This window comes from Salinispira sp. (genome assembly GCF_059431795.1).
On the sequence record NZ_JBXWXS010000016.1, the window covers coordinates 1 to 57,671 of the forward strand.

Consider the following 57,671-nt stretch of genomic DNA (forward strand, 5'->3'; position numbering starts at 1 on the left):
CTGCGGCATTTCTCAATAGCAGCATGACCAGCGGGGAAGAGCGGGAAGTATACAACAGTATTGAGAATAAGGAGCTGCGTCTGCTGTATGCGGCACCTGAAAGAGTGCTACGGGAGGATTTTCTCAATGTGCTGGGAAACTCCGGCCTGGAGAGGATTGCCATTGATGAAGCCCACTGTGTTTCCAGCTGGGGCCACAGTTTCCGGCCGGTGTACCGGAAACTGAGCGAACTCAAGCACCGATTCCCTTCGGTGCCGGTCCTTGCCCTTACCGCCACCGCCGACCGGAGCGTACGCAGAGATATCGCAGGCCTGCTGGGACTGAACAATCCTCAGCTGTTTCTCGGATCCTTCGACCGGCCCAATATCCGCCTGAGCGTCCTTCCGGGGAAGGAGCGCTTCGAGCAGATCCTCCACATGGTGCTCCGCTACCGGGATGAGAGCGGGATCGTGTACTGCGGCAGCCGGAAAGCCTGCGAGCAATTGGAGAAAAAACTCCGGGCCAAGGGAGTATCCGCACGGGCATACCATGCCGGGCTGGACTCCGAATCCCGGCGGCGCATCCAGTCCGATTTCATCCGGGATAAAATTCAGGTGATCACCGCAACTATTGCATTCGGCATGGGCATAGATAAACCGGATGTGCGCTTCGTCATCCATTACAATATGCCCGGAAATCTGGAAAGCTACTATCAGGAGATCGGAAGGGCCGGACGGGACGGCGAAGATGCCGAGGCGGTCCTGTTCTACAGCTACCGGGATATCCAGCAGCAGCTGAACTTTATCTCCCAAATAGAACACGATGACTACCGCAGCATTCAGGAAGTGAAGCTGAAACGGATGCAGGAGTACGCCGAGAGCCATGTGTGCCGCAGACGGGTGCTTCTGGCATATTTCAACGAGATAACCGAGGAAGACTGCGGAAACTGCGACGTGTGCAGCAATCCCCCGGAATATATTGAAGGTACAATTATCGCCCAAAAAGCCCTCTCCGCAGTGAAGCGATGCCGGGAGGCGATCAGTGCCGGCACCCTGGTGGATGTTCTCCGGGGTAATATGAGCCGGGAGGTGGAACAACGGGGACTGCACCGGATTCCCACCTTCGCTGTGGGCAGAGATATTTCACCGGCAGCCTGGCAGCAGTATATACAGCAGCTTATCCATTTGGGAGCCCTTGAACCGGACTACCGGGACCATTTCACCCTGAAGATACCCGAACAGGGAAACGATATTCTCTTTAAGGACCGGAAGGTAAAACTGGTAAGCATGGATACAATCAGCAAACGGAGGGAGCAGCAAGCCAATCTCCGGCTTCACGTTGAATCTGAACAGATCGTGAACCAGGATCTTCTAGAAGCCCTGAAAAAACTGAGACGCCGGCTGGCGGAAGAGAGCGCTGTACCACCCTACGTTGTGTTCTCCGATGCCAGCCTGAAAGATATGGCCGCTCGAAAACCCCTGAGTGAACTGGCTTTCAGGATGGTGAAAGGGGTGGGAGATCATAAGGCAGAACTCTATTCGGCAGTATTTATTCAGTGTATTCGGGAATACGGCGAGTAGATTCTGAAACCACACCCTAAGGGCGCGGTGCTTTTACGTATGTTCATCGTCAGCAAGGCTCCGCTTTTTGAAGTAGAGCATCTCGTCTGCAATTGCCAGAACCTCTTCAACGCTTTTATTCCGGCTTTCGGCAATTCCCCAGCTCACAGACAGCCCCTGTTCCCGGTAGGAGGCACAGTAATCGTGTAATACTTTCTGCATGCGGTTCATCTGATGCTCCGCAGCAGGAAGCTCAGTAGAGGGAAAAATGAGGATAAACTCGTCACCCCCATAGCGCACCGCCAGATCGTAATTCCGAATGGAACCGAGAAGGATTGCGGCAACATCCTTCAATACCCGGTCCCCTTCCAGATGACCCAGGCTGTCATTTACCCGTTTAAAATGGTTAATATCGATAAACACCAGTGAAAAAACCGTGTTGTTCCGCAAGCTCCGGTTGTGCTCCTTATCGATGTACTCATTAAAAAAACGTTTGTTGTACAAACCGGTAAGACTGTCCCGTACGCTCACTTCATACATTTTTTCATTGAAGCTTCGGTAACGGTTCATGGTGTAGATGATGGTGATAAGAATGATGGAGCCGGAAACCACAAAATTCATGCTCAAATCTTTCAGGCGGTATGCGGGATTTTCATAGACATCGAATTTCAAAGGATTATACATTTCAAACAGAAACAACACAGGGATAAGTATCAGCATGAGAATTGGAAAAACATACTCCCACTGATTTCTCACCACCACTGCGGAAATGAACATTCCGGTGAGGGCAATGTAAGGCATGGCGCTGAAGGACCCCGGAGAAGTGAGATACCCCAGGGGCAGCCAGATAAGAGAAAGAAACAGAAGAAAACTGATACGGCTCAGGGCGTACCCCGCAGGATTGGCGGAAAGCAGATACCAAATTCCACAGAGCAGCACAACGGCCACTCCGGTAATGACATTTACCGCAGGGCGGGAGTTTATGAGGTTAATCAGACCGAATATCAGCCCTGAAATTCCGGAAATAAGCAAATAAAACCTGAAGAGTGTATAGCGTATATCAGATCCCGGGGTGCTTCCTTCAGTCCTCAATCTCTCCTTCCTTTTCCCCACCTTTCTGTTCCAGCTGGTCGTTGAGGGTGCGGGATTGGGTGCTGAGCATATTGGCCATGGCCAGAATACGGGTGGCCGATTCAACAATTACGGATGTTTCAGTTTTAATCATCCGGGCATCTTCTTTCAGAACTTCGGCCAGACGGTTTCCTGTATCGATATTTTCGGAAATAATATCGTTGTCCTGGGTAACCTGGGTAACTCCATCCATCACGTTGGTTGTCAGGCCGCTGAGATTTTCTGTGGCAGACAATATTTCGGTGCTTCCCGAGTTGAGTTCCTGGGTGCTGCCGTATATCTCATCCATTGCCGTACTCACCACCCCCACTTCTTGCCGGATATCGGAAAACGTTGTGCCGGTTTCCTTCACCTGTGTGCTGGTCTCCTGAATGGAGGCAACAAGCTCTTTGAGGGTTTCGGAAATGTTCTTTGTATTCACCGAAGAATTCTCCGCCAGCTTCCGGATTTCATCGGCAACAACGGCGAATCCCCGCCCCGCATCTCCTGCATGTGCCGCTTCTATGGCCGCATTCATGGCTAAAAGATTGGTCTGGCTGGCAATCCCGCTGATCAGCCGGGTCATTTCCTTAATACCGTCAATATGCTCAACCACCTTGTTGAAACTCTCTTCGGTTTTCTGGATTCTGGCCGCACCCCGCTCGGATGTATGGATCAGTTCGTTCACCCTCTCCCTCCTGCGCTTAATAACCGAAGACACACTGGAAATTGACGCAACCATCTGTTCAATGGCGGCGGAGGATTCTGTAACATTACTGCTCTGCTCCTGGGCCCGTTCGGAGAGTACGCTCATGCTTGTATCGATTTTTTCCAGCGCCGCCAGAATATTTCCGAATGCGGAGTTCAGATCATCAATTCCACCGTTTATCTCCTGAACCTGACGGTTGATTTTTGCCGAAGCCGCTTCAGTGCCCTCCGCCTCGGATTTCAACCCCAGACTGTCGTTAAGCTGGGTACTTACCGACTGCATAATGGAGTTCAAATGGCGGCGGTTCCGTTCGCTCTCATCAATCCGCGTCTTCGCTTCCTCTGTCACCTTGTCGAATGTGAGTTTCAACTGATACAGGGTGAACACCCCAATCAGATACACGAAGCCGGCAATATCTATTTGATTAAGAAAGGGAAAATCCACCTCCTCCGCCCGGCCGGAAAGGAGAATAAACAGGATGTATCCCCAAAAAGTAAGGAACGAGAAGATCAGATAGAGGCGAAAAATCCCCATTTTCCGGATCATAAACGCGCTGAGAAGTAGCACCGCAAGCTGAAGCAGCGCGTACTGGGGAAGGGTCAGGGCGTTGGTATAGCCCTGAAGAAGCTGGTTAATAATTACCATCAATGCAGCTGAGAGGGAAAAAAGCCGGGTGGAAAGATCATAGCGGCCCCTAATCAGCAGCAAAAGTGTGACAATCACAAATATCAGCAGAAGAAACAGGATCAGGCCTTGAACCGGAAACCCGGAAATCAACTGAACCAGGGCCATAGCCAGAAATAGCACCGCCATAAGCACTTGCAGCACCGCCGTAACCGGTGCCTTCACCCTAATCTCATAATCGGCGTCCGCATATATCTGTGATAATGTATTCATGTATCCTCCATGGAGTTGTCCGAAACGGCGTGTTAATCCGAATCCGCTATACAGTTTAGTCTCTGCTGACACAGGCCACAAGCGTTACCCAAAAAACCACCGGAAAACCCACCGAAAAAAACCATGTTGATTTCTCCCGGAGCCGCTTGCTGGAAGCTACAAATATATATATTTTACTCATATATGAAAACTGCAGTATTAGGCGCAAGCCAAAAACCCGAGAGGTTCTCCAACAAGGCGGTCAGACGCCTGCAACAACATGGACATGAGGTGATACCCGTACATCCCGTTCTTGAAGAAATAGAAGGCTTGCCGGTGGTTCACAGCCTGGATCAGCTGCCTGATGATATCCACACCCTAAGCATATACATAGGTCCCCGCCATATTACACAAGAGATAGGGAGGATCGTGAACCTGAATCCCCGGAGGGTGATCATGAACCCGGGAACAGAGTCACATGAGCTGAAGAAGGCCCTGGACGATCACAATATTTCCTGGCTGGAAGCCTGCACCCTGGTGATGCTGGATGCTGGAGATTTTTAAGCCCCGTCATTCCGGCTGACTTTCTGTTTGACTCTCCCCCTGCCACTAGGGCGGTTCCTGATATCACCCCGAAACAGGCCTTTCTTCTTCCCCCCGGAACTTCCCCCTAGCCATCCTTTCCTCCTGAATAAAACCAGCATGGTTGAGGCTGCAAGCACCATTCCCCCCAGCACCGCAGGATACGCCCAGGGAATGGAAAGCTCAGGCATGTGGAGGAAGTTCATTCCGTACACCCCGGCAATAAAACTTAAGGGGATAAATATAGTCGAAATAATCGTGAGAACTTTAATAATTTCATTCAGTTCGTACCCCTTGAGGGCGGTATACATTCCAAGCTGATGTTTTAACAGCTCCCGGTATCCGTCCACGGCATCGTTAACCAGTCTGATATGATCCTGAAGATCAGAATAGAACGGAAGAAGGGCCGAATCCACCGGCTGCTGGTCAGATTTTTTCAGCTGTTCCAGCATCTCCATTGCCGGGCGTACATACCGCCGGATCACTGTGATCTCCCGGGTGTATTCCCGGATTGCGGAGATAGGTGAATCATCAACACCGGAAAACATTTCATCCTCCATGGCATCGATTTCTCCCCCCAGTTTTTCAACGGTGAGCATATAATTGTCCACCAGACTGTCCATGACTGCAAATTGCAGGTAGGCTGCCCCGGAACGTCTCACCCTGCCCCGGCCGCTTCGCAGCCGGCTTCGTACGGCTTCAAAAACATCCCCGGGGATTTCCTGAAAACTCAACAGCACCCGTTCCGTAAGAATAAAATTTACCTGCTCGGAAATCATCCGCTCACCGTCCTGGCGGAGCATCCTCATAACTGTGAACGCATATTTTTCGTGGGCTTCGAATTTAGGAGGGTGATGGGTGTTGGTAATGTCTTCCACCGTCAAGGGATGGAGATCGAACTCTCCTCCAAGGGCTGCAATGGAAGGCTCATCTTCCAGACCGGTGATATTCAACCAGTGGTATTCATCTTCTGAAAGACGCGCTGAAAGCCCCCGAAAATCGTCAATATGCTCTTCCCGGATAGAATCCTCTGTCCAGCTGATACAGCTGCAGCGGGCGCTTCGAGGTTTAACGCCCTCAGTCTGAAGAGAGGTGGTTCCCGGACTGGTATTGAATCTGGATTTATGGATTTGAATATATCGTGCCATGGACACTCCTGACGTATAGTATATAAAATGCACACTTCCAATGTCGAATATCCCATTACAATCTCCCGAAGAGCAGATATTCGATCCATATATTCCACGAGGAAGGCCCTGTGAATACTATCGTTGAAATGCTTGAATGGTCTGCCCGCCGCTATGGGGACCGAAGTTATCTGAAGACCAAGAATGAAAACGGCTGGAAGGAAACATCCTTTCAGCAGGCGGAGGATTTGAGCTCAACAGCTGCCTGCTGGTTTCTGCAACATGCCCGGGAACGGGGTGAACGTTGCATCATTCTCTCCGAAGGCAGAAGCGAGTGGGTGCTGGGAGAACTGGCACTCCTGAAAGCTGGGCTTATTTCCGTTCCCCTCTCTATTCAGCTGCTCGGCCAGGAAATCGCCTATCGGCAGAATCATTCCCAGGCTGCATACTTCATGGTAAGCAGCAATCTCCTGCCCAAGCTGCTTGAGAGCATGGAGACCTTTTCCACCACTCCATTTTTCATTCTCCTGGATGAACCGGATTCTTCCCAAATGGAACAGCTCAAACAGCTGGGCATCTTTCGAGGCGGGGACTATATGAGCTGGGAGGAAATTCTCACCCTGGGCCGGGAAATCCGATTAGGGGATGAGCAGCTTCTGACAGCTTCTCTTGAGCTGATTTCACCCGATGATACCGCAACCATCAGCTACACATCGGGAACAACCGGAACTCCCAAGGGAATTATGCTCACCCACCGGAATTATGTTGCGAACTCCATGGCTGCGGCGGATGATTTCCAGCTTCCCGAAGGGAGTGCCCAGACCCTTGTCATTCTCCCCCTGGATCACTCGTTCGCACATACGGTTGTGATCTATGCGGGAATCTACAAGGGAATTACCCTCTGGTTTGTGGACGCCCGGGGAGGGTCCTCCCGGATGGTGCGTAATATCCCGGTGAATCTTCTGGAGGCTCAACCCAGCTTTCTCCTCACCGTACCTGCGCTCAGCGGAAATTTCATGAAAAAAATTCAGCAGGGCGTCCGGGAAAAGGGGGGAATCGTATCTAAACTGTTCGACAGGGGAATGGAAGCGGGTAACGCCATTATCGGCGACGGGTTTCACAGCCCTTCTTTAGGAGTGCGGCTGCGTCACGGCCTCTCTTTTTTCATCGCCCGAAAACTGATATTCCCCGCGGTGGTGAAGCAGGTGTTCGGTTCCCGGATTGAATTCTGCGTGGGAGGCGGGGCCATCCTTGAGGTAAAACAGCAGGAGTTCTTCTCCGCACTGGGAGTACCGGTATTCCAGGGCTACGGCCTTACCGAGGCAACCCCGGTAATCTGCACCAACACCCCCGCCCGGCATAAGTTCGGCTCCTCGGGCTCGGTCCTCCATAACGTGGATTGCAAAATCATCCGGGAGGACGGAACCCGGGCTCAGACCGGGGAAACCGGCGAACTGGTAATCACCGCTCCCAGCGTAATGAAGGGATATTACCGGAATGAAGAAGCAAGCCGGGAAGCCCTGCGTGAAGGGAGCCTCTACAGCGGTGACCGGGGGTACTACGATGATGACGGATTTCTCTATGTGGTTGGGCGGCAGAAAGCGCTGCTGATCAATCCCTCGGGAGAAAAATATTCCCCTGAAGAAATAGAAGAAGCGGTAATCAATACCGGCGATCTCTTCGATCAGGTAATGGCCTACTGTGACCATCAGACATCAACTATCCTGTTGCTGACGTTGAACCGGGAAGCCTGCTCACATGCGTTTCAGCGGGAAGGAATCAATTCGGCGGATGATGCACTGGAATTTCTCAACCAGGAATTTTCTAAATGCCGGAATCCCGAAATTACCGGAAAAAGGATTCCTCCCATGTGGACGCCCAAGGTGTTTGAGATTCTTGAAGAACCCTTCAGCATCGAAAACGGTCTTTTAAATTCAACCATGAAGATCGTACGTCATAAGGTGGCAGCCTCGTATGAGACCCGGATTCGGAATATATATGCGGATAATTCGGTGTTTAACCGACGTAACCGTGAAACCATTGAGAAGTTGTTTTTTACCTAGAATTTCACCATATACGGCGTTTGCCTCATTCTCCTTCATTCGTTCATCCCGAAGCCGGGAGGGTTCCACTGGGAGCCGGGAGCCGGGAGCCGGGAGCCGGGAGCCGGGAGCCGGGAGCCGGGAAAAGCTGCTTCATTACCGCATGTGATGCAAGGCCTGGAGTACCTGAGGCCCCATCTCATCCCGTTGAAATACCAGAATCAGGTCCAGGGCAGTGTCCTGTCCGTTGGTGGAATACAGGGCGGTAAGCTCATGCTGGTCTCCGGTCCGGTCAACATGGGTGATGTTAAACAGCCGAACCGGACGGTCTTTCAGCGCTCCATCAATCTGTTGCTCCAAAAGAGGAAACACAATTTCCCGATTTTTCAGCTCCATTACATCGTTTGAAAAGAGAATGGGAATATCGTATCCCAGGGGCGAACCCATTTCGGTAAACTCGCCCCCGGCTTCAAAAATCTGAGCCCACTCCCAATTGGTTTTCGGCTGATCGCCCGGTGAAACCATTGTATTTTCGCCTCCCTGAATATCCGTCCCTGCAGGATTTCTTACTTCAGTCCGCAAAATTTTTCAGTACTCGTTCTATACTAATATAAAGCCTGTACCCGGATCTGACAGATAAATTCTGAATTTTCATTCATTTGCCGGCCAAGCTTGAATAAATCAGTCCCCTGTCTGTATTGTGTATAGTAACTAAGCATCTGTCAAAATTGTATTTTGACAAATGCTGGATAACGGGTCGAAATCATCATTTTCTTGCAAGATGATGATGATTTCTGAAGATCTTGGCAATTTCCAAAATCGCTGATATGTGAAATTGCCTTAACAATCACATGAAATTAACAATTTCCAAGGAGATTTGAGAAAACATGAAACGGAAGATTATACGTACGGGCATCTTTACATTGACGGCAATCGCTATTCTCACCCTCAGCAGCTGCGGGTACAACCGACTTCAGGCACTGGAAGAACAGGTGTTCCGAAGCTTCGGAGATCTTGAAGCACAACTTCAACGGCGCTATGACCTGATTCCCAATCTTGTGGAAACGGTGAAGGGCTACGCCGACAGGGAGCAGGAAACCCTTGTAGCGGTAACCGAAGCCAGATCCAGAGTGGGTTCAATACAGGCCGGACCGGATATTGTGGATGATCCGGAAAAGTTGGCCCAATTTCAGGAAGCTCAGGGCGAACTCAGCTCTGCCCTTTCACGATTGCTTGTGGTAACAGAGAATTATCCGGAATTGAAGGCCGATCAGGGCTTCCTGGATCTTCAGAATCAACTGGAAGGTACCGAGAACCGGATCGCAGTGGCCAGACAGCGCTACAACGAGTCGGTCCAGAACTTTAATACGGCAATCCGGCGTTTTCCCGAGTCTCTTACCAATAATCTGATGCTGAACCTGGAGCGGAAGGAGTATTTTGAGGCATCCAGCGGTGCGGATGAGGCTCCACAGGTTGATTTCTAAATATTGGAACCACGGCAAATCCCCTGAGGAGGATGAGATGCATACCCCATACGCCAACAGAACACGACACAAAGCAACGGCTCTGCTGCTGTTCCTGCTGCTCCCTGTACTGATTGCAGCCCAGAACTACCCCCCGCTCAGGGGGCGAGTTGTTGACCAGGCCGGAATGATCGGCAGAAGCAGCGAACAGCGTATCGAAGAACAGCTGCGGAATCTTGAGCGCAGCGATTCCACCCAGATCGTTGTGGTAACCGTAAATTCCCTGGACGGCATGGATATTGAAAGTTACAGCATCGGACTTGCAGAAGAATGGCAGATCGGAACCGCAGAACAAGATAACGGCGCAATCCTGCTGGTTTCCCAGGCAGACAGGGAAATCCGGATAGAGGTCGGGTACGGTCTGGAGGGCAGGCTCACGGATCTTGTGTCCGGAAGAATTATCCGGAACATCATCACTCCCGCATTCAAAAACGGAAACTACGATGAAGGTTTCGAACTGGCGGTGGGCGCAATGGTTTCCACGGTAAAAGGGGAATACAGCGGCAGCGGCAAGCTTCCCGGCGAGGATCAGGCTGCAGCCTCGGGTGACAGCCCCCTCTCCTTTCTTTTTCCCCTGATTATGTTCATGTTCTTTTCTGGATTTTTTAATATTTTCCGGGGAGGTCACCGGAGGCGCAGCGGTAATTTCTGGCTCTGGGCTCTGCTGGGAATGAGCGCCGGTCGGCATCATAGAGGATACCACGGCGGTTTCGGCGGCGGTTCCTTCGGCGGCGGAAGTCCCGGGGGATTTTCCGGCGGAGGAGGCGGTTTCGGCGGCGGCGGTGCCTCCGGAGGCTGGTAATCCGGCCCGAATCCAGGGGCGTGGGTGGAAGGAATATCTTCTCTCCACGCCTCCCCCAATCAGTGCGTCACAAAGATAGGAGAGCATTACTATGTCCCAAACCAAATCATTAATTTCAGAGACTGAACAGACCCGTATTAGAGCGGCAGTTGCACGGGCAGAAGGAAAAACCGCCGGCGAGGTTATGCCGGTCATTGCCCGGCGCAGCTCGGTCTACCCTGCCCCCGAATGGCGGGGAGCTGCCATAGGCGCAGTGCTGGCAGCGGTGCTCATGGCCATACTCTGGGCTCCAACCCGGGCATGGGCAGACGGGGGTGTTATTGAATATCTTCTCCCGGTAATCGTAAGCCTGATTTCCGGAATTTCAGCATACTTCCTGGTCAATATTATCCCACCTCTGGAGCGGTTATTAACCACCCGGCTTGAGATCAACAGTGCCATAACCGATGCAGTGTTCCGTGAATTCATGGTAAACAATCTCAGTGAAACTCGTGACAGAAGCGGAGTTCTCATTTATATATCTCTGTTTGAACGGAGAGTGCAAATTCTGGCTGACAGCGGCATTAATCAAAAGGTGGATCCAGCAACCTGGAAGGAATTTGCCAACGCCATTGCTGCGGGCATCCGCGAAGATAAGCTGAGCGACGCACTCTGCGCCGCAATAGACGATATGGGAGACCTTCTGGCAGAAAGTTTTCCGGTAAAAGATGATGATACCAATGAACTTGGCGACCTGGTTATCAGGGACTGAAGAGGATGAGATCCGCTCCGTTAACGCGTTCCGGAATTCACGGAAAAACACCATCCAAGTATACCCGTCCCGTCACAGCGGGGTTCTCATATTCCTGGATGATTGTCATACTTTTTCTTCTCAACACAGCGATGTTTGAACTTTCCGCCCAGAATACCGATGGCGTGGGGGCCGTGGAAGCCCATTTGCAGGAGGCCGGCTACGCAGTGTTCAGAGATGAAAGCATTTCTTCGGCAGCTGCGGCCCTCAACCGCAGCGATTCCGCCTTAGGCGAGTTATCCCCGCAAGTCGAAGAGAATCATCCGGTATTCAGATATTATCAAAGCAGGATTTACCTCAACAGGGGCTTCATTCTCATGAGCGCCGGCCGGGATCGTGAAGCCCAGGAGTATCTGGAGAAAAGTATCGAACTGAGCCAGAAAGCCCTTGAGCTCATCGACAGGGAGCTTCAAACCCGGGACTCAGAAGGCTGGGAACACGGTCTGAATATCCCCGCCCTACCTGAAGGGAGGGGGATCCACTCGGACCTTTGGAGGGTGCTCAGCGACAGCTATATGTATTTATTCAATTTCAAAGGTACGCTGTATCAGATGAGCAACGGAGCCAAACTGAGAGACTATCCGCAAAATGCACTGGCGTTGAATCCCGAAAACCTCCGCGCCCGGCTTTCCCGGGGGCTGTTTTTCATCAATGCCCCTGCAATTGGCGGTGGAAACGATACGAAAGGGATTGAAACCCTGGAATATCTTTTGAATTCGGAGAATGACCTGCTCAGGTTTCAGGGGTTGGCATGGATAGGCACCGCACATCTGGAGGAAGGCAACACTCAGGACGCTCAGGATGCTTTCGATGCGGCGGAACGCATTTTTCCCGATACCGCCTGGATAGACGGGCTACGGAGCGGCGAAAGCTCACGGGGCCGTTAATCCAACCCGTGGCATTCAGTCCGGGGAATCCTTTGATGCCGGTGGGAGCTGGCCGCCGCTTCGCATCTCCTTGACCACATCGAACATATTGGGGACGGGGTGGGAGAAGCTCCGCTCGCTTTGCCTGGGCTGGCTTGGCTTTCGCACGCGGTGAATGACCATTTCATCATCCTCGGAAATACGTACATCCCGGTAGCGAGTGCTGGCAGGACCTTCTGGCGACGCTAGCCCTCTAATACTCAGAAGGATGTCAAACACCTCTTCCAGATCCCTGGCAATTTCGCACAACGTATACCGGTAGTACGCGTCTCCGCTGAGCAGCTGCTCCTTCATATCCCGGTTCCGAATATCCTCTCCGTCGGCTTCGAGGCGGAGTTCATTCCGTAATCCCCCGTACCAGGCCTGCCCCATTTTCAGGAGTCGGGGGCTTCGGGAATTCTGCAGCCAATAGATTTCCCAGATACCCGGCAGGGATGGCACCGTTGAGTTAATCCGGTGCCGGTCCACCGGCAGCAGAGGAGTCCAGTCTATGCGATAATAGGCAATATTCCGGTGTACCTGTTTCCCGACAACGGGGTGTTTTTCCCCTGGGTGTATTTCCTTGCTGTAGGGCATATCCGGCTCAGCGATCCCGCATGGTGAGCATGCGTACGGTGTTCTTAAGCTCATGAATCTGCTTTTTCTGTTGACTCAGAATCTGAATAAACTCTTCCGCGTCAGTTTCTTCCTGGCGCTCATGCTGGGAAAGCTGTTCGTGCAGTTCCGCTAAATCTTCAGCAGATTCAATTTTCATCAATTCGAATGAATCGGAATACATTTCCGTTGCCAGTGCAAGGGTGGGAAACTCCGGGGACTGGACAATCTTCTGAGCAATCCTGTCAATTTCCACGGCGAACAAACTGTCCGCAAGGGCATGGGTCAGAGGAGCAGTGCTTCTGTGGGATGCAGCAAGCCCCTCATCGTGTATCAGCATCCCCAAGGTTGAAAGTTTCACATCCAGATTATTGGAAGTAAGATCTCTCAGGCTTTCGGCGATGTTAAGATCATCCCCGTCCCGGACCAGGTTTAAAACTATGGAAGGCTGTAACAGCTTCACATAGCGCCGAGCCTTGGCTGCAAAGGCCGAATCAATTTCCTGCATGCCGTCAAGGACATTGGCGACGGTAACAGGATTTCCCGGACGCCGCTCTTTTATGGATTTACGCAGATATCGCTCCACTTCGCTTTGACCGGCAAAGGCCCGCATGAGAAACCGGAACACGGTGTTTTTCAGGAAACTGTAGCTGTTCAACACCGCCCCCACATGGGGAGATGTAATAACGATTCCTGAATTTGAAATGAGGAAAAAATCCACCACATTATTGGAGGCACCGGAGCCGAGATCCAGAAGAATATAGTCGGCTTCAAGCTTTTCGATATGACGGATGAGGCTTTGCTTTTGACTGAATACGATATTGGGGGTGCCTGCAACCAGCACGTCCCCGGGAATAAACCGTAAATTTGGGTATGGGGTCGGGGCAATGAGATTGGTGAACCCCACACTCTTGTCGGAAAGAAAATTCCCCACCCCCGAGTGGCGGTTTTTCAGCCCCAGGGTTGAATGGAGGTTTGAGCCGCCCAAGTCCAGATCAATGAGAATGGTGTCGTACCCCAATTGACCGAGGCGTACACCCAGGTTGGCGCACACTTCAGTCTTACCCACACCGCCTTTTCCGCCGGCTATCGGGATAATTTTCGCTGCTCTTCGTTGTGTAATGACCATATTTCCCGCCTGTGAGTACCACAATACTCGAATTCTGTAAAAAATGCCAGCTTTGTTGCTGACAGATCGTCCTCTTCGTCCTATAGTTATTAGTGGTGGAAAATAACGAAGAACTCAACATCAGTGGAAACCGCGTATATCACATCGATAGGGAATGTTATGTTCTCTACCTGGGAAAGGCAGAGAGAAAATACCGCCCGTTTCTCAGAATAGGAACCAGTCCCTACCTCCCTTCAGATATACGCAGACATATCAGCTCGGTACTACTCACTGACCGACTCACCGGAGACTATTTCATCGAGGGCGACTGCCTGGAGAAACCGGTGAGCCATCACATGCATTATGTCGGCTCCCATGATCTGGTTGACGCGGTAAAGCATTTTATCCGGAATGAGAAGATCGCCGAACATCCTCTCAAACCCGGCGATAAGGTGGAAACCAAAGAAGGCAGCCGGGTGGTTTTTTATGACAGCGGCAATGTTCGGATTATGCTGGACGGCCACCGTCTCTTCGATCTCATGGAACTGGAGCGAAGCGATAATCATCAGATTCAGGTTTTGAACCGTCTGCAAAAATTCAGCGCAGAACCTGGGTTTACCTCTGAAGATTTCTCCGGACGTGGCTTTATTATTCTTCATGACGGCAGCCCTGCTGCCTTCCGTGACGGAAGAGTGGAGAGTCTTTTTATTCACCAGGACAGCAGCTTCGCCCTGGCGGAAACGCTCATTCCACCGAAACTGATGAACGCCTTCGGAGGAAGCTGCGACCGCAACAGCCTCCTTGGCATCTGCAAATGGCAGAAACTGAATTCACAGAAACTTTTTTTCCGACATAACCGGAAGGATGACGGAATGGAAGAGGATTTCATTACTTTCATGAAACAGGCGGGTGCCACAGTTGATTACGCCGGCGACGAGAGGGGTAAAGAGGATGAAATCCTTGAGAGTCTCCTGCAATCCGGCAGTAAAGATATCCGTACCCTCTCCCTCCCCGAGCAGCTGAAAGGTTCGCAATTCCAAATATCCGGCAACACACTTCCCCTGCCGGAGGATGTCAGCTGGGCTGCAGGAATTGGGGCACCGCTTCTCCGCGCAGTTCCATATGACTTTATTCATGCAGACGGCTCGGAAACAGACAAGTCCCATGAGACAACGTTAACCCGAGCTGCAAAAGACCTGGAAATGATTATGGGTGCACCCGGCAGGGACGCCCTTGACCGCATTCTTGAGCAGGACGGGTCCCGCCGGCGTAAGACCATGGAATCCGAGCTTGGCTCCCAGCAGCTTGATGATCCGGCTCGCATTTCCCTTTCCTTCAGACTCTGGAATGAATTCCAGACCAATGAATCAGGGAGTTCCGGAGAAGCCGATCTTCAATTCCTCCATGACCAACTGATCAAACTTCATTCGGAAAATCCTCTTCCGGTTCGCGCCTTGGTTATCCCCTCAGAATCCGGCTGGAACATGTATTTCGTTCCCGCTTCCAACGGAAACCGGAAAACTCTGAAAATCATTCCGGAAATTCGGGCAAAGGTGAAGGAACTTCAAGAGAGCCTCAACGACCGTTCTGAATTCGACCGGGAACGGGAGCGTCTGAGCGGGACCCTGGCCTCCCTTCTGAAGACCAAGGAAGTACAGCAGGTTGGGGCACCCAAACCAGATGAAAAACCATCGGATATGCCGGCTGAAGCCCCCCTCTCCTCTGAGGATGCTCCTGCACAAGATACTGTGGAGGATTCTCTACAAGCGGACAGCAAAATAGCCGATGAAGTCACCCGCGCCGGGGTCCAGGAAAGTCAGACCCCGGGGGTATCCGGCACCAATCCTCCCCCGGAATTATTCGGAAAAAGTCCCGCCGGCGCTTCGCCCGGCAGCAGCCCGGATGGGGGGAAATCCGGATCCCGCCGAATCTGGGGCTTCCTGGGAATTGCCGCGGCCCTCGCCCTCGTGGTTTGGCTGATCTTCTTTCTGTTTCAGGACGGAGGCGGAGGTTCAATTGCCGACAGCCGTTCTGCCGATCAAACCTCTACAGAACCCCGCCAAACTGAACAGGCTGAACGGGTGGGAGAACAGGAAACTGAGCCTGACAGCTCGGACGACGGGGAGACAGAAAGTACTGCAGACGGTTCTCCCGAAAATAACTCGGATCAGACCGGAACTTCTTCTCAAGAATCCGGCCAACCGGCGGATATTAACAACCGCACCTCCCCCTGGACAATCGACGAACTTATCCGGGTTACAAACCTCATAGCTTACAGCAACGGATTCGCTCTCATGGGCGAGCCTGCAGAGCTCGGAAGAAACCCCGATTGGATATTTCCGGGCAACAATCTGGAGCTGCCTGACGGTACTCTCCATAGCGTAGAGGAAGGTGAGATGCTTTGGAGCATTGCAGATTCCTTTATTACCAGAATTTTCCGTGATTCTGGAAAAAGTCTTGCAGAATTCCGTGAATTCCTTGATGATGTAACATATAATAGTACTGGAGATTTCAAAAACTTCTGAAGTCGGTCACATCGCGGCGAAGGGTGTTTCCCTCACCGCGGCGGATAAAACCAAGAAGGGTGGTTCAAACACCCGAGATGACATCTGAAAAGGAGTATTTTATGTCAGATCTTACCCACAGCCCGAATATATTCCACCCGTCCAAACCATCGGCGGTTGGTTCCCGAAACAGTTTGGCTCAGGAAGGACGTGACCAGCGCACGGAGTATGAAAACCTTGTGAATGAGGAAACTGAGAAAATCCTCAATACTATTCAGTCAAAGCTTCCCGATGAGGTTCTTGAGAAACTCGACATCACCGGGGGTCTGAAAGAAAAACTGTACAACTACTTCAACCAGAACTATCAGAATATGTTCAACCGGTACATCACCACCACTGAAGATGAAATGGTGAAGAAAATCCGGAACTTTGTGGACAAGGAAGAGAATAAGGCCCTTGCCCGCTACACCCCGAAAGAAATCGCCTCCATGCTGGATGAGATCGCCGGTGCAGACAAGTTCAATACCGGTGAAATCGAAAAATCCATTGTAAACATGTACGGACATCTGCAGGGACATATCCAGCGGGGCATGAATGATCTTGAAAATGACACCAATTCACTGCTGCGTCAAAAGACCGATGTGGGTGCATTTATCCGGGGTGAAAACGCGTATGCTGTTGTAAAAGCAGCTTTCAAAGACAGTGTCCACAAACCTAAGACCGTCAGCGACGTCAAGCTTTCTGTGAATATTCTAGACTCCGAGCTGATCAGCCCGATTTTTCAGTACCAGGCTACCGTAGAGTATCTTATTAAAGACCAGATCGGACGAACCATTACCACCCTGATAGACCAGGAAATTGAACGCTTCCAGGATCAACTCATTGATGAAGGTAAAGAGGAACTGAGCGACTCTGAGATTATCTTTGAGAAAATGAAACGTGTTCCCGATTTCACCGACGATGATGCGGATGATGAAACCAGTAAGCGATACACCTTCCTGGCCAAATCATTAATGGATAAAATTGAAGGCCTGCGGGCGGAAATCGACCCCAAGGAGTTTGATGCAATCAATATCCGTGAAAATCTGAAAAAGATCATCGATATGGAGAACATCAGAAACCGGGGCTTCAATACCGTGGTCAACTCTCTCACTTCAATTCTCGATACCAGTAAAATGGGTTACCAATTCATGGAAAACCTGAAAAATGCCCGGGAACTGATTGTTCGTGAATATGAAGACACCGATGCGGAACATCTCCCCGATGAGCGCTATCAGATCCGCTTGAAGTATTATGATGCAGATCAACTTCACAAGGAACAGGCCGCCTACGATGCTCAGCTTGAATCATACCGCAAAGAAATTCAGCGGCTCTATGATGTGGTGGAACAGAGCTACCTGGATAAACGCTCTCGCTTCGGCGGAGCAAAGGATTATGAAGATCTGGCCCACCGCCTTGACCGCAAAATCAGTAAACGCAAAGAAGTGGTGTCGTTCGAAGAATCGGGAGATCCCGTTGTTCAGGAACTTCGCCAAATCTGGAATGAAATTACCGAGATCAAGGCAGACCTCACCGACGTTGAGCGCCTGAATCAGACATATCTCCATGAGAAGTCCCTGTTCAAGAAGATGCTCAACCACATTTCCAGAAAAATTGAGACCCTCTATGGTTTCCAGAATCCCCGGGACCGGGTGATCCTGGACGGCCGAGTAACATTCCTGCGTCGTCAGTTCGAAAGTTTCGATTACAAGATCAATCCCTACCATATTCAGCCGGGTCTGATCCTGGACGTGGATATCACCAGCATCAAACGGAAAAAATACACCCTGAACAGCATGGCCAATGTACTGAACGAATTCCTCCATGGAGTTTCGAAAGGATTTCAGGATGCGGCTTTTGCAGCCTTCAAACGCCGGCGTTCAACTGTACGGGATGACATTGGTATGAGTTTTTCCGGAGATTATGACAAGATGGCTGAAGAAGCGCCGGAAAGCGTTCCCGCACCTTCTTCCGGAGGAACATCATCCAATAAGACTGTCAAAGGACAAGCGGACGTATCTCCCGGTAAGGGCGATATCTCAGGCGATGACTTACAGGAACTCTAATCATTATGGTTGGTAACTTCGATTTATTTTCCCGCAAAGCAGGTTTTAACACTGCTTTGCGGCATTTCAAATTTACAACCGCACTGGTGAAATCGATCAGTGACGGTATCAATATTGCCGACCTGCTCAATAATGCCGAGCAGGAAGGCAGTATCACCCGGCAGCAGATGCCCCCGATTATCAGTTCGCTTCTGGTAGATAAATTCGAGTACAGTTTTGCATCGAGAAATATCACCCGAATGATAGAAAGCGCCGACGAGATTATTCCCGCTTTTAAAGATTGGACGGATTTACAAATCGCCCTGGTCTACCATCATCCCGAAGTGGGCTCATTCATTATAAACCCCAGAGACAAAAATTCCTGGGAACCTGCTCTTCCGATTTTAAAAGATGAACTCATTACCGTGTATATACAGTCCCTGAGTGGCTCACTCAGTGATGAACAATTGAACCAGGCGCTAAAAGACGTTCACGGGGTCCTTGCAGGCTTCGATGTGAGCGAACGCCCGGAGTATCGGGCCAAGGCATCGGCAGCCAGGAGTGCGGCACCCAAACCTGCGCCAGCCGCCCAAGCAGCACCGGCCCGGGGAAAACCCCGGGATGGCTCATATAGAATTACCCCCCGCTATTCGGTGGTGGTCACCAACGAATTATTCCATAACGGAAATGTAGAGGCATGGAAACGGATTGTGGCCAGCTACCGCTCCACATACCCTGAACTGGATGTCCTGATTTATTATGATAATGAACGAATCAAGGATATCAATTCATTATTTAAATGGGGGAAAGTGAAGCACGGCACTCCGATCATGATTTCAGTGGCCGGAAGTACAATCAAAGATGTTTCCAAACTTCAGCGTTATCTGTTTGAGGGCGCAAGCCCCCGTTTCGAATCTTTTCTGAAAGGAAGCATCGACCAGCCTCTGGAACTGTTCTGAGGTCCCTGACATCAGACTACAGGAGATAATATAATGAGTATGTTTATTTCCTTCGGCAGCGGTAAGCATGCCGAAGCTTTGAAAAACAGTGAAATTCTCGGCAGCCGGGGCATCCGGGCAGCCTCTCTGGCCCAGCTGGATATGCCCATTTGTCCGGGTTTCATTATTCCCCATGAGCATCTTGCTCACTTCATTAACAATCCCCGGGGCGTAGTTCCTGAATTAAAGGAATTCATCGCAGATATCGGCAGCACCATGGGAAAAAGTTTCGGGGGAGGTAAGAATCCTCTGCTGCTGAAGGCTGTCGAAAGTCCCATGTTGAATGTTCAAAGCTCCCTTCCCTCAATACACCATATCGGTTTGATTGATGAAAACGTGGAGATGGTGGCGGAAATGAGCGGGGAGAAATTCGCGTTCAACGAATATGCGTATCTTATTTCCAGCATCATCCGCCTCTCTATTGCAGCCAGCAGCGACGATACTGAAATTGAAGCCCTTGAAGCCTACCTTGGAAAACTGAAGAAGGCTAAAAGCAAGACCACGATTTTGAAAACCATCGATGAATTCCGGGAAATTCTTCCAGCGGAGATCTACAGTGATCCCCTGTTTCAGCTGCAGTATGTGGTTCAACAGTTTGACGCCGCACTGAAAAAAAGCCCCACATCGGAAGATTCGGCGGTAATGATTCAGGCAATGGTATACGGGAACTTCGACAAAGATTCTGCTGCAGGATATTTTTACACCCACCATATTGTAAGCGGCGAAAATGAACTTCAGGGTGAGTATTTCCCCGCGGCCTATGACGAATCTTCTCCCAATGGAAAAACCCTCGATAATTTGGATGCAAAATTTCTGAAATCCCTGAAGGATATTGCGCTAAAACTGGAGAATCACTTTCTTGAACTCAGGTGGATCCGTTTCGCCATTGAAGCGGACGTATTGTGGCTGGTGGACCAGTCATCTGCTCCCAATAAATCCGCCCAGGCGGAAATCAAGACGCTCCTGGACCTTCGAAACCGTGATATCGTTGATAATGATTACCTCATAGAGAAGGTGAAACCCGGAAGGCTTTCAGAAATACTTCACCCCACCCTGGATCCCGAATCAGTCTCTAAGCTGAAGACCCAGGAAGGAGGCATAGCCGGTGCGGTCGGTGCGGCAATCGGACGGGTATTTTTCAACGCCGAGAACCTGATCACCGCATACCGTCAGGCACAGCAGGCGGGTGAAGACACCAATATGATTCTCGCCATGCCCTCCACATTTGCCGGAGATGTGAAGGCAATCGAGGTTGCCCAGGGGGTACTCTCGTCTGAAGGAGGGTACGCATCCCACGCACCTGTGGTAGCCCGAAGTCTGGGGAAGGTGGCCCTGGTACGCCCTGATGCGGTGTTCAGGAAAAAGTCCATACAGATCGGCGGCGAAGAGGTAAAAGAAGGTGATTACATCACCATGAATGTGCCATATTATGAAGATCCAGTTCTCTATATCGGACAGGGCAGCCTCACCAAGCCGGTGCTGGAGCACAGCGGTCTTCTGGATTTTCTGGAAGTCATACAAACACGAATTGAAAATATTGATGTGCATGCGAATGCCGATCAGCCCAGAGACGCCCTGTTGGCGCAAAAATTCAGGGCCAGGGGTATCGGGCTGTGCCGAACCGAACATATGTTTTTTGATGAGTCGAGAATTGACCGGTTTCGCTATATGATCCTTGCCCAGGACAGCGTTAAGCGTCAGGAATTTCTTGAAGATCTTGCAAAGGATCAGACCGAAGATTTCTACGAGCTGCTGAAGATTATGGACGGTCATCCTGTTACCATACGCCTGTTGGATGCTCCCCTCCACGAGTTCCTTCCGTCGGATGACAAGGGTATGAAGGATTTTGCTGCAAAAGCCAAGACGGACGGAACCGGATTAACCGCAGCTGCCATTAAGGAGCGCAGCCAACTCCTGCGGGAATTCAATCCCATGCTGGGTCACAGGGGTATCAGGGTTGCGGTATCATATCCTGAGATTTACCGGATGCAGACTCGTGCAATTTTTGAGGCTTCCTACCGTCTGCTGGAAGAGGGAAAAAATCCCCGGCCTGAGATCATGATACCACTTGTGATGAACCCCAATGAGCTAAAGGTTGTGCGAAACGGAAAGAAAATTGAAGGCAAGCATATACTTGGAATACGTGATATTGAGGAACAGGTCAGCAGAAGCTTTAAAAAAGGCCCTCTTGATTACCGGGTGGGAACCATGATTGAGCTTCCCGCTGCAGCCTTGAATGCCTCGGCCATTGCCCGATATGCCGACTTTTTCTCATTCGGCACCAATGATCTGACTCAGACCACCTACGGTATTTCCCGGGACGATTTTAACACCTTTTTCTCGGACTACACTGAACTGGACTTGCTTCCCAATAATCCTTTTAAGGTTCTCCAGCCCCAGGTAAAAGAATTGGTAACCACTGCAACTCTTCGGGGCAGAATGGTTCGACCGGATCTGAAACTGGGTCTCTGCGGAGAACACGGTGCAGAACCTCAAAATATCGACTTTATTGCAGAAGCGGGTCTGAATTATGTCTCTGTGTCTCCTTACGGCATACCCATTGCCAAGTTGGCGATTGCGCAGATGAACCTGAAAGCCAAAAAGCAAAGCTGATCGAGCTGCAAGCGGAGCATCATTATTTTCTACCAGTTGTGAATGGAATTAGACAGAAGAGAGCGAACGGGGGAACGGTATTAAAACTGTTCCTCCAGAAACTCACAGAGGGCGGAAAATGCCTTTAAAAGATAGAGCTTGATTAAGGTATCTGCAACAAAGATGCTCCGTGAATAACTGCTGAGCAGTAGCATAAAGCTTTGCTCGGCTTGATGCCGGGATCCGGGTGTTATAAGACCGTTTTTCTGTTCCAGCTCGAGAATCCCTTTCCTGATGGCATTGTCCATAGACAGACTTCCGTTGCGATAAAGTGTTTGGGATTTAGCCTCGTCCCGGGTCAGGGTCTCCGGCTGCCGGGGCTTGATCAGCATGTTTTCATAAAATGCCGCTGCGAAATCGTGAATTGCATGTACCTGGCTGTGCTGAAGGGAGGAGCCGGGCCACTCCATGGTGAGGCGGAGATCCTCAACGGTGTTCGCCAGCCTGCGCAGCAGTGCCCGAAACCGGTGGCGCATAGTGCCCTCTTGGCGAAGGTGCACGTTGTTCATTCCCCCGGTATAATAATCATGAACGTGGTGAAGGAGCTGATCATAGAGATTACCGATCCTGACTTGCATGGTAATGCTGTATCCCGAGTCCGGTTCGGTTTCAGCTTCCCTTGATTCCTGACGGGCATCCTGAGCCTGTGAATCCTGGGCTTCAGCATCTTCTGCCCTGATGCTGCTGATATAACTGCTCACCGCATCGTATGCTTCGGTGAGACGGACGGTCATAGTGTGGGACCATTCGCTGCGGTGAGTATTTCTGTCCGGATGGTATTCCTTCAGGAGCCTGCGGTAACTGGCGTTGGCCTCCGCCTGAGACGCGGTCTCCCTGAGATTAAGGAATTTGAAGGCAGAACTCACATTCATCATATTTTATATAATAAAGTACGGTGAAAGATATTACAATATAGAAAGAAAGGGAGGGTGATTCATTCACTCACCCACCGATACGGAGAAACGGAGGACTACATGGACAAACTTCTTGAAACATTCAAAGCATACTCTGCCGGCAGACTGCCCGATCAATTCGGTTATATTATGAGTGTTTTCTATGATGATAACTCAACATATACAAAATATGAACTGGTCTCATTCGGTAATGTGAAGGATATTTATCAGAACGAAGACGGACTGGTATTCCAGGCTGAGGGTAGAAAGCTCTATGTTTTGGTGGAACCGGCGGGTTTTCCCAACAGCCATATTGAACCGGCCCATCGCAGCGATGCCAAGAAAATTCCGTACAGGATCAAGGAATTAATTCAGTACACCACCAATCGGAGAGACCGGGTATATATCGGAGAAGAACCGATGGTTACATACAGCTCTTTTACCGTACTGAAGCCTGTGGGACAGAACGTTTCGTATGTATTTTTCCCCGAAGAAAACGTACGCGAAACCATTCTGGAGTTTTTCCGCATTTCCATGTGGAAGCAGGCACGGGTTCCCCAAAGCGATGCCAGAAAACTTCTCACCCCAATTGGTGAGGTTTTCGATAAACTCAGAATTACCGGCGGTGGTTTTCACTGATTACGGGAAATTGATGCCTCGGTGGTACCTCAGCCTTTCCCCCCCGGGGACCTCGCCTCAGGATTACTGCCGGCTGAGCTCTACCCGGTCACGACCATTCTCCTTGGCCTTGTATAAAGCCTGGTCGGCTTTTTCAAAATAGTAATTCAGATGCAAACTTGATAGCTCACGTTCCCCGTAAATACCGATACTGGTGCTCACGTTTAATGCGGTGCCTCCTGTCTCCACCTCATATTCCCGCACCAACCGGCGAAGCTTTTTGCCAACCGCAAGGGCGTCTTCTGGACCGGTCTCCATAAGCCAAATCCCCAATTCTTCACCGCCGTAACGTCCCAGAATATCAATATCCCGGACGGCGTTTTTCAAGCGTTCTGAAATTTTCTGTAAAACGATGTCCCCGGCCTGATGACCATAGTCATCATTGATGGTCTTGAAATGGTCCAGATCCAACACCAGAAGACTCCCGGAATGATTAAAGCGGACGCCCTGCCTCAAGGCCATTTCCACATTTTGCTCCCATCGTCTCCTGGTAAGCAGCCCTGTGAGTCCATCAAAGCTTGCTTCCTGTTCAAGCAGCTTCATCACATTTCTGGTATCGGTTACATCATAGAGGGTCCGCAGAAGCCCCCTCACCCGGTCTTTATCATCACTAAAGACCAGACTGGTGTATGCATATACCCTGCCGTTAAAACTCAGTTCTTTACCCAGATGAGTTTCTTCGGGAAAAATCCTTACATCCCCTTCCCCCAACTGATCCAGCAAACCGTGCCAGGTTTTGTTCAATGCCTGCTTTCGTGAAATTCCGAATGTATTCAGGGCAGCGGTATTCAAATCTATGAGGTGACTTTCTATATTAAAAATAAACACCGGATTTTCCGTGGTTTTATAGTAAAAGAGTCTGGCGTTGGATAAATCACTGATCAGTCTGTCACTGAATATACCAGAAGCGAGAAACGGACTGGCCAACCCCAGAAGTGCGGGAACCAGATCGAATCTGGATTGGAACAATCCTGTAAGGCTGAGAAGGTATCCCGTAGAAGGTATGGAAATACCAATGAGCATTAACAGCATATCCCTGCGTTTGTTCTGAACCCGCAGCACGCCGCCGGCATAGACCCAAATACTGACTAGCAGTGCCGCTACCGCTTGAACGTTTTGAACATACCAAAGAAATCCGGGAGTTATGCTTCTCACCATAACATACGGATCATTCACCCAGAAGCTTCGATCAAGATAATAGAGTTTGCTGAAGGGATAGAGCCAATTGGTGAGCATGGAGGCAATACCGGGAATCAGGAGAAGATACAACCAGGGGGAAAACGGCTGATTTTCCCGGTAGTACCGGGTGTGAACCGAGAGCAGGATCAAAAACAGGGGGATGTACGGGACACCTGCAAACTGGAAACGGGACCAGAAAAGAAGAGAGTCTAATCGGGTCTGGGTAAGAGCCTGAGCATAGCCGAAGGCATACAAAAAGGTGAACGCGGTAAGTGCGAAATATATTCTGGCTCGATAATTTGCGGCCATCCGTCTGCCCGTCCATATGAGCATGGCAAAGGTTACAAAGGCTGCAATCAAAGAAGATATCCGAACAAGTTCATACTGAATAAGCATAGCTCGCTCCGGGGATAGCCCGGTCCTCCTCACTTAATCATAGGGAATAGACGTAAGGAGTTCAAATCTTATGCGGATATTCTGCGCACCAGTTCCGGGGTAATGGTCACCTCCCTCTGATCTAATTCCCCCCTTCCTGTCCTCAGGCAGGCAGATAATTCATCCACAATAAGACGGGTTTTCACTGATATGAATTGTTTCATGGTGGTCAGCCCCATGACCGAGGCCATTCGGATGTCGTCGAAGCCCATGATTGCCAGGGTACCGGGAACCGAGATCCCTTCATCGCGACAATACTGAAGTCCACCAATGGCCATTGTATCACTGGTGAAAAACACTGCTTCAGGAAGCTCACCCCTGGTGAGTTCGGCCATGGCCTTTCTTCCTCCGGCGATGCTCAAATCCGATGCAATACGCCGGGAATCTGGAATGTTCGCTCCATGTTCCATAAGATAATTGGTAAAGCCTGTGACCCTGTCCCCTTTCCGGTCAGATCGGAAGGCATCCCAACTAACCAGAGCGAATTTCCGGTGTCCCTGGGACCACAAATACTGAGCGGCATCGTAGCCTCCCAGGTAATCATTGTTGAGCACAGAGAATACAGAACGGTTACGCTGATGTACACAAGCAACCGGCACTCCCCGCTGTTTGAGGATGTCCATTGCCTCATCTTCAATTTCACAGGATAGAACCACCACCGCATCCACCCCATCCAGCCAGGCCGAATCTTTTTCAAGAAATCTGACCAGGCTCAGTTCACCCTTGGTATGGATCAAAAGAGGGTAATGATTGATGCCCAACAAGTTCTCCTGGAGGGATATCTGAAGATCAAAAAAGAAATCACTATCATTCACCGGGGAAACCAGGGCTACAACGGGGGATGGTCCGGTTCGACCAGGGGCGGAATCGGATGTATTGTTCTCTAAAGAACCGTAGGGGTGCCAGGCACCCTCTTTCGGGAGAAACCCCAGTTCCCGGATTGCCTTTTCCACTGTTTCTCTGGTCTGACGGTGAACCATATATGGATTGTTAATAACCCTGCTCACCGTGCTGATACTTACCCCCGCGCTGCGGGCCACATCCTGAAGTTTCACCTTAGCCATGGCGCCATCATATGTATCTTGGTTTCCCTTTGTCAAAGGTTGTGGTGCTGAATTTTGCAGATTTTTGCAGATATTTTCTTATATGCGGTCTTTATTTCAATATTTTTCAATTTTTCTTGCACAAGTTACCATTCTGCGGTAAAACAGAATGAGACGCACGGGAAGGATTCCGGTGCATAGTAGGAGAATTTATGTCAAAAAAAATAGTATTGGTCGGCGCAGGGAGCGCCCAATTCGGACTCGGTACACTGGGTGATATTTTCACCAGCAATGTTCTCAAGGGATCCGAGCTGTGTCTCATGGATATAGATGCCGAAAGCCTGCAATCTGTGTATGAAGAAGCAAGGGATTTTGTCACCCGGAACAACCTGAATTTCACAGTTACCTCAAGCACCGACAGGCGGGAAGCATTACGGGATGCTGATTACATAATAATCTCAATTGAAGTGGGTGACCGATTCAAACTGTGGGAGGAGGACTGGAGAATTCCCCAGCAATACGGTATTACTCAAATTTACGGTGAGAACGGCGGTCCCGGAGGTGTTTTTCACTCCCTTAGAATCATACCTCCCATTCTTGAAATTTGCGGTGATGCAATGGATCTTGTGCCTGATGCGCAAATTTTCTGCTATTCCAACCCCATGACGGCAATTACCACTGCCGTTCACCGGGCATACCCCGGAATTAAGTTTACCGGTCTGTGTCATGAAATAGCCAGTCTGGAACGCTATCTTCCGGCAATGTTGGATCGCCCTTTCGATTCCATGGAACTCACCGCCGGCGGTTTGAACCATTTCAGCTGTCTGCTCGAAGCCAAAGACCGGGAAACCGGTGAGGATCTGTACCCGGAGATTATGGAGAAAGCCTATACGTTCTTCAGCCGTGAACCGGGCTACAGCGATATTTGGCATCATTTCCGGAAAACCGGTGAGATTATCCACACGGAAGGATCAACGGCCCGGGCCCAGCTGGGAATTGAGGACAGCGCTGTTGAATGGGCTGACAGAAAACTTTTCCGCTTTATCATGGAGACCTATGGATTGCTGCCCATAACGGTTGACAGCCATTTCGGAGAATACCTTTCCTGGTCATGGCAGCTTGCGGATCACAGGGGAATTGTGGACTTCTTCGATATGTATAAAGTGGCATTAAGCAATGAACAGCGCCCGGAAATCGAAATGAAGCGGCATGAACGGGTTGTGGATATTATCGAAGGGATCATCCAGAACAGCGGGTACACGGAATCAGCCGTTAATGTGATAAACAACGGTCTCATCCCCGATCTGCCGGACTGGATAGCGGTAGAGGTTCCCGCGACCATTAATGGGGAGGGTATTCAGGGCCAAAGCCTGCCGAATGTACCCAAAGGATTCCTTGCCCTGCTCAGAAATTACTGCGGGGTATACGATCTCACAGCCGAAGCGGTACTTCACAAAAGCAAGGATCTTGCCATTCAGGCCCTCCTGGCAAACCCGGTGGTGCATCAGGCACTGCCTCTCAAGGACCTAACCGAGAGAATGATCGTTCAGCAGGATACGTGGCTCGGGTATCTGAAATAAGCACCGATGCGGAATAGGCAACCAATAGGGGGGCTTGGAAAATTGGGCATGTACGGGATAAACTTGGAGCATGCCCATTGCATTTTTCACAGCAGTCAGCGTACAGCTGGTATGTCAGCTCACGAAATTTATCGCCTACTCTATCCGGGACCGGAAACTCACACCATCTTACCTGTCCACAGCAGGAGGAATGCCCAGCGCCCATAGCGCGTTTGTGAGTGCTCTTACGGTCTTCTTAGCCCTGGCTGAGGGTGCGTCAGGACCATGGTTTTCCGTAAGCCTGGTGTTCGCTCTCATTGTGATGTATGACGCATTCAGGCTGAGGGGGTACGTTCAAAAGCATGCCGAAAGCCTCAACATCATTAGAGAAGAACTCTCACCTCATATACGGGAAAAAATTCCCCGTCATTCAGAAATGGTGGGGCATAGTCTCATGGAGGTTCTGAGCGGAGCAGTTCTTGGGGCATTCTGGGCGTGGATAGTCTGGCATCTGGTTTCCGGCGGCTGATAAGACTCCTAACCCTTCTTGAATGATTCCATTTCATTGGGTATTTTGAGGCAATGAAAACAATTTATGTCAGCGGTCACAGAAACCCGGATATGGACTGCACTGTTGCCAGTTATGCATATGCCTACCTGAAAAATAGGATCGATCCCCGGAACAGCTACCTTCCTATCCGCTGCGGTGCGCTGAATGATCAGACGAAAGCCGCATTTAAAAAAGCCGAATCCAGCACTCCCGCCCTGTATAAAGAGTTAATTCCGACAGTGGGGGATGTAGCCCGAAAAGATTATACATCTCTTCCCTCCAACGCTCCAATTTTGGATGCCCTTGAGCTCCTTTACACCCGGAATATCAGCTTTATCCCCGTGTTCAATTTTGACGGATTTGAGGGTACGGTCTCCATCAACGAAGTATCCGCATACCTTGTACGGCAGAGCAGCACCGGCCGCCCCGTCTACAGTTTTTCCTCTGAGAACATCCCCGAAGTTCTACCCGGTCAATTTATTGTCAGGGGAGAAGGTACGGTGTTTGACGCCCCGATCATGACGGGAGCCATGCCCTTCGATATCTATCTGAAACGGATGAAACGGCTTGAGCAAAAGCCCATTCTGGTTGTGGGAAATAGACGAAAGATTCTGGAGCATGCAGTTAAAAATCAGCTGCCGGCCATCATTATCACCGGAGTTGAATCCCCGGAGGAACTGGATACCGATTTTTCTTCATTTCAGGGCAGCGTGTATCTATCGGGAACCGACAGTGCTGAAAGTATCCGGCTTCTCAGGCTGAGCGTCCCGGTGCACACTATTGTTAACCGAAGTCAGCCCCGGGTGGGAAAAGATGAGTCCTTCGAAGATGTAAAACGTCAGCTCATGTCCTCGGACTTTCGGGGGTTGCCTGTTTTCGATGATGAAGAGTTTTACGGCATCGTCACCCGCAGACGGTTCATTGAAAAACCGGTAAAAGATCTTATTTTGGTGGATCACAACGAGATTCATCAGTCGGTGCCCGGGGCGAAAGAGGCACATATCGTAGAAATTATTGATCACCACCGTTTTGGTGCGGAGAAGACCAACACTCCCATATATATTGCTTCAAAACCTGTGGGATCCTCCTCCACCATTGTGTATCAGCATTTCAGAATGCATTTTGAAGATATTCCCAGGCACATCGCCATCCTGCTTCAATCGGGAATTATTTCCGATACGGTGTATCTGAAATCTCCCACCACAACTGAGGAAGATGTACGTGCTCTGAAAGAGCTGTCTATCCTCTCCGGTCTGGACAGTGAAACATATGCCACCGAAATGTTCAGTCAGTTGAAAGCTCTTAAGGAGCGGGACCCCAGGGATGTGGTGCTGGGTGACTTCAAAACCTATCACCAATTCGGCAAGGATGTGGGAATCGGTCAGGTTGAGGTTATGAGCCTTGAGGAAGCATCGGAAATGATATCTCCATTTCATGAAGCATTGCAGGCAGTAAGCCGGGATAAGCAGCTGGATTGGACAATGCTGCTTATAACCGATGTGATGAAACAACACAGTATCCTTGTCAGCAGCGGATATACGGCGGCGGAGAAGAATCTCATATACAGCTCATTAGATGAGCACAGCTTCGATTTGCCCAAAATCCTCTCCCGGAAAAAGCAACTTCTTCCGGAAGTGCTGCGGGTTTTGGAAGAACTCAGAGTCTGACGTACAAACGGGTTTCCCAGGGACCGAGAATAATGGTGCTCCCCAGCTGTTCACCTGCATACTCTCCGGCACCCTGATGGGAGAGGACATCAATTTCTGCTTCCCTTGATGCAGCAGGTCGGGAATTATCGGATCCAAGCATGAGCTCTCTGTGTGCGTTGCTATAAATAAGACGGTAATTTCGACCCAGCCCCGAAGGACGTTTCCAGAGCGCACTGTGATCCCCGGGATTGGAGATCAGGATCAGTTCGTCCGGTCCCGAATAGCTTCCTGCTTCCCGTCTTTCTTTCCGTCCTAAAAATCTTTTCCAAGCGAGAACCCTGTCCCTCCCCTGCGGCAGGAACCGGATTTTTCCCCGGGCCAAAACCTCCCAGCGTTTTCTCAGATGAATAAGAAAGCGGTAGTTCTCAAATATACTGCCCGGCCTGCCCATTTGTGCAGCTGCATTGATGCTTCCATGATTGGGGTTGACTTTTAGCCATGGAATTCCGCTGGTAAAGCCCCCATGCTTGGCCGAACTCCATTGGAACGGAGTACGGGCATTATCGCGGGTACGTTGGCGAAACATAGTAAATGCCTGCTCCTCGCTGATACCTTCTTCCAGTGCACGGTAATAACGGTTCTTCGCCGCCTCACAATCATAGTCGCGTAATTTCGAAAAGGCGACATTAGTCATGCCGATTTCTTCCCCCTGGTAGATAAAGGGAGTGCCCCAAAGAGTCAACAGCAGAGCTGCGAAGCTCGTTGCAGATTCCCGATGGTACAATCCGTCATTCCCCACAATGGAAAGATGCCGGGGGAAATCATGGTTGGAGAAAAAATTGGTGTTCCATCCATCTTTATGCAGGTGACGGTAAATCGGTTTGAATACTTCAGGAAGATTCCGGATATCATCCTTCAGCTTCCACAGATGATCAAACAGGAAAATCATATCCAGTTCTTTCCGTTTTGTATCAACATAGTTTCGGCTGGTTCTGGGGGTTGTTCCTCCGGTCTCTCCTACCGTGAAAACCGAACCGTTATTCAACCCCTTTTCCCGGAATTCCCGAAGATATTCATGGGTTCGCCGGGTATTTTTAAAGTTCCTGTGCTCAAAGTCGTTTTTCGGCTCGGGAGCATCCGGAAGTCCTTCGGGCTTTCCGATATGGTGAATCGCATCCAGGCGGAACGCATCAATCCCGCGGTCGATCCAGAACGCTGCGATATCATGAAATTCCTTCCTCAGCTCGGGATTTTCCCAGTTCAGATCGGGCTGTTCCGGATAAAAGAGATGTAAATAATACTGTCTTCTTTCCCCATCCCAGGTCCAGGCGGAATTGCTGAAATAGCTGTCCCAATTATTGGGGGAATCAGTCCAGTAGTAATATTCAGGTTTTTCCGTAAACCAGGGATGCTCGATGGAACTGTGATTCATAACCAGGTCCATCATGATCAGCATTCCCCGCTGATGCGCCTTTTCTATGAGGCGGTCTAGATCTTTGAGGGTGCCGAATTCTTTCATGACATTCCGGTAATCCGAAACATCATAACCGTTATCCCTGTTGGGAGATGAACAAAAGGGGCTGAGCCAAAGCACGTCCACCCCCAGATTCTCAAGGTAATCCAGCTTCTGGATAATCCCTGCTATGTCACCTATACCGTCGCCATTGCTGTCGTTGAAGCTTCTGGTGTAGATCTGGTAAATTACATAGTCTTTATAATTCCGTTGTGTTTGAGCATTCATGGGTGTACGAGACATGTTATTAGATCCTATTTGAGGGTTGATTCTGCCTTATATCAAACCTGGAGATTTCTGTATAGCGCATTTGGAACGTGAGTACATAACAAAGCGGAAAGCTGTTCGGTATTACAATATCCGTACATTCAGAAGGTAATTCCGCAATTGGCGAATGATATCGGGAATGGCGGTATAATCACCGTCATCACATTTTTTTTGGAGCAGCCTTCCCTGTATGCTTACTTCATCGAATCCGTATGTGCCCCCCTCTCCCTTCAGCCGATGGGCAATTTCCCGAATTTCCGCATAGTCGGATTCCTTGTACAATTGTTCCAGCCGTTCCAGATTGGTGATTGTTTCAGTCCGGTACGTTTCCGCAAATGGGCGGATTACCGGATCTACGATAACTTCATAATATTGACTCATGATGGAATTCCTGTGGTTACAACCTGCTTCATTATATCTGTTTTACCATTGAAATTTCAAACCGTATACGGTGCCGTCATGTCTGTAAAACTACAATATGCGACAAATACTTGTTCATTGTATCGGTCAACTAAAAAACCGGCACGCCTCATGGAGAGCCAATCTCTCAGATATTACCCGTTCCATTTTTCTGAGAAGCTTAACTGCTTTGGATAGGTTTATTGAACAAACTGTGATTTTTTATTATACAGTTGTCATGAATGATAGCCAGCCAATAATCGTCGGTAACATTGCAGACAATCCCTTCGTAGCAGATATTGCCCAGCATATGAATCAGTCCATGCATTACTCGGACCTGGTCTCGTTAAAAAGCTTCTTAAATAATGAATTTTGTCCCCGATTTATTGTTGACGAGGAAAGCTGGCAGGATGTTGGGAATAAGCTGGAAGGACGAACCGTACTCATCGTTTCCACCACCCAGAGCATGCATCCCCGGGATGAGCTGGCCATGAGAAATTTTCTGATAGCCCGGGCGGCAAAGGATAACGGCGCTCATCGGGTAATTTTGCTGGAACCGGATCTTTTTTACAGTGCCCAGGACCGGGGACCGAGAAAGGAACACGGCTTTGTCGATTTTCAGCGAAGTGATAAAGACTATAAAAAATTCGACGGACAACCGTTTTCTTCCCGTCTTTATGCGGATTTACTGAAAGAATCGGGTGTGGATGAGGTGATCACCGTTCACAACCATTCCAACTCGGTGAAGCGGCTCTTTATGGAGCGGTTTTCCGGCCATTTTCACAATTTACAGCCCAGCGACGTGTACGCCAATTACATTCAGGAATCCGACATTGTTAAGCGTGATAAGCTCATCCTCTGCGCTCCGGACAAAGGTGCCTTCCCGTTTGCAAAAGAGGTGCACTCCCATTTCCAGGACAGCAGTGTACCGATGATCATTCTTGAAAAAGAGCGCCTGGGTGAACGGAAGATCCGGATGGATGTGAATCCCGAATCAGACCTGACATTCAAAGATGTGAAGGGCAAGCAGGTGGTTGTGATCGATGATATGGTCCGCACCGGAAGCACCATTATTGAAGCCTGTAGCCGTCTGAAAGAAGCCGGGGCAGAACGGGTGGTATTCATGGTTACCCATTTCTATTCCTCCCAGGAAGGTCGCATTAAGCTAAATCATCAGGCTATCGATGAAATTGTAACCACCAGCACCATTCCTCAGATTCTCAACAGGGACATGCAGGGGCGGCTGCGGCATAAAATGGTAGTCCTGCGTATTGCCAGATGGATTTCCAATTATATTCATCAGCACATGGAGCCCGAGAGTCCGGCTCTGGATCGTCCCTATTACACCGAGGATATGTCCAGTAAAAATCCACGGTGGAAGGATCCGTTAGGGCCTCTGTTTAACGGGAAGAGCGGTAAATAAACTGCAGACCGACGGCAGGATCATCCTTCCTTAAGTCTGCAGGATCATCCTTCCTTGAGTCTGCAGGATCATCCTTCCTTGAGTCTGCAGGATCGTCCTCTCTTGTTCCTGCAGCAGCAGCTTCACCTGAAATATGCTGTCCGTCCCGGGAACCGTCGCTTTGAAGGCGGCGGTAAAAACATGAATAGCGGTGCTTCCCGCTTTGAGGATCCCGGGTATGACACACTCCGTCGCCCACAGGCTCTACGAGGTAGATGAGAGCATCCTGGTCGCAATCCGTGCGTATTTCCACGATCTTCAGGATATTTCCCGATTCCTCGCCTTTGGTCCAGAGTTTCTGTCTGGAAGTGCTATAGAATGTAGCCAGTCCGCTTGCGAGGGTTTTGTCCAGGGCATCCCGATTCACATACCCCAGCATCAGCACATCTTTCCTCTTGGCATCCTGCACAATGCAGGGGAGAAGTCCTCCCCGTTTGCTGAAATCCGGACGGAATTCTTTGCCCTCTTCCAGCCCACGGCTGTGAGGAGCATCGCCGGAGAGGTCTTCGTCGGAGAAGTCATGGCCGGAATTTTTATTTCCGGAGAGTTCGCGGCCGCCTGATTCAGCCCTGTTTGGAACCCACTGCTCCGGGGAATTCGGTTCATGTGCACTCATAAGCGCTCCGCAACTCCATATCCTTCCTGTTATTCAATCCCTGCACCTTCCAGGGCCTTCAACTGGGCCTGATATATGAGGGAGATGCCTTCTTCTGCGGAATCCAGCAATTGGTTGAGTTGATCCCGGGAAAAGGAATCCTGCTCGCCGGTTCCCTGCACCTCAATCATTGCATCATCCCGCATCACAACATTCATATCTACGTCTGCATTGCTGTCAAGTTCATAATCCAGGTCGCAGTGAATTCGGGAATCCACAATTCCCACGCTTACCGCAGCAACCTGTCCAAGGCGGTACTGAATGGGGTCTATTCGGTTTTCTTGAGCCAGTTTCTGGAGAGCCATGATCAAAGCCACCCAGCCGCCGCTGATGGCTGCCGTCCGGGTTCCGCCGTCAGCCTGGAGCACATCGCAATCCACAACAATGCTCACCTCCCCAAGGGCTTCAAGGTCTATGGCTGCCCTCAGACTGCGACCGATGAGCCGTTGAATCTCGACACTTCGGCCGTCCCGCTTGCGGATCTCTCTCCGTTTCCGGCCTCCGCTGGTGCTGCCGGGAAGCATGGCATATTCTGCGGTAATCCAACCGCTGCCGCTGTCCCTGAGAAAGGGGGGTACGCTTTTTTCGATACTGGCGGTGCACAGAACCTTAGTTCGGCCGAAGCGGACAAGACATGATGCGTCGGCGGTGTCGATAAAGTCGGGTATAAATTCAATATCTCTCATGTTCAGGAGGCCCCTTCGCCCAATCGGGCACCGAAGAGTGCAACTGCATATGCGATAACTGCGGAGAGAATCAGATTGAACAACATTCCCGGACCAAACAATCCTCGTTCAAGCAATACTCCCCCAACTGCGATAATCACCGCACCGATTGCAGGTTCGCGAATGGTAATTCCGGGGCTCAGCTTGCCGGTGATATATCCACCGATAAAATAGGCCAACGGCTTTGCAATGAAGAACAGGAGAAAGCCAATTCCAAAAGTGAGAATACCGAAGATTTTGAATACTGCATTCACTGCGACTTGAGCTACCAGAAAAACCGCCAGGCTGATAAACATCCATCTCAAATCGAAGGAGCCGCTTTTTTCTTGATAATCTGACATTGTTACCTCCAGGTTACAAAGCATGGTTCCCCGTAGGGGAATTGCAGTCTGTGTGTTCTTTGAATATTGAAGATCCCGTGGCCGGGATTCGGTGTTCTGAAACTTAATTTAACACTCAGGGATACTTACTTCAATCGGGAAGCCTCCGGTTCCCGGCTGCTTGAAACTGCGGCGCAACTCTTCGCCTCTCCGACGATATTCAATAACAATATCGCATATATGCTCAAGAGTATAATAGGGCGTCTCCCGGAGGGGATTCCCGTCCCTGTCTGGCTGGCTGTCTATGTGACTGTCCCTGATGGCCGAACCATTGCCTTGGACAGCCTGCATTCTGAATGGGGCGTTTTTTCCCACGGTAAGGGCAGATGCGGCGGCCACTGCGCTGCGGGAAAGGCAGGGCTCAAATATGCTACCACCCTGGACGGGACAGCCCAACCCCATGAAATGCTCAAGGAAGGCTGCAGCCGAGGACAGCACCTCAAGTGGGGTTCCTCCCCGCAGAGATGTTAAACCTGCAGCGGCCATTGCTCCGGCTGCCCCGGTTTCCCCCTGGCAGCCGTTCACCCCTTCGGGCGAACCTTTTCCCAACATGCGGGCAATAGCAGCTGCCGTGTACAGATAATTGGCAAATCTGTCCTTTACGGCCCGGAGTACGCCCGATTCCCCGGTTCCCGCTTTCCCATAGCTCCGGTCTTTTGCCATGCCATAGCTCCGGTCTTCCTCGGTACCATAGCTGAGGAAATATACAATTGCCACAATTCCCCAAGCTCCGGTGCCTGCGAAGTGGATTCCCTGCTCACCCCGGGTATTTAATTCGCTAATGTAGTTGAGCAAATAGCTGATACGGCTCAGGCTGTCCCCTGGGGTAATAGTATCCTGCTCCTGCAGCCGGTTGTTCATTTTGCTCATGAGCCGAAAAAAGTGCCGGGAATAGGATTCCAGAATTTTCCGGAGTCTCAGCTCACCATGAATGGAAGTTTCCTGTTCCATGATGAGACCGGCAATATCGGTGTTGTATTCCCGGCAAAGACCAATGAGCGCCCTTGGATCGAAGGAAAAAGAGAGACGGTCGCCGGGAGGAGGGAATTGCCGCTCTGGCTCGGGAGTGGCGATGAACCGCAGCAGGGCGGAAGAATCGTCGCAGAGCATTCCCCCGCCGATGCTGTACCAGCGTCGGGAGAGGATGAGGCGTTCGCCGCTCTCTTCGCTGCGGGTAAACAATTGAAATTCCAATCCCCGGTTGAATCCGGTTACGCTGATTCTTCCGCCATTAATAATTGCCCTGGGGGGATCGAATTTCACTTCTACTCCAACGCCCGGATCGGGGATAACGCCTCGCTGCTCAAGCGTTCGGGCATCGTTCCTCATGGTTTCTATGCAGTTTTCATCTTCTACAACAGAATTTAAAATGAATTGAGGGGATGAGAACTCCCTCCCGTACAACCCCGAGCAAACTGCTTCATACATCAAATATTCATGCTGTCGGGCGGACATGGTTCCCAGGAGCAGTACCCGGATGTAATACTCCCCTCCATCCACAGAGGGGGCATCGGACGATGCGAGACCTCCCCATTCCGGCTTCGGCGCGCTGATATCATGAAGAAACTCCCGGATTAATCCCCGAAATCCGCTTGCTGCCCGCAGAGCCGCAAGGGTATACCCGCTGGAGGGTCCGGGACCGATAAGAAAAAGGTCTGTGAAGCTGATATATTCCATATGCGCCTTACGGCATTTCAGCCAGGCTCCTCCGCCCCGTCATCCAAAGGATATTTTTGCTTGAGACGGGCAATTTGATCAGGAGTACTGATGCGGTAGCTCATATTTAGCAGTTCCTGGATTTTCTTTCGCATACTGCTCTCTTCTTCCAGCTCCGCCAATACCGAACCTTCCTGCATCTCATAAAGATACAGATTAATAAGAATCATTGCTGAGCGCAGTGCCTCCTGAATGGTTTTTCCCCCGGTCCAATTGTCATCTCTGATTATTTCTTCACGATTTCGAAGCGCTTCAAGATTCCCCGTCGCCTGTCCCCGTACATCTTCAGAGGAATCCTCAAGGCTCCCGGCCGAAGCGTCAACGCTCGGCTGTCGGATGGCCGCGGTCCGGTCAGGACCGTTTCCAGTATTTTCGGAGGAAACACCGCCGCCATGATTGCGGGGAGAAGCGTGGAGATCGGCGAATACATGAATAATCGAGAACAGGCGGTCTTTCATACCGCTGAATATGTTCAGATTTTCTGCAATAAAATTGAGAAGCTGGGTTTCATTGCTCCCCGGGGGCTCAATATAGGAAGAAATACGCCGTCGACTGTTGGTAAGCTCCATGTAGCGGAGTATTTGGAAAAACGGTACCTGGGTGCGTATCCGTTCGAGCTGATCCACATTGTAACGCAGCCTGCTGAAAAAATCTGAGAAAACAAGCTCGCTGAAAATCCGCCTCATGGTGGATCCGGATGTGACCACATGCCGACACAGCAGGGGCTCGAAATTCTGCTGAAAGAGATTGGAAAAATCCAGTACATAGGACGGAATATTCGAGTAAATATCGCTGTAGCGGCCCTTCCGTTCCGGCCCGGTTATCCCGGTAATAAAACGCTGCAATTCGGACAGGTCAGGAGTCTGGGGATCCAGCCTGGGGAGAAAATAGCGCATTCTGTACATGCTTCGGTAACCGGCATAGACGGATGCGAGATTCTTATCGAGCCCGTCAATATAGGATTTGATAGCCGCAGTTCTGCTCTCATCTACATCGAATTCCCACTCGCTCACCAGAGGTTCTTCCACCGGATTGACAATATCTTTCATACTTAAGTATCGTCGGCATGAAAGCATATTGGCCGCCAAAACCAGTTGAGAAAGGGATGGCTGCATGCGGTTAAACAGAATGAGCCGTTCAACAAGGGATCTGGTTTCCCTCTGGGAAAATTTGACTTCTTCCATCCGATCGTGAAGATAAGATAGTACTTCCAGGGTTTTTTTCACCAGCCGGGGAGAATGGTAATAGACCAGCAGCTGGGGCTCCAGTTGCTTCAACCCTTCCAGACTATGTCTGTTCCCGGTATTGACATTCAAAAAGCGGATCTTTTCGGTTTCCCGGCACAAATGGTGAACCAAAACCACCAGATTGTACTCGTATTTGTTCACATATTTCCATGCCGAATCCAGGATTACCCCTAAACGGGCAGTCAGAGGAATGGTAAGCTCCTGGATGATGCTCTGTTCCATATTCTGAACAGGCTTGGCTGCTATTCGCAGACGGAAGATAGGGAGAGTCACAATCAGCCCTGTGTTCGCGGCGAATTTGCGGATTTTCCAATAGTCGAACAGGAAGTAATTGAGGAGTGAATTATCCCCCGGACGGTGCTTCAGACGACGACGGGTCCTGACGATATCCGGAAGGCCGTGGGGGGGTCTTCTGGAAGAATGTGAGGAGACTGAATTTTCTTCGCTCATATACTCCTACAGTATAGCGGAAATTTTCCATTCATGATGCATCCGCTGACCTTCAAGTTCCGGATGAATCATCAACATTCTTTGCATGAAGCCGTTGCAGCGCCCATTCGGTATATTTCCGCACTCTTCGTTGGGGATCCTCTCTGAGCCGAGACAGTATTTCCTGCCCCTCTTTGCCTGCAAGATATTCCACGGCTTTGGTAACCATCACCCGGACATTCTCATCCGGATCTCTGGCGGCAAGCACGATCCCACGGAAACTGGATACACTCCCCACTTTTGCAAGAAATTCCGCCGCATCTCTGCGCACCTTGGGATCCCGGTCACCGAGAAGTCTAATATGTTTTTCCACATACCCGGTTTGCTCTAAAATATCCACCAGCTGTGGCTTTAAACTGGCGAGGTCCTGCTCCAGGAGATCTCTTACGGCATCTTCCGCATCCCCGCCCATTCGGGCAAAACAATGTACAAGGCGGTCACGCAGCTGAGGTTCCGCATCCTTCAGATGCTCAAGAAGAGCTTCAATTCGCTTGGAATCGCTGCGGTTGGATATGGCCTGTATAACCGGTTCGAACAGCTCATCGCTCTCCTGAAATCCACCCAGAAGGCTAACCAGAATTCCCAGGGCCGTAGTGGATTGGGAAGCGCCCAGGCCCCGTACTCCCGCTTCTTGTACCGGGATAACCTCGTTTGGATCCTCAATGACCCCTTTAAGTTCATCGATGGTTGAATCGCTGCCGTGAACACCCATGGCATCCGCCGCGGCTTCCCGTACCCGCTCCACAGGATCCCGAAGCAGATCGGTTGTAAGATTGATGGTGCGGGTATCGCCCAGATCCACCAAAGCCCGGAGAGCGGAAATCCTTACATCCGGCTCCGCATCTTTTAATGCCCCGCGGATCTCCTTGGAAATACGCTTCTTTTCCTCCCCGGGGATGCTTGCGATAACCGCCGCACGGATTTTACCGTCCGGCTGGGCGAGAAGGTCATCAATCCTTGAGGAAAATTCCTTCCCCGCATAATGATGCAGCACACGGGTGAAATCCGCAGCCTGATCCGCAGGAATAGTGGGGAGCTGCTCCAGGATCATCTGTACCAGGTACGGGTGGCCGTAATCCGCAATAATTTTCAATGCAGTAATTCTGATTGAATGGGAATATTCACCCCGCTCCGATCTGAGGATCTCCTTCAGCCGGGAGAGCACGGTTCCGGTTTTCAGCTTGGAAAACGCCTTTCTCAAAGCATCATGCTCGGTGAAAGATGGGTCAAGCAGCAGATTAAGGAGCATCTCCACAACCCGCTTGTCATCCCTAATATCCAGATGGGTTAAAATGAATGACACCTTCCCCGAATCGTATCGGTGACGGTCCAGCTCTTTCACAAACAGAGCCGTTCCGCTGTCGCTGGGGCGTAAGTTCAACACCCGAATTCCCTGTTCCCACACAAGAGAATGTTCACCGTTGATGTTGTTGAATCCCCGCTCGGCAAGGGGGGGAATAATCAAGCGGTCACCGCTTTGTTCAAGCAGCTTTAAGGCTAAGTAGAGGCTTGCCGGTTTGGTGCCGGTTTGATACAGAAAATCCCACACCTGTACCTCAGCAGCTTTTGCGAGCAGTCTCTCCCGCCGCTGCAGATCTTTTTTATCCGCCGGGTCGGCTTCATTCAGGGTCTGTTTCAGCCATCCGATTCGATCCAGAAAAGCTGCCGCAGGGTGACGCAGCTCCAGATTCTTGCTATCCAGCAGTTCTATGGCAAGATTGATATGGTCCTCCCGACGGGAATCGAGAAAATCGAGAACATGAAAGGCTTCAACGGTTCCCAGACTTGCGGGGTCCACGGTGTATTGCCGGGAAAAATCTCTTTGGATTCGGTTCCAGGCTGCTTCCCTCACTTCAAACGCAGCATCATGAACCAACGACGATTCGAGCCTGCTGTATAATTCTTCAATCCGGTCTGCCTGAATATCCTGAATTACGGTTTTCCGTATAAGAGGGTGGGAATCTCTGAAGCTTTCTTCCAATACTTTTGTGGATCTGTCGGACCCGTCATGAAGCAGAACACTCACTGCAAAAAATCTTGCCTTCCACTCGGGATCGCCGCCGATCTCCCGAAATTGATCCACAGAGTCTCTGAACAAATCCAGTATTTCTGCTGCAGGGAATGTCTCTCCGCTGCAGGCGAGAGCAAGGAGCCGCATGCCGAGTTCGTCAACTCGTTCCTTAATGAGCTGCTGATGTTGAACTTTCTGATTTTCAACTGCCGTTACCAGCACGGGGAACAAATTCCCCTCGGGTACAAACTCGAGTATGTATTTCAGTATTTTCTCTTTGCGGCGGCTGCGGTAATCCTGTAACCATATCCGGTCCAGACCTGAGAATCGTATTACACCGGAGCTTTGATTTTCTCTGGCCATCTGCACAAGGACCTTGGATTTCACTTTAAGATAATGGGTGCTGAACTTCCGGACGAACGGAGTCTTGTTTTTCACCGCCCGATGGACTTCAGCTTTAAACCGCCTTCGCCGCAGTATCCGATGCAGTAAAATTGCTGCCATAATAAGCACCAGGCCGGCGGCGATGATGATCCACAGCCATACCGGCAACCGGTTAAATAATTCTGTAAGGACGGACATGTTCTTCCCCCTGGTATGATTTCAAACAACGTTCGTTTACGTTTTCAGGTCTGATCTAACGCTTGATTCCCAACACATTAAAGATGGGTATGGGCTCTTTTTTTCCCTTCACGGAGACCGGTTTCAGCTCTTTCAGATGAAACCTGTCTCCCACAATGTCACGGGTGTGAGATGAGATAATAATATCATTGGCAGTGGCAACCCCCTCAAGGCGGGCTGCAACATTTACCGTATCGCTGATTACCGAATAATCCATTCGTCTGTTGCTGCCCAGGTTCCCAACCACCACAGGTCCGGAATTCATCCCGATACTCACCCGGAGATGACTGGCCTCTCCTGTAAAAAACTTCCGTTTCTCTTCCTGAATCAGCTCCTGGATCTCCACGGCGCAGGACACCGCGTTAATGGCATCATGATCTCCCTTGCCCATGGGGACTCCAAAAGCGGCCATGATACAATCACCGATCAGCTTATCGATATAGCCCCCGAATTTTATTACCACTTCCAGACTCACGGAGAAAAATTCGTTAAGCACTTCAACCACATACTCCGGATCCTTCCCCTCGGAAAATGAGGTGTACCCGGTAATATCGGCAAAAAAAATGGTGGCCTCTTTTTTTTCTCCACCCAGCCGTACATTATCCGGATGCTCCATGAGCTGATGAACGATATCTGTGGAAAGATATCGGCTGAACATATCTTTTACCACCCGGCGTTCTTCCACCGCACTTTCCATCTGGGATTTCAGGGCCTGTTCCTGGGTTTGATCGGTGAAAAGATAGGTTAAGCCTTCGATACTTCCCCTGCTGGTTTTCAGAGGGGCGATATTCAGGGAATAATCCATCTCTTTGTCATCCACCGCGTACACGCCTTCCAAGCCCAGCACCGGCTTCCCGCTTTCGCTCACCTTTTTCACCTGGTTGCGAACCTTCCGGCTGAGATGCCGGAGAAACAGTTCATCCATGGGTCTGCCCACATCTTCCTGGCGAATTCCAAAACTATCGCCTGCGGAGGGATTGAAATATTTCAGCCTGCCTTCTGAATCGCTGGTTACCAACAAATTCGTCATTGAGGTGAACACATTGGTTTGATAGCGGTGCAATCCTTCAATTTCTTTCAACCGATCCTTGAGTTCCTGGAAGAGATCGATGTTTTGAAGCATTCCGCTGGCCATTTTATTGAAGGAATCTATAAAGGAAAGCCGCGCAGCACCATAATGCTCCGGATGTCTTGAGTTCAGAAAAAGAAGTCCCATCACCTGGTTTCTGCTCACAAGAGGGGAGGCAATTGCCGACTTCATCTCTGGATGAAGATAAACATCTGCGAAAAACGGGCCTCCGGGACTGTTTATTACCAGCGTTTCTCTGCTGTCCAGCAGAAAATCCACGCTCTCCCCGGAAAGAGCAAGGTTTTGAGGCAGCTCATAGCGTCCCCGACGATGCAGAAGAGGCAGTTCTCGCTGCTCCTTGCTTTCTGGCGAGAGAATATACAAAGCGGCGGCATCCGAACGGGTTACATCCAGAGCCTGTTCAACTAGTCCCCTGCTGACGGACTTCCTGCTCATGTCCCCGCTGAGAACATTGGTGGTACGCACCAGATCATATAATATTGAAGATTGCTGCATTTCAGAATTCTCCCTCCTATACCTTAGTGGAGCGGAGAGAATAAATAAAGTCTTTTTGAGGAAATACAGACTGGCAACCTCAGCCAATCTGTTCCATAATCAGTATATATGAGAAATGTGGCGAAAAAAGTGTTCTTTCTGTATCCCCACTCGGTAGTGCAGGGACAGATGATCGACCTGCTTATCCAATCTGAGTTTGAGGTGGCGGTTCTCAACGATCACCAAAGAGCCCTCCGTCTACTCAGCGAGTTTCCGTCATCCATTCTCTTTGTAAATATCGAGGAGCAGCTTTCCCAGGATGACTGGGAGGTCTTTATTCGAAATATTGTCCAGGGCAATTCTGTCCATGACAGCCGTGTGGGCGTGATGGTATATAATCCCAATAAAGAACTGGCGCAGAAATACCTCATTGATATCGGTGTCCAATGCGGATTCATCCAGCTCAAGCTCGGGCTTACCGAGAGTGCCAAGATTGTCCTGAAAGCCCTCGCCGCCAATGAGGCAAAGGGCGACAGAAAATTTGTGCGCGTCACGTGTAAGCCTGGAAAAGCCAGCCTGAACATACGAAGTCACCAAGAGAATTTCCGGGGAGAGATCCTGGATATCAGCTCCGCAGGATTCGCATGCGTACTGGATACAACTCCCGAAAACGGCACCGAGTTCGACGATATGCAGCTGTCCCTCCGGGGAGCACTTATCCATGCCTCAGGAAAACTGATGGGTAAGCGAAGCGAAGAGGGACAGGATGTAATCTCAGTGATCATGTTCAGCAGCATCGACCGGGAAGTGAAGGGAAAAATATATCATTTTATCAGAAAAACCCTTCAGGCTGAGATTGACAGCATCTGACTATTTCAGTTTTACTTCTGGATTCCTTCATGGGTACGTTTAGCATGGAGTAGCGGTGAACCTATCAGAGGCGGCAACCTATGGCAAAAGACCTTCTATCAAAATGGACAAGCAGCGACTCAGCCAACCTTTACGGCATTAAAGAATGGGGGGCCGGGTATTTCGATATTAACCCTGAAGGGGAGGTGATCGTAAAAACCACGGTGAACGGGAAGAAAGTGGAAGTGAGCCTGATGGATATCGTATCGGGATTGACCCAGCGGGGGACCCAGATGCCCGTACTTCTGCGCCTGGAGAATCTCCTTGATAACCAGATCACCCTTCTGAACACCCAGTTCCGAAAGGCGATTAAAGAAGGGGGCTACCAGGGCAGTTATCGGGGCGTGTTTCCCATTAAGGTTAACCAGCAACAGCAGGTGATCGAGGAAATAGCCCGGTTCGGAGAAAAGTATCACCATGGTCTGGAAGCAGGAAGCAAGGCTGAATTGGTGGTGGCCCTGGCAATGATCCCTTCCACTGAAAGCCTGATTATCTGCAATGGCTACAAGGATGCAGAGTTTTTCGATATGGGGCTGTATGCCACCCAGATGGGCTATAAATGCTTTTTCGTAATAGAGACCCCCAGCGAACTTCCAATTCTTATGGAACGGAGCAAGATGCTGGGCATTCTACCCCAAATCGGAGTACGCCTGAAACTCTCGAGCCGGGCCGGCGGGCACTGGCAGGACAGCGGAGGGGATAACAGTCTATTCGGTCTGACCACCTCGGAAATCATCGATATAATAGACCTTTTAAAAGCTGAAGATATGCTCTCCTGTTTACAGCTGCTTCACTATCATCTGGGAAGCCAGATACCCAACATCCGGGATATCCGGAATGCAGTGCAGGAAACGGCGAGATTCTACACCGAACTGGTCCATGAAGGGGCTCAGATGGGGTATCTGGACCTGGGCGGCGGCCTGGCCGTTGACTACGACGGAAGTCAAACCAATTATATTCACAGCAAGAACTATACGCTGGGGGAATACTGTACGGATATTGTGGAGGGCCTGCGGGCTGTGTTGGATGAGCATGAGGTACCCCACCCGAATATCGTTACCGAATCCGGGCGCGCCACGGTCGCCTACGCCTCTGTGCTTCTGTTTAACGTCCTGGATGTTACCAGGCTGGAATCACGCCCCCTACCGGAACAGCTACCGGAAGATGCAGATGAGATGCTCAGTAATTTATGGGAGATTCCGGGCTATATGAACCTGAAAAACATGCAGGAGTGCTATAACGATGCCCTCTACTATCGCAGTGAAATCCGGGAACGGTTCAAACACGGCCAGATCAGTCTTCGCCACCGGGCACTGGGGGAGAATATCTTCCTACAGGTAATTGAAGAGATCTCAGCAAACCTGGGAAAGCTGAAGCGGGTACCCAAGGAACTTCAAGGCCTGGATCAGGCCCTCTACGATATTTACTACTGCAATTTCAGCGTATTTCAAAGCCTCCCGGATGCCTGGGCCATCGACCAAATATTTCCCATTATCCCCATTCACCGCCACCGGGAAAAACCCGACCGTCAGGCGATTATCGGAGATATTACCTGCGATTCAGACGGTAAAATTGATAAGTTTGCCGACCTGCACGATGTAAAGCACACCATCTCCCTCCACGAATTAACGGATCATGAGGAATACTACCTGGGAATTTTCCTGGTGGGGGCGTATCAGGAAACCCTCGGAGATCTCCATAACCTTCTGGGAGATACAAACATCGTATCTATTAGGATACAGGAGGATGGAAGCTTTGATATCCTCAGGGAGATTGAAGGTGACAGCGTAGCCGAGGTGATCAGCTATGTGGAATACGACCCCAAGGACGTACAGAATCTGTTCCGGAAAAAAGCCGAACAGGCGGTCCGGTCAGGAAAAATCAGTGTGCAGCAGCGGAAAACCATCGTGGAAAGTTATGAAACCAGCATGCGCGGCTACACGTATTTTGAAAGATAGCACGCAAATATTGAACCCGGGGCGGCCTCAGCTGCCCGCTTGAGGAGACCAACCATGAGCAAGAGAGTACTGATTATCGGCGCCGGCGGCGTGGGACAGGTTGTGGCCCACAAATGTGCAATGAATTCCCATATTTTCGGAGAGATCACCCTTGCAAGCCGGACCAAATCCAAATGCGATTCCATAGCCCGGCAAATTGAACAGATGCACGGCAGAACTATCCGGACCGCAGCCCTGGATGCGGATGATGTGTCACAGACGGTGAAATTGATCAATGATGTTCAGCCCGACCTGGTAATGAACATCGCCCTTCCCTATCAGGATCTTCCCATTATGGATGCCTGTCTGGAAACCGGAGTGGACTACCTGGATACCGCCAATTATGAGCCCAAAGAGACGGCAAAGTTCGAATACAAATGGCAATGGGATTATACGGAACGTTTCGAAAAAAAAGGTATTATGGCCCTGCTTGGCAGCGGATTCGATCCGGGGGTAACCAATGTATTCACCGCATACGGCGCAAAGCATTATTTTGACCAGCTTACCCAGTTGGATATAATCGATGTAAACGGTGGGGATCATGGAAAACCCTTCGCTACCAATTTCAACCCGGAAATTAATATCCGGGAGGTGAGTGCACCCTGCAGACATTATGAAAACTCTGAGCTGGTAGAGACTCCGGCAATGTCCATGTCCCGTGAGTTCACATGTCCCGAAAACGTGGGCCGGTACACCATCTACCGCATGTACCACGAAGAACTGGAATCCCTGACCCGCCACTACCCCCAGCTTCAGAAAGCCCAGTTCTGGATGAGCTTTTCAGATAATTACCTTAAGCACCTTGAAGTTCTCCAGAATGTGGGAATGACCAGAATTGATGAAGTTGATTTCAACGGCCAGAAAATAGTTCCTCTGCAGTTTCTTAAGGCGGTGCTTCCCGAACCGTCCAGTCTCGGACCGGACACCAAAGGAAAAACCTGCATCGGCACGGTGCTGAAGGGCCTGAAGGACGGCAGGGAACGGGAAGTCTATATCTATAATCTCTGTGACCATCAGGATGCGTATCGGGAAGTAAGGAGCCAGGCTATCAGCTACACCACCGGCGTGCCGGCAATGATCGGTGCCAAAATGATGCTGGAGAAACACTGGCACAAACCGGGGGTGTGGAACATGGAACAGTTTGATCCGGATCCGTTTATGGATGAACTGAAGCTTCATGGACTTCCCTGGAAGGTAAGGGAATGATACGGGACAACGGATTTGAGCCCTTCAGTGGATTTGACCCACATAGGGTTCCATCCCCGGCATATGTGGTAGACAAGGCGGCCATACGCCACAATCTGGGAATATTAGATAAAGTTATGACCGAAAGCGGGGCAAAAATTCTTCTTGCCCTGAAGGGATTCAGTATGTTCAGCCTTGCACCGGAAATTTCGCGTGTTCTGAAGGGGACCACGGCAAGTTCGGTGCACGAGGCCCGTTTGGGCAGGGAGGAATTTGGCTCAGAGGTGCATGTGTACGCTCCTGCGTTCAAGGATGAAGAAATGCAACTTCTTTTGGAAACCGCCGACCACATTATTTTCAATTCCTTCAGCGAGTGGCAACATCACCGGGCGGCTTGTATGAAGGCCCGGGAATCCCGTTCTCAGCTGAAATTCGGTATCCGGATTAACCCGGAGCACAGTGAAGGAAGCGTTGAACTGTATGATCCATGCGCCCCCTACAGCCGTATGGGAGTGGTGCATTCTGAATTCCGCAGAGATCTTATGGAGGGGTTGAGCGGCCTGCATTTCCACAGCCTTTGTGAACAGGGTGCAGAACCCCTGGAGCGAACCCTCAAGGTGGTAAGCGCCAGGTACGGGGATATCCTCAAGAACCTGAAGTGGATAAATCTTGGCGGAGGGCATCACATCAGCAAAAAGAACTATAACCGCCCCCTGCTCGTCCGGATTATCAGGGAACTGGCAGAAACATACGGACTGGAGGTGTATCTCGAACCCGGAGAGGCCATTGCCATCCACAGCGGTATTTTGGTAAGCACCGTGCTGGATACTCCGGTGAACTCAATGAACCTGGCCATTCTGGATACCTCAGTCACCTGCCATATGCCCGATGTGCTGGAGATGCCCTATCGCCCGGAGATCCTCGGCGCTGGTGCTCCGGGAAGCTTCCCCCATCTCTACCGCCTGGGAGGCCAGACCTGTCTGGCGGGGGATGTAATCGGGGACTACAGCTTTCCCGCCCCCCTCGAAAGGGGGCAGAGACTGATGTTCGATGACATGGCCCATTACACCATGGTTAAGACCACCACATTCAACGGCATTCCCCTTCCCGCCATCTGTACCTATGACAGCGACAATGGACGGTATGAGCTGATCAGGGAATTCGGCTACCACGATTTCCGATCCAGGCTGTCATAGAAGCTGTCATCGAAGCAGTCATGGAAGAGGAGGAAATATGAAGCAGGATTCGGCAAACAGTTCAGCCAACACAGATTTCAGCGAATACGGCGGTGAATTTTTTCTGGAAAGCGAAATCGGTCGGCCATCCCCCATTGAGAGTCGATTTCATATTCTGCCCTTCCCGTTCGAAGCCTCTGTCTCCTATGAAGGTGGCACCCGCAGGGGTCCGGAAGCCATCATTGAAGCAAGTCAGCAATTGGAGCTCTATGACGGAATCAGTTTTCCCGGAGAGGAAGGAATTTTTACCCATGGAAATCTTCAGGTACCCGCAGCGAACAGCCCCGGGGACGAAGATGTTCAGATCTGTTTTGAAGAAGCGGCAGGGCGTATAAAACAGGTGCTGGAAACCTCGGCCATTCCGGTAACCCTCGGCGGGGAACACAGCATCAGCTACGCCCCGCTCCAGGCGCTGAAACGGCATTTTGCCCCGGGGAACATCGGTATTGTGCAAATCGACGCCCATGCAGATCTTCGTCTTGCCTATGAGGGCAGGGTTTGGTCTCATGCGTCGGTAATGCGGAGGCTTGCCGATCAGGGGATGCCCATTCTTCAATTGGGAGTCAGAGCCCTTTGCCGGGAGGAAAGGGATTATCGGGAGACCTCTCGGCAAATCGTCTACTATGACGCCCGGGAACTCATTGAACAGGATATCCGCTACATCCGTCTACCCGAAGATTTTCCCGAACTTCTGTATGTGAGTATCGACCTGGACGGTCTGGATCCCTCAATCATGCCGGCAACCGGAACGCCGGTGCCCGGTGGACTGGGTTGGTATCAGACAATGGACCTTCTCTCTTCGATTATTTCTCAGCGGCATGTTGTAGGGCTGGATATGGTGGAGCTTGCGCCTATGGCTCAGGGGCATGCCTGGAACTATACTGCAGCCCATCTACTCTACGGGGTGTTCGGACTGATTCAGCGGCTTAATCCCCGGGATTGAAACTAACCCGCTGTATGCAAAGCCGACCTTTGTATACCGGGGGCCAAGAATCTCTCCCCAATCCCCTGAGTCCCGGCATCAGCTGCTTTCCACCTCCACATCAAGCCAGCGCCCTTTGAGAAACCCGGCAAACATAATTCCCGCATGAAATATCTGATACAAACCGAAGCTCAACCACGCCAGGTGAATGTTTTCCGGAAAGAGAAAGCGCATAAGCAGGGTGGATCCTAAAATGAACACAACATTGGTGGAAAACTCGCTGGCGAGCACATATCTACCATACCCGTTTGAAATAAACACCATTTCAAAGGAATACCCCAAGGATTCTATGAAGTAAAACGGAAGAAAAAAGGCCAATGCCGTACTGATGGCAGCCACAGTGGAGGGGTCGGAAGTGAAAATCCCCGCAATAGAGTAGCGTAGAGCAAAGGTAAGGCCGGCAACCAATACGGCAATTCCCCCTGCCACAATTCCCGAAGCCGAAATGTATTTCCCGGCCAATTCCCTTTCCCCACGGCCCAGCGCATTACCGGCGAGAATACCCGCGCTCCGGGCAAAGCCCCCGATGATGGTCTTATTCAAACGGTAAAAGGAGAATACCGCATGGGTTGCCGCCAAATAGAGGGGGGAATAATCTTCAATAATGGCTTGATAGGTCATGAATATTCCCAGGGCAATGATATTCTGTACGGCCGGAGGAAGGGCAACCCTCACGATATCTCGTTGAAGCCGTGTACTCAGATGCTTAAAGCTGAACAATCGGTATTTGAGGCCATATCCTCTGAAAAATACGATCAGAATAAGGAACATGGCGGCAAAGCTGAATGCGAAAACCGTACCCAGGGCTGCACCCCGGATCCCCATGGATGGAAGGCCCAGTTTCCCGAATATAAAGATATAATTCAGAATGATATTCAGCACATTGCTGAGAATACCCGACCACATAACGTATGAAGTCTTGTTAATGGCCGAGAAAAATCCCTGGACTGCGAAAAAGATCCCGGTGGGAATAAGGGCGAAGCGCATAATGGAGATGTACTGAAGACTCAATTCAAGAATTTCAGGGGTTCCGATCATCAAAGACAGCAGAGGGCGTGCGAAAAAACTTGCAGCGATGGCAAGGGAGGCGGAAAGCAATGCGGTAATTATGCCGTTATCCAGGGCTTCCCCGGTTACAAAACGTGAATCGGTACTGAGATGATCCTGCCGTCCGTATCGTCTGGCGGTGATAGCCTGAATGCCATTGGAGAGAGGCCACAGGAAGGTGTTCAGCATCCATGTGAACAAACCGGCTATACCGATAGCCGCAAGCTCAAAGCTATCTTCGCCGAAGTGGCCCAGCATTGCGCTGTCCACAATCTGATGCAAATAGTGGGTAAGCCTGCCGAACAATAGCGGGAGACCAAGGGCCATAACCTTCACATACGGATGTCTAACCCCAAGGTGGTCCTTCCGGAAGAGCTTCCCGGCATGCTCCAATATACGTTTCACATTTCCCCCGAAAAATAACGGCATGAAGAACCCCAGCCCGTATCCGCCTTATCCCTTGCGTCTCTCGAAGGACTCACGGTTCCACATTGAAAGCCAGCTACGTAGGGCAGTCCGGTCCATTGGGCGGGCATGAAGAAAGCCCTGAATGTGACTAACCCCCAGTTCCCGAAGCAGCCGTTCCTGTTCGCTGTATTCCACACCTTCAGCCACCGTTTCCATGCCCAGGCTGGAGGACATGGCAAGGATCGCCCGAATAATTTCCCGGGAATGGGTGCTTTCGTAAATGGAGGCGATGAAACTTCTGTCGATCTTCAGAGTATCAATATTGAAGCGGTGAAGATAGCTCAAACTGCTGTAACCTGTGCCGAAATCATCCAGGGAAAGGCGTATTCCCATATTTTTTAAAAGGGTCAGGTTTTGCCGAACCATCTCGTTATCTTCAATCAGCATAGATTCGGTAATTTCCAGCTCAAGCTGTGACATATCAGCGGATGTTTGGGCCAGAATATTACTGATCACCGGAATAAAATTCTGGCTGTGAAGGTTCACGGGGCTGATATTGAATGAGAGGGTAAGACGGTTTTCACTGCCGTGATTCAGATTTCTCAGTTCAAGAATGTCAGATGCAGCTATCCGAAAAAGATACTCTGAAAGCTCGGCAATGATTCCGATTTCTTCCGCCAGAGGAATAAAAACCTCGGGTGAAACCTCGCCGAACTCCGGGGAAAACCACCGGGCCAGAACTTCCACCTTTGTGACCTTTGAACTTCTTGCTTCGATTATGGGTTGGTAGAAAACCTTCAATTCCTCGCTTGCCACGGCATTTCTCAGCTCTTCGGCCAGCCGGTAGCGCTTTCTGATATCCTCATGGCCCCGTTCATCGTAGCGTATGGTGGTCCCTCCGCCCCGGTCTTTGCTCACAGAAAGTGCGAGTTCAAGATTACGTATGATCGTTTCCGCAGGGTCGGTACCCACCTTCGGTCCCTGAAAAACCCCCTTGATTCTGCCCCCCTTTTTGCCTCTCTTCCCCTTTCTTCCGTCTGTTTTCTCGGCATTAGTTCTGGCAGCTGTTTCGGCAGCTGTGCCGCTATTTGACCGGGAATTTTTTCCGGTCTCTGTTTTAGGTTCTCTTTGCGGAGATTTGGCCCCAAAGGACGTATAGCTGATATTCAGACTCATGCGGATTGACTGATTCATGAGAAGAAAGCCTTTCAGTGCATGCTGATGAAGCATCTCCGCCACCGCCTGGGGATCTGCACCCCCTGAAGGAAATGAAAGAATGAAATCCGTTCCGCCGAACCTTCCCAGAAATCCGTCTTTGGGAATTAGTGTTTCGCAGCGCCGGGCAAAAAGCCGGAGAATCTCATCTCCAGCGGTATAGCCGTGATTATCGTTAATTTGTCTGAATCGGTGGATAGAAATAAACAATGTGATGAACGGTTTTCCCTTCATCCTGCTTCTTCTGGCTGTTTCATTCAAAAGGGTTCTGATGTAGTGGCGGTTTGGAAGACCGGTGAGATCATCGTAGTACGCCACAGCCTCCAGTCTGGAAGTTGTTTTTTTAAATCCGTACACCACAGAACCGGTGAGCGAACTGATGAGTATGTACAGCAGGAACACCCTGAGAAGAAATTCTGCATCAAGATGTTGTCGAATGGGTGCCTGAGGGAATGCAATGGCAAAAAGAAACAGCACAGTAAAAAGTGCATGGGTCAAAAGCGCCCAGCGGATATTCAAAAAATAGAACAGGATAATGGGGCCGAGAAAAATATAGAGTACCCCGTATCCGTTAAATCCTCCGGTGATCAGAGCATATGTAAGGGCAAGAATAACACTCAATGCCGAGACCTGGATGCTGGCATCGAGTCTGTTTCCCCGATGATAGATCAAGAGAGCGGTAATCTGTCCCAGGGTTGCGAATATAAGAACTGCCGAAGCCAGATATGCGCCTGACACGGCCACGGACACAGCCACGGGAAGAAAAACACCAAGACCGAGAAGACCCATGATATGGATGAGCAGAATTTTCCCCCGAATGAACATGGGCAGGGTGCTGGAAAGGCCCTGGTATCTGAGAAAACGCTGAAATGAGAATGCAAACCGTTGGAACAAATTCATGGGCACATTCCAATAATAGTGCATAGGATGCAGAAAAAGAAGAGGAAGTTTTGTATCCGCCTCTTCATCTTCATACCTGGAAGTCAGGAATCTGTTGAACGTCTTTACTGAATTGCCGTTCATTTTTTTCTTGCTAAATCCTGAGTGTGGTTGTAAGATTTAATTACTGAACAGCAATTCATTATTCGGAGGACTATATGAATCGAACGTTTACAACCCTTCCAGAACTTTTCACCCATGCCACCACCCAATTCAAGCTGGAAAATGCATTGATGTATCCTGAAGGAGACTCATGGAGAACCTACTCAAGCGAACATTTTCGAAATCAGGTTCGGTGGCTTGCCCTTGGAATGAGTGACATGGGGGTAAAAGAAGGAGACAGTGTGGGAATACTCGCTCCGTCTTCCCCGGAATGGATCATTCTGGATCTTGCCACGGTAAGCCTGGGCGCAGTAAGCGTTCCCCTGTTCAAAAAAATCAGCATTGAGAGCCTGACTCATGAGATTTCCGACTCAAAAATGAAATATATGTTTATCGGGAACCTTGAGGAACTACCCCACATTAAAGCAACCCATAAACATTTGAAAGAACAGATCACCTTTGGAAAGAGCTTCCCGAACGAGCGTTTTAACGCATTGATTACCAAAGGGAGAGCAATGGATTCGGAGAACCCCCAACTCTTCGATACCATGGCATCGAAGATCAAGGAAGATCACCTTGCCACGATTATATACACCAGCGGAAGCACAGGTTTGCCCAAGGGGGTAAAACTGAGCCATAAAAATATTATCAGTCAAGTGTACGCCAGCTCCCAGCGATTCCAGACAATTCCCGGCGACCGGGTACTTTCCGCCCTCCCCCTTGCACATATTTTTGAACGGATGGTGATGTACTTTTATATTTCATCGGGTCTCCCCGTATATTTTGCCGACGATCCGAAAATGCTGGGAGTCTATGCCAAGGCAATCAGCCCCACCATCATGACTGTGGTACCCAGAATACTGGAAAAAGTGTACATGAAAATGCGGGAAGGAGCCATCGAAAAAACCGGTATTGCCGGTGCCATAGCCAAAACCGGGTTTGTGCGCGCAGAAAAGCGAAAGCCCGGCCGCGCTGCACGGGGTCCCATGGGGCTGGTGTTTGACAAACTGCTGTACAAGAAATTCCGGGCTGCCATGGGCGGTCAGCTGCGGATCGCCATTTCAGGATCCGCAAAACTTGCACCGGAAATCGCATCTTTTTTCGTGAACTGCGGAATTCAGGTGTACGAAGGATATGGTCTCACTGAAGCCAGCCCGGTTATTGCGGTAAACTATCCTGGTCACAGAAAAATCGGATCCGTTGGGCCCCTCTTCCCGGGCGTAGAAGTAAAGGTTACCGAGGAAGGGGAAGTTCTGGCCAAGGGTCCCAATATTATGCAGGGGTACCACAACCGGCCGGATGCCACCGCGGAAATGATAGATGAGGAAGGCTGGCTCCATACCGGAGATTTGGGCAGCTTTGAAGACGGGTACCTGACCATCACCGGACGGAAAAAAGAGCTATTCAAGAAATCCACCGGTGAATACGTCCCCCCGGTACCCCTTGAGCAGGAACTTGTGCAAATGCCCGGAATCGATACCGCCGTGGTGGTTGCGGATAACCGGACATTTGTAACCGCACTCATTTTTCCCGAGTATGAAAAGCTTCCGGCTCTAAAATCCGAGGCGGGAATGGAAGATGTAAAGGATGATGAATTTCTGGACAGTGAGTATTTCCGCCAGCAGATTCACGATTATTTGCAGGATATGAATAAACATCATCATCATTGTGAGCATATCGCAGACTTCCGGATTATTCACAGTGAGGCCAGCATCGAAGAGGGAGAGCTCACCCCAACCATGAAAGTGCGGCGCTTCGCCATCGAAAAGAAATACGGAGACCTAATTGAGGATATGTATAAGACGCCTCTCTCCTGGAAATAAACAGCCAAGATCTGCATAAATAGGAGAATTCTATGAATCGATCTCATGAACGAATTGCCATTGTAGATGGAATCAGAACACCAATGGCAAAAGCAGGAACAGTTCTGAAAAACACCCAGGCGGACGATATGGGTGCATTCATCGTCCGCCAGCTTCTTGAGCGGAACAGCATCGAACCGGAAGAGTTCGATGAGGTGATTATCGGCAATGTGGCCCAGCCCGCACACGCAGCCAATATTGCCAGGGTAATTGCTCTGAAGGCAGGAATGCCCAATTCGACCCCGGCGTACACGGTTCACCGTAACTGTGCCAGCGGTATGGAGAGCATCACAACGGCGGCAAGCAAGCTGCTCACCGGTGAGGGTGATATATATTTAGCCGGTGGAACCGAGAGCATGTCCAATATTCCCCTGATGTTCAATAAAGAGTACACCGCCTTCATGAACCGGCTTTCCGCTTCCAAGACCTTCGGCCAAAAGCTGAAAGCCCTCTTCTCATTCAGGATGAGCATGCTTCGACCGGAAATCGGAGTAATTCACGGTCTGACCGATCCGGTAAGCGGTCTCATAATGGGGCTCACCGCTGAAAACCTGGCCAAGGAGTTCTCCATCAGCCGAAAAGAGCAGGATGAACTGGCCCTCCTGAGTCATCAGCGGGCGGTCCAGGCAGCCAGAGAAAACCAGCTTGAAGGGGAGATTATCCCCATGCCCCTCATGCCTGAGTACAGCAGCATAGTGGATCAGGATGTGGGGCCCCGGGAGAGCCAGAGCATGAAGGCCCTGGGAAAACTCAGACCCTACTTCGATAAGAAAAACGGAACGGTTACCGTTGGAAATTCCTGCCCGATTACCGACGGTGCAGCGGCAGTTATCCTCATGCGGGAAAAAGATGCGAAAAAGCGAGGACTCACCCCTCTAGGCTACATCAAAGACTGGGCGTACGCGGGGTTAGAACCGGAGCGGATGGGTCTCGGCCCCACATATGCCACGGCCAAACTCTTTCAGAAGACCGGAACCAAATTATCCGAAATTGATTATATAGAGATGAACGAAGCCTTCGCCGCCCAGATCATTGCAAACGAGCGGGCCTTTGCCAGCAAAGAGTTCGCCTCAAAGTACCTGGGCATGGATGAAGCGTTGGGAGACATCGACCGAAATAAGATGAATCTCCAGGGTGGAGCCATCGCGTTAGGTCACCCGGTGGGAACCACCGGTACCAGAATTACCGTACACACGCTGCGGGAACTGCGACGACAGGGTAAACAGAAAGGCCTTGCCACACTCTGCATCGGCGGTGGACAGGGAGCATCCCTGCTTCTCGAGGTGGAATAATTGCATCGATCAGAAATGCGATTTCAATTCAACATACACTGCTCGGCCAAAACAATTTGAAAGAAAGAGGTTAGAACCATGAATGGCTATTTCAGATATTCAGAAATAGACGGCGTCGCCCGCCTCACCCTCGACTTAGAGGGGAAACCGGTGAATTTGCTCAGCTCGGACGTGATGGCAGCTTTGGATGAAAAATTCCGGGAGCTGGAGAGCCGGACCGATCTGCATCTGCTCATTATTGACAGCAATAAAAAGGGTATTTTTATTGCCGGTGCTGATATAAAAGAAATTCAAGGCATCACCCGGGAAGAAGAAGCATACGAGAAGGCAAAGGGAGGACAGGACGTTCTCAACCGCCTGGAAATGATGCCATTTCCCAGCCTCGCCTATATTAACGGCGCTTGCATGGGTGGCGGAACCGAACTGGCCCTTGCCTGTACCTTCCGTCTTACCAGCGATGAGGGGAAAACCAAAATTGCCCTTCCGGAAGTAAATCTGGGAATTATGCCCGGTTTCGGTGGAACCCAGCGGCTTCCCCGTCTGGTGGATATTGCCCAGGCTCTCCCCATGATCCTCACCGGGAAACCCCAGGATGGAAAAAAGGCGGAAAAAATCGGTCTTTCCGACCGGGTGATTCCCCACGGCTACAGCGGCTTGTTTATACATGAATTCGGAAAAAACATCCGGGAGATTGTGGAGAAACAGCGTTCATCCTTCCCTTCCGGAGGCACAACTAATCCCGCAGACGGATCAAACTATCTGAAAACTCTAAACAGCCGGAGAAAGTGGCAGAATGAAATCCGCAAGCAGGCTTACGGATTAATCCGGCCTGTGAAAAGAGGAAAGATTCAGAACCCTAGGTACGGCTGGTTCCTGAACAAAACCGCGCTGGGACGGAGCATTGCGCTGAACAACGCAAAGAAATCGGTAATAGCCAAGACTCAAGGAAATTATCCTGCGCCCCTTGAAGCGATCTCTACCATACGCAGCACGCTGGGAGGAAACTTCGCCAAAGGGCTGATCCTCGAAGCAAAGAATTTCGGCAAGCTTGCAGCATCTGAGATCAGTAAAAATCTTATCCAGATCTACTTCCTCACGGAGGAAAACAAGAAGCTTCCGGATCCTGAACATGTACCCGGTGCGGGAGCAAAACCAGGAAGTGCGGAACTGCCCGAAACCATCCGGAATACCGGAGTCCTGGGTGCCGGAGTTATGGGGGGAGGCATAGCCTGGCTGTTCAGCAAAGCCGAATACGATGTGGCTCTGAAAGATATTTCCTGGGATGCGGTGCAAAAAGGCTTTGATGCTGCGAAAAAAATCTACGGCCAGCTGAAAAAGCGCCGGAAACTCAGCAGCAGGGAAGTTAACCTGGGGATGCACCGGATCAGCGGAACCCTGGATTACCAAAGCTTTGTGCGCTCAGACATTGTTGTTGAAGCGGTGGTGGAGAAGATGTCCATTAAGCAGGCGGTTCTCTCGGAGCTTGAAGAAAACGTTC

At 50.4% G+C, this 57,671-nt stretch carries 44 protein-coding genes (1 of these 44 running past the window's edge); 24 read left to right on the forward strand and 20 right to left on the reverse strand.

The genetic code is table 11. The features are described from left to right. Positions 1-1,559: RecQ family ATP-dependent DNA helicase (locus AC52PS_RS06460; protein ID WP_495562231.1), on the forward strand; the 1,559-nt coding region annotated here is incomplete at its 5' end. A gap of 33 nt (positions 1,560-1,592) precedes the next feature. On the opposite strand, the gene AC52PS_RS06465 is transcribed toward AC52PS_RS06460, so the two are convergent. Continuing rightward, positions 1,593-2,630 carry a GGDEF domain-containing protein gene (locus tag AC52PS_RS06465; protein WP_495562232.1) on the reverse strand — a complete coding sequence of 346 codons (1,038 nt, stop codon included), beginning with the start codon at positions 2,628-2,630 and terminating at the stop codon, positions 1,593-1,595. Continuing rightward, on the reverse strand, positions 2,620-4,254 hold the full coding sequence (locus AC52PS_RS06470) for a methyl-accepting chemotaxis protein (RefSeq protein WP_495562233.1): 1,635 nt from the start codon (positions 4,252-4,254) through the stop codon (positions 2,620-2,622). Before AC52PS_RS06470 ends, AC52PS_RS06465 begins: the two co-directional genes overlap by 11 nt. Positions 4,255-4,437: 183 nt before the next feature. Between AC52PS_RS06470 and AC52PS_RS06475 the strand changes: the two genes are divergently transcribed. After that, entirely contained in the window at positions 4,438-4,797 is a 360-nt protein-coding gene (locus AC52PS_RS06475; RefSeq protein ID WP_495562234.1) for a CoA-binding protein, read from the forward strand. Here AC52PS_RS06475 and corA read toward each other — a convergent pair. Next, positions 4,794-5,963 carry a magnesium/cobalt transporter CorA gene (gene corA / locus AC52PS_RS06480; protein WP_495562235.1) on the reverse strand — a complete coding sequence of 390 codons (1,170 nt, stop codon included), beginning with the start codon at positions 5,961-5,963 and terminating at the stop codon, positions 4,794-4,796. The genes AC52PS_RS06475 and corA overlap by 4 nt on opposite strands. A gap of 110 nt (positions 5,964-6,073) precedes the next feature. Here corA and AC52PS_RS06485 point away from each other — a divergent pair, with 110 nt between their 5' ends. Then, the gene (locus AC52PS_RS06485) at positions 6,074-8,005 is read left to right on the forward strand and encodes an AMP-dependent synthetase/ligase (protein WP_495562236.1); all 1,932 of its coding nucleotides are present in this window, start codon (positions 6,074-6,076) and stop codon (positions 8,003-8,005) included. 135 nt (positions 8,006-8,140) lie between these two features. Here AC52PS_RS06485 and AC52PS_RS06490 read toward each other — a convergent pair whose 3' ends face one another. Beyond that, complete coding sequence (locus AC52PS_RS06490; protein ID WP_495562237.1) at positions 8,141-8,509, reverse strand: hypothetical protein; 369 nt, start codon at positions 8,507-8,509, stop codon at positions 8,141-8,143. Positions 8,510-8,871: 362 nt separating this feature from the next. Here AC52PS_RS06490 and AC52PS_RS06495 point away from each other — a divergent pair, with 362 nt between their 5' ends. The 4 genes from AC52PS_RS06495 (at position 8,872) to AC52PS_RS06510 (ending at position 11,986) form a co-directional block, all read left to right on the forward strand. Beyond that, positions 8,872-9,468, forward strand: coding sequence for a LemA family protein (locus AC52PS_RS06495; protein WP_495562238.1), 597 nt, complete (start codon positions 8,872-8,874; stop codon positions 9,466-9,468). A 37-nt stretch (positions 9,469-9,505) separates the two neighbouring features. Continuing rightward, a complete protein-coding gene (locus AC52PS_RS06500) occupies positions 9,506-10,309 on the forward strand; it encodes a TPM domain-containing protein (RefSeq protein ID WP_495562239.1) in 804 nt (267 codons plus the stop codon). Positions 10,310-10,400: 91 nt separating this feature from the next. Beyond that, positions 10,401-11,060 (forward strand): TPM domain-containing protein, encoded by a 660-nt coding sequence (locus AC52PS_RS06505; protein ID WP_495562240.1) that lies wholly within the window; start codon positions 10,401-10,403, stop codon positions 11,058-11,060. Between the two features lie 98 nt (positions 11,061-11,158). Continuing rightward, the gene (locus AC52PS_RS06510) at positions 11,159-11,986 is read left to right on the forward strand and encodes a tetratricopeptide repeat protein (RefSeq protein WP_495562241.1); all 828 of its coding nucleotides are present in this window, start codon (positions 11,159-11,161) and stop codon (positions 11,984-11,986) included. Between the two features lie 15 nt (positions 11,987-12,001). Here AC52PS_RS06510 and AC52PS_RS06515 read toward each other — a convergent pair whose 3' ends face one another. Beyond that, a complete protein-coding gene (locus AC52PS_RS06515; RefSeq protein WP_495562242.1) occupies positions 12,002-12,601 on the reverse strand; it encodes a hypothetical protein in 600 nt (199 codons plus the stop codon). Between the two features lie 7 nt (positions 12,602-12,608). Further along, on the reverse strand, positions 12,609-13,748 hold the full coding sequence (locus AC52PS_RS06520; protein WP_495562243.1) for a nucleotide-binding protein: 1,140 nt from the start codon (positions 13,746-13,748) through the stop codon (positions 12,609-12,611). A 95-nt stretch (positions 13,749-13,843) separates the two neighbouring features. Here AC52PS_RS06520 and AC52PS_RS06525 point away from each other — a divergent pair, with 95 nt between their 5' ends. The 4 genes from AC52PS_RS06525 (at position 13,844) to AC52PS_RS06540 (ending at position 21,926) form a co-directional block, all read left to right on the forward strand. Then, positions 13,844-16,252, forward strand: a complete 2,409-nt coding sequence (locus AC52PS_RS06525; RefSeq protein ID WP_495562244.1) for a hypothetical protein — start codon at positions 13,844-13,846, stop codon at positions 16,250-16,252. 101 nt (positions 16,253-16,353) lie between these two features. Continuing rightward, positions 16,354-18,336: a cytoplasmic filament protein CfpA gene (cfpA, locus tag AC52PS_RS06530; RefSeq protein ID WP_495562245.1), complete on the forward strand. Its 1,983-nt coding sequence runs from the start codon at positions 16,354-16,356 to the stop codon at positions 18,334-18,336. A gap of 5 nt (positions 18,337-18,341) precedes the next feature. Further along, positions 18,342-19,274, forward strand: coding sequence for a hypothetical protein (locus tag AC52PS_RS06535; protein ID WP_495562246.1), 933 nt, complete (start codon positions 18,342-18,344; stop codon positions 19,272-19,274). 33 nt (positions 19,275-19,307) lie between these two features. Further along, complete coding sequence (locus tag AC52PS_RS06540) at positions 19,308-21,926, forward strand: putative PEP-binding protein (protein ID WP_495562247.1); 2,619 nt, start codon at positions 19,308-19,310, stop codon at positions 21,924-21,926. An 80-nt stretch (positions 21,927-22,006) separates the two neighbouring features. Here AC52PS_RS06540 and AC52PS_RS06545 read toward each other — a convergent pair whose 3' ends face one another. Further along, positions 22,007-22,840, reverse strand: a complete 834-nt coding sequence (locus AC52PS_RS06545) for a J domain-containing protein (RefSeq protein ID WP_495562248.1) — start codon at positions 22,838-22,840, stop codon at positions 22,007-22,009. Between the two features lie 99 nt (positions 22,841-22,939). On the opposite strand from AC52PS_RS06545, the gene AC52PS_RS06550 reads away from it, so the two are divergent. Continuing rightward, the gene (locus AC52PS_RS06550; RefSeq protein WP_495562249.1) at positions 22,940-23,497 is read left to right on the forward strand and encodes a transposase; all 558 of its coding nucleotides are present in this window, start codon (positions 22,940-22,942) and stop codon (positions 23,495-23,497) included. 63 nt (positions 23,498-23,560) lie between these two features. Here the strand turns inward: AC52PS_RS06550 and AC52PS_RS06555 are convergent, their stop codons facing one another. Both AC52PS_RS06555 and AC52PS_RS06560 read right to left on the reverse strand, forming a co-directional pair. After that, positions 23,561-25,111, reverse strand: a complete 1,551-nt coding sequence (locus tag AC52PS_RS06555) for a histidine kinase N-terminal 7TM domain-containing diguanylate cyclase (protein WP_495562250.1) — start codon at positions 25,109-25,111, stop codon at positions 23,561-23,563. 68 nt (positions 25,112-25,179) lie between these two features. Then, entirely contained in the window at positions 25,180-26,214 is a 1,035-nt protein-coding gene (locus AC52PS_RS06560; RefSeq protein ID WP_495562251.1) for a LacI family DNA-binding transcriptional regulator, read from the reverse strand. Between the two features lie 191 nt (positions 26,215-26,405). Here AC52PS_RS06560 and AC52PS_RS06565 point away from each other — a divergent pair, with 191 nt between their 5' ends. From AC52PS_RS06565 to AC52PS_RS06575, 3 genes are all read left to right on the forward strand, one after another. Further along, entirely contained in the window at positions 26,406-27,773 is a 1,368-nt protein-coding gene (locus AC52PS_RS06565) for a family 4 glycosyl hydrolase (RefSeq protein ID WP_495562252.1), read from the forward strand. Positions 27,774-27,843: 70 nt separating this feature from the next. After that, positions 27,844-28,281, forward strand: a complete 438-nt coding sequence (locus AC52PS_RS06570) for a divergent PAP2 family protein (protein ID WP_495562253.1) — start codon at positions 27,844-27,846, stop codon at positions 28,279-28,281. A 53-nt stretch (positions 28,282-28,334) separates the two neighbouring features. Continuing rightward, positions 28,335-29,969, forward strand: coding sequence for a putative manganese-dependent inorganic diphosphatase (locus AC52PS_RS06575; protein WP_495562254.1), 1,635 nt, complete (start codon positions 28,335-28,337; stop codon positions 29,967-29,969). Here AC52PS_RS06575 and AC52PS_RS06580 read toward each other — a convergent pair. Together AC52PS_RS06580 and AC52PS_RS06585 are read right to left on the reverse strand one after the other, a co-directional pair. Continuing rightward, a complete protein-coding gene (locus AC52PS_RS06580) occupies positions 29,959-31,707 on the reverse strand; it encodes an alpha-glucosidase (protein ID WP_495562255.1) in 1,749 nt (582 codons plus the stop codon). The two genes, AC52PS_RS06575 and AC52PS_RS06580, sit on opposite strands and share 11 nt — an antisense overlap. Before the next feature lie 108 nt (positions 31,708-31,815). After that, positions 31,816-32,112, reverse strand: coding sequence for an Hpt domain-containing protein (locus AC52PS_RS06585; protein WP_495562256.1), 297 nt, complete (start codon positions 32,110-32,112; stop codon positions 31,816-31,818). Between the two features lie 256 nt (positions 32,113-32,368). Between AC52PS_RS06585 and AC52PS_RS06590 the strand changes: the two genes are divergently transcribed. Beyond that, the gene (locus tag AC52PS_RS06590; protein ID WP_495562257.1) at positions 32,369-33,553 is read left to right on the forward strand and encodes a ribose-phosphate diphosphokinase; all 1,185 of its coding nucleotides are present in this window, start codon (positions 32,369-32,371) and stop codon (positions 33,551-33,553) included. Here the strand turns inward: AC52PS_RS06590 and AC52PS_RS06595 are convergent. The 7 genes from AC52PS_RS06595 to AC52PS_RS06625 form a co-directional block, all read right to left on the reverse strand. Next, on the reverse strand, positions 33,531-34,208 hold the full coding sequence (locus AC52PS_RS06595) for a phosphoribosyl-AMP cyclohydrolase (protein WP_495562258.1): 678 nt from the start codon (positions 34,206-34,208) through the stop codon (positions 33,531-33,533). The genes AC52PS_RS06590 and AC52PS_RS06595 overlap by 23 nt on opposite strands. Before the next feature lie 29 nt (positions 34,209-34,237). Continuing rightward, the gene (gene rph, locus AC52PS_RS06600; RefSeq protein ID WP_495562259.1) at positions 34,238-34,933 is read right to left on the reverse strand and encodes a ribonuclease PH; all 696 of its coding nucleotides are present in this window, start codon (positions 34,931-34,933) and stop codon (positions 34,238-34,240) included. A 2-nt stretch (positions 34,934-34,935) separates the two neighbouring features. After that, on the reverse strand, positions 34,936-35,313 hold the full coding sequence (locus AC52PS_RS06605) for a hypothetical protein (protein WP_495562260.1): 378 nt from the start codon (positions 35,311-35,313) through the stop codon (positions 34,936-34,938). Positions 35,314-35,421: 108 nt separating this feature from the next. Next, positions 35,422-37,029 (reverse strand): serine dehydratase beta chain, encoded by a 1,608-nt coding sequence (locus AC52PS_RS06610; RefSeq protein ID WP_495562261.1) that lies wholly within the window; start codon positions 37,027-37,029, stop codon positions 35,422-35,424. Positions 37,030-37,046: 17 nt separating this feature from the next. Continuing rightward, positions 37,047-38,765 (reverse strand): hypothetical protein, encoded by a 1,719-nt coding sequence (locus tag AC52PS_RS06615; RefSeq protein WP_495562262.1) that lies wholly within the window; start codon positions 38,763-38,765, stop codon positions 37,047-37,049. A 52-nt stretch (positions 38,766-38,817) separates the two neighbouring features. Next, on the reverse strand, positions 38,818-41,397 hold the full coding sequence (locus tag AC52PS_RS06620) for a HEAT repeat domain-containing protein (RefSeq protein ID WP_495562263.1): 2,580 nt from the start codon (positions 41,395-41,397) through the stop codon (positions 38,818-38,820). A 55-nt stretch (positions 41,398-41,452) separates the two neighbouring features. Beyond that, complete coding sequence (locus AC52PS_RS06625; protein WP_495562264.1) at positions 41,453-43,021, reverse strand: adenylate/guanylate cyclase domain-containing protein; 1,569 nt, start codon at positions 43,019-43,021, stop codon at positions 41,453-41,455. A gap of 108 nt (positions 43,022-43,129) precedes the next feature. Between AC52PS_RS06625 and AC52PS_RS06630 the strand changes: the two genes are divergently transcribed. The 5 genes from AC52PS_RS06630 (at position 43,130) to speB (ending at position 49,269) form a co-directional block, all read left to right on the forward strand. After that, a complete protein-coding gene (locus tag AC52PS_RS06630) occupies positions 43,130-43,870 on the forward strand; it encodes a PilZ domain-containing protein (RefSeq protein ID WP_495562265.1) in 741 nt (246 codons plus the stop codon). Positions 43,871-43,950: 80 nt separating this feature from the next. Beyond that, a complete protein-coding gene (gene speA, locus AC52PS_RS06635; protein WP_495562266.1) occupies positions 43,951-45,867 on the forward strand; it encodes a biosynthetic arginine decarboxylase in 1,917 nt (638 codons plus the stop codon). A 54-nt stretch (positions 45,868-45,921) separates the two neighbouring features. Further along, a complete protein-coding gene (locus tag AC52PS_RS06640) occupies positions 45,922-47,112 on the forward strand; it encodes a saccharopine dehydrogenase family protein (RefSeq protein WP_495562267.1) in 1,191 nt (396 codons plus the stop codon). After that, the gene (gene nspC / locus AC52PS_RS06645; protein WP_495562268.1) at positions 47,109-48,287 is read left to right on the forward strand and encodes a carboxynorspermidine decarboxylase; all 1,179 of its coding nucleotides are present in this window, start codon (positions 47,109-47,111) and stop codon (positions 48,285-48,287) included. The genes AC52PS_RS06640 and nspC overlap by 4 nt, the downstream gene beginning before the upstream one ends. A gap of 37 nt (positions 48,288-48,324) precedes the next feature. Next, positions 48,325-49,269 (forward strand): agmatinase, encoded by a 945-nt coding sequence (speB, locus tag AC52PS_RS06650; protein WP_495562269.1) that lies wholly within the window; start codon positions 48,325-48,327, stop codon positions 49,267-49,269. Positions 49,270-49,347: 78 nt separating this feature from the next. Here the strand turns inward: speB and AC52PS_RS06655 are convergent, their stop codons facing one another. Both AC52PS_RS06655 and AC52PS_RS06660 read right to left on the reverse strand, forming a co-directional pair. Further along, positions 49,348-50,760: an MATE family efflux transporter gene (locus AC52PS_RS06655; RefSeq protein WP_495562270.1), complete on the reverse strand. Its 1,413-nt coding sequence runs from the start codon at positions 50,758-50,760 to the stop codon at positions 49,348-49,350. A gap of 48 nt (positions 50,761-50,808) precedes the next feature. Then, positions 50,809-53,001 (reverse strand): putative bifunctional diguanylate cyclase/phosphodiesterase, encoded by a 2,193-nt coding sequence (locus tag AC52PS_RS06660; RefSeq protein WP_495562271.1) that lies wholly within the window; start codon positions 52,999-53,001, stop codon positions 50,809-50,811. Positions 53,002-53,075: 74 nt separating this feature from the next. Here AC52PS_RS06660 and AC52PS_RS06665 point away from each other — a divergent pair, with 74 nt between their 5' ends. From AC52PS_RS06665 to AC52PS_RS06675, 3 genes are all read left to right on the forward strand, one after another. Next, the gene (locus AC52PS_RS06665; RefSeq protein ID WP_495562272.1) at positions 53,076-54,842 is read left to right on the forward strand and encodes an AMP-dependent synthetase/ligase; all 1,767 of its coding nucleotides are present in this window, start codon (positions 53,076-53,078) and stop codon (positions 54,840-54,842) included. Between the two features lie 32 nt (positions 54,843-54,874). Next, on the forward strand, positions 54,875-56,173 hold the full coding sequence (locus AC52PS_RS06670) for a thiolase family protein (protein ID WP_495562273.1): 1,299 nt from the start codon (positions 54,875-54,877) through the stop codon (positions 56,171-56,173). Between the two features lie 78 nt (positions 56,174-56,251). Beyond that, a protein-coding gene (locus AC52PS_RS06675; RefSeq protein WP_495562274.1) for a 3-hydroxyacyl-CoA dehydrogenase NAD-binding domain-containing protein crosses the window boundary here: on the forward strand, positions 56,252-57,671 show its 5' portion. The gene runs 875 nt beyond the window's last position; the window shows 1,420 of its 2,295 coding nt (coding positions 1-1,420); it begins with the start codon at positions 56,252-56,254; its stop codon lies off the right edge, out of view.

Bases quoted from the DNA above. Each gene is read 5' to 3' on its own strand.
- AC52PS_RS06470 (WP_495562233.1), bottom strand. From the start codon at position 4,254: ATGAATACATTATCACAGATATATGCGGACGCCGATTATGAGATTAGG.
- AC52PS_RS06475 (WP_495562234.1), top strand. From the start codon at position 4,438: ATGAAAACTGCAGTATTAGGCGCAAGCCAAAAACCCGAGAGGTTCTCC.
- corA (WP_495562235.1), bottom strand. From the start codon at position 5,963: ATGGCACGATATATTCAAATCCATAAATCCAGATTCAATACCAGTCCG.
- AC52PS_RS06490 (WP_495562237.1), bottom strand. From the start codon at position 8,509: ATGGTTTCACCGGGCGATCAGCCGAAAACCAATTGGGAGTGGGCTCAG.
- AC52PS_RS06495 (WP_495562238.1), top strand. From the start codon at position 8,872: ATGAAACGGAAGATTATACGTACGGGCATCTTTACATTGACGGCAATC.
- AC52PS_RS06500 (WP_495562239.1), top strand. From the start codon at position 9,506: ATGCATACCCCATACGCCAACAGAACACGACACAAAGCAACGGCTCTG.
- AC52PS_RS06505 (WP_495562240.1), top strand. From the start codon at position 10,401: ATGTCCCAAACCAAATCATTAATTTCAGAGACTGAACAGACCCGTATT.
- AC52PS_RS06510 (WP_495562241.1), top strand. From the start codon at position 11,159: ATGATTGTCATACTTTTTCTTCTCAACACAGCGATGTTTGAACTTTCC.
- AC52PS_RS06515 (WP_495562242.1), bottom strand. From the start codon at position 12,601: ATGCCCTACAGCAAGGAAATACACCCAGGGGAAAAACACCCCGTTGTC.
- AC52PS_RS06520 (WP_495562243.1), bottom strand. From the start codon at position 13,748: ATGGTCATTACACAACGAAGAGCAGCGAAAATTATCCCGATAGCCGGC.
- cfpA (WP_495562245.1), top strand. From the start codon at position 16,354: ATGTCAGATCTTACCCACAGCCCGAATATATTCCACCCGTCCAAACCA.
- AC52PS_RS06535 (WP_495562246.1), top strand. From the start codon at position 18,342: ATGGTTGGTAACTTCGATTTATTTTCCCGCAAAGCAGGTTTTAACACT.
- AC52PS_RS06540 (WP_495562247.1), top strand. From the start codon at position 19,308: ATGAGTATGTTTATTTCCTTCGGCAGCGGTAAGCATGCCGAAGCTTTG.
- AC52PS_RS06545 (WP_495562248.1), bottom strand. From the start codon at position 22,840: ATGATGAATGTGAGTTCTGCCTTCAAATTCCTTAATCTCAGGGAGACC.
- AC52PS_RS06550 (WP_495562249.1), top strand. From the start codon at position 22,940: ATGGACAAACTTCTTGAAACATTCAAAGCATACTCTGCCGGCAGACTG.
- AC52PS_RS06555 (WP_495562250.1), bottom strand. From the start codon at position 25,111: ATGCTTATTCAGTATGAACTTGTTCGGATATCTTCTTTGATTGCAGCC.
- AC52PS_RS06560 (WP_495562251.1), bottom strand. From the start codon at position 26,214: ATGGCTAAGGTGAAACTTCAGGATGTGGCCCGCAGCGCGGGGGTAAGT.
- AC52PS_RS06565 (WP_495562252.1), top strand. From the start codon at position 26,406: ATGTCAAAAAAAATAGTATTGGTCGGCGCAGGGAGCGCCCAATTCGGA.
- AC52PS_RS06570 (WP_495562253.1), top strand. From the start codon at position 27,844: ATGCCCATTGCATTTTTCACAGCAGTCAGCGTACAGCTGGTATGTCAG.
- AC52PS_RS06575 (WP_495562254.1), top strand. From the start codon at position 28,335: ATGAAAACAATTTATGTCAGCGGTCACAGAAACCCGGATATGGACTGC.
- AC52PS_RS06580 (WP_495562255.1), bottom strand. From the start codon at position 31,707: ATGTCTCGTACACCCATGAATGCTCAAACACAACGGAATTATAAAGAC.
- AC52PS_RS06585 (WP_495562256.1), bottom strand. From the start codon at position 32,112: ATGAGTCAATATTATGAAGTTATCGTAGATCCGGTAATCCGCCCATTT.
- AC52PS_RS06590 (WP_495562257.1), top strand. From the start codon at position 32,369: ATGAATGATAGCCAGCCAATAATCGTCGGTAACATTGCAGACAATCCC.
- AC52PS_RS06595 (WP_495562258.1), bottom strand. From the start codon at position 34,208: ATGAGTGCACATGAACCGAATTCCCCGGAGCAGTGGGTTCCAAACAGG.
- rph (WP_495562259.1), bottom strand. From the start codon at position 34,933: ATGAGAGATATTGAATTTATACCCGACTTTATCGACACCGCCGACGCA.
- AC52PS_RS06605 (WP_495562260.1), bottom strand. From the start codon at position 35,313: ATGTCAGATTATCAAGAAAAAAGCGGCTCCTTCGATTTGAGATGGATG.
- AC52PS_RS06610 (WP_495562261.1), bottom strand. From the start codon at position 37,029: ATGGAATATATCAGCTTCACAGACCTTTTTCTTATCGGTCCCGGACCC.
- AC52PS_RS06615 (WP_495562262.1), bottom strand. From the start codon at position 38,765: ATGAGCGAAGAAAATTCAGTCTCCTCACATTCTTCCAGAAGACCCCCC.
- AC52PS_RS06620 (WP_495562263.1), bottom strand. From the start codon at position 41,397: ATGTCCGTCCTTACAGAATTATTTAACCGGTTGCCGGTATGGCTGTGG.
- AC52PS_RS06625 (WP_495562264.1), bottom strand. From the start codon at position 43,021: ATGCAGCAATCTTCAATATTATATGATCTGGTGCGTACCACCAATGTT.
- AC52PS_RS06630 (WP_495562265.1), top strand. From the start codon at position 43,130: ATGAGAAATGTGGCGAAAAAAGTGTTCTTTCTGTATCCCCACTCGGTA.
- speA (WP_495562266.1), top strand. From the start codon at position 43,951: ATGGCAAAAGACCTTCTATCAAAATGGACAAGCAGCGACTCAGCCAAC.
- AC52PS_RS06640 (WP_495562267.1), top strand. From the start codon at position 45,922: ATGAGCAAGAGAGTACTGATTATCGGCGCCGGCGGCGTGGGACAGGTT.
- nspC (WP_495562268.1), top strand. From the start codon at position 47,109: ATGATACGGGACAACGGATTTGAGCCCTTCAGTGGATTTGACCCACAT.
- speB (WP_495562269.1), top strand. From the start codon at position 48,325: ATGAAGCAGGATTCGGCAAACAGTTCAGCCAACACAGATTTCAGCGAA.
- AC52PS_RS06660 (WP_495562271.1), bottom strand. From the start codon at position 53,001: ATGAACGGCAATTCAGTAAAGACGTTCAACAGATTCCTGACTTCCAGG.
- AC52PS_RS06665 (WP_495562272.1), top strand. From the start codon at position 53,076: ATGAATCGAACGTTTACAACCCTTCCAGAACTTTTCACCCATGCCACC.
- AC52PS_RS06670 (WP_495562273.1), top strand. From the start codon at position 54,875: ATGAATCGATCTCATGAACGAATTGCCATTGTAGATGGAATCAGAACA.